This window comes from Cellvibrio mixtus subsp. mixtus J3-8 (assembly GCF_000766945.1).
GTDB classification, from domain to species: Bacteria; Pseudomonadota; Gammaproteobacteria; order Pseudomonadales; family Cellvibrionaceae; genus Cellvibrio; species Cellvibrio mixtus_A.
Genome location: NZ_KN266213.1, coordinates 49,370 through 107,040, shown reverse-complemented (window position 1 = coordinate 107,040; position 57,671 = coordinate 49,370). Strand labels below are relative to the sequence as shown.

46 protein-coding genes and 1 tRNA gene (1 of these 47 cut by a window edge) are annotated in these 57,671 nt (G+C 46.9%); 42 read left to right on the top strand and 5 right to left on the bottom strand.

The genetic code is table 11. The features are described from left to right. The 20 genes from leuD to A596_RS18725 all read left to right on the top strand — a co-directional run. Positions 1 to 127, top strand: partial view of a 3-isopropylmalate dehydratase small subunit gene (gene leuD / locus A596_RS18820; RefSeq protein ID WP_039917719.1) — the final stretch only. It extends 521 nt beyond the left edge of the window; the window shows 127 of its 648 coding nt (coding positions 522–648); its start codon lies off the left edge, out of view; its stop codon occupies positions 125 to 127. A 26-nt stretch (positions 128 to 153) separates the two neighbouring features. Beyond that, positions 154 to 1,233, top strand: a complete 1,080-nt coding sequence (gene leuB, locus A596_RS18815) for a 3-isopropylmalate dehydrogenase (protein ID WP_039917717.1) — start codon at positions 154 to 156, stop codon at positions 1,231 to 1,233. A gap of 49 nt (positions 1,234 to 1,282) precedes the next feature. After that, a complete protein-coding gene (asd, locus tag A596_RS18810; protein ID WP_039917714.1) occupies positions 1,283 to 2,389 on the top strand; it encodes an aspartate-semialdehyde dehydrogenase in 1,107 nt (368 codons plus the stop codon). 350 nt (positions 2,390 to 2,739) lie between these two features. Next, entirely contained in the window at positions 2,740 to 6,018 is a 3,279-nt protein-coding gene (locus A596_RS18805) for a FimV/HubP family polar landmark protein (protein WP_039917710.1), read from the top strand. 84 nt (positions 6,019 to 6,102) lie between these two features. Continuing rightward, positions 6,103 to 7,002: a tRNA pseudouridine(38-40) synthase TruA gene (gene truA, locus A596_RS18800; protein WP_084128636.1), complete on the top strand. Its 900-nt coding sequence runs from the start codon at positions 6,103 to 6,105 to the stop codon at positions 7,000 to 7,002. A gap of 135 nt (positions 7,003 to 7,137) precedes the next feature. Beyond that, positions 7,138 to 7,764 (top strand): phosphoribosylanthranilate isomerase, encoded by a 627-nt coding sequence (locus A596_RS18795; RefSeq protein WP_039917708.1) that lies wholly within the window; start codon positions 7,138 to 7,140, stop codon positions 7,762 to 7,764. Positions 7,765 to 7,797: 33 nt separating this feature from the next. Further along, entirely contained in the window at positions 7,798 to 9,009 is a 1,212-nt protein-coding gene (gene trpB, locus A596_RS18790) for a tryptophan synthase subunit beta (RefSeq protein WP_039917706.1), read from the top strand. A 69-nt stretch (positions 9,010 to 9,078) separates the two neighbouring features. Further along, positions 9,079 to 9,888, top strand: coding sequence for a tryptophan synthase subunit alpha (gene trpA / locus A596_RS18785; protein WP_039917703.1), 810 nt, complete (start codon positions 9,079 to 9,081; stop codon positions 9,886 to 9,888). A gap of 118 nt (positions 9,889 to 10,006) precedes the next feature. Continuing rightward, on the top strand, positions 10,007 to 10,867 hold the full coding sequence (gene accD / locus A596_RS18780) for an acetyl-CoA carboxylase, carboxyltransferase subunit beta (protein ID WP_039917701.1): 861 nt from the start codon (positions 10,007 to 10,009) through the stop codon (positions 10,865 to 10,867). Positions 10,868 to 10,876: 9 nt separating this feature from the next. After that, positions 10,877 to 12,163 carry a bifunctional tetrahydrofolate synthase/dihydrofolate synthase gene (gene folC / locus A596_RS18775; RefSeq protein WP_039917698.1) on the top strand — a complete coding sequence of 429 codons (1,287 nt, stop codon included), beginning with the start codon at positions 10,877 to 10,879 and terminating at the stop codon, positions 12,161 to 12,163. Between the two features lie 66 nt (positions 12,164 to 12,229). After that, complete coding sequence (locus A596_RS18770) at positions 12,230 to 12,862, top strand: SPOR domain-containing protein (RefSeq protein ID WP_039917696.1); 633 nt, start codon at positions 12,230 to 12,232, stop codon at positions 12,860 to 12,862. A gap of 75 nt (positions 12,863 to 12,937) precedes the next feature. Continuing rightward, positions 12,938 to 13,459 (top strand): CvpA family protein, encoded by a 522-nt coding sequence (locus A596_RS18765; protein WP_039917694.1) that lies wholly within the window; start codon positions 12,938 to 12,940, stop codon positions 13,457 to 13,459. A 52-nt stretch (positions 13,460 to 13,511) separates the two neighbouring features. Continuing rightward, entirely contained in the window at positions 13,512 to 15,041 is a 1,530-nt protein-coding gene (gene purF / locus A596_RS18760; protein ID WP_039917692.1) for an amidophosphoribosyltransferase, read from the top strand. Between the two features lie 26 nt (positions 15,042 to 15,067). Then, complete coding sequence (locus A596_RS18755; protein WP_039917887.1) at positions 15,068 to 16,264, top strand: O-succinylhomoserine sulfhydrylase; 1,197 nt, start codon at positions 15,068 to 15,070, stop codon at positions 16,262 to 16,264. Between the two features lie 103 nt (positions 16,265 to 16,367). Next, positions 16,368 to 16,444 (top strand) — tRNA-Val (locus A596_RS18750). Between the two features lie 186 nt (positions 16,445 to 16,630). Then, complete coding sequence (gene htpG, locus A596_RS18745) at positions 16,631 to 18,538, top strand: molecular chaperone HtpG (protein ID WP_039917691.1); 1,908 nt, start codon at positions 16,631 to 16,633, stop codon at positions 18,536 to 18,538. A 135-nt stretch (positions 18,539 to 18,673) separates the two neighbouring features. Further along, complete coding sequence (locus tag A596_RS18740; RefSeq protein ID WP_039917689.1) at positions 18,674 to 19,138, top strand: methylglyoxal synthase; 465 nt, start codon at positions 18,674 to 18,676, stop codon at positions 19,136 to 19,138. A gap of 14 nt (positions 19,139 to 19,152) precedes the next feature. After that, positions 19,153 to 19,698: a hypoxanthine-guanine phosphoribosyltransferase gene (locus A596_RS18735; RefSeq protein ID WP_039917687.1), complete on the top strand. Its 546-nt coding sequence runs from the start codon at positions 19,153 to 19,155 to the stop codon at positions 19,696 to 19,698. A gap of 3 nt (positions 19,699 to 19,701) precedes the next feature. Then, positions 19,702 to 20,439, top strand: coding sequence for an S-methyl-5'-thioinosine phosphorylase (locus tag A596_RS18730; RefSeq protein ID WP_039917685.1), 738 nt, complete (start codon positions 19,702 to 19,704; stop codon positions 20,437 to 20,439). Positions 20,440 to 20,629: 190 nt separating this feature from the next. After that, positions 20,630 to 20,848 (top strand): cold-shock protein, encoded by a 219-nt coding sequence (locus A596_RS18725; RefSeq protein WP_039917683.1) that lies wholly within the window; start codon positions 20,630 to 20,632, stop codon positions 20,846 to 20,848. A 76-nt stretch (positions 20,849 to 20,924) separates the two neighbouring features. Here the strand turns inward: A596_RS18725 and A596_RS18720 are convergent, their stop codons facing one another. Together A596_RS18720 and mfd are read right to left on the bottom strand one after the other, a co-directional pair. After that, complete coding sequence (locus A596_RS18720) at positions 20,925 to 21,764, bottom strand: CsiV family protein (protein WP_039917681.1); 840 nt, start codon at positions 21,762 to 21,764, stop codon at positions 20,925 to 20,927. Positions 21,765 to 21,803: 39 nt separating this feature from the next. Further along, the gene (gene mfd, locus A596_RS18715; RefSeq protein ID WP_052417679.1) at positions 21,804 to 25,268 is read right to left on the bottom strand and encodes a transcription-repair coupling factor; all 3,465 of its coding nucleotides are present in this window, start codon (positions 25,266 to 25,268) and stop codon (positions 21,804 to 21,806) included. Positions 25,269 to 25,897: 629 nt separating this feature from the next. Here mfd and A596_RS18710 point away from each other — a divergent pair. The 14 genes from A596_RS18710 to sthA all read left to right on the top strand — a co-directional run bounded on the left by A596_RS18710 (position 25,898) and on the right by sthA (position 42,561). Continuing rightward, positions 25,898 to 26,335 carry an NADH-quinone oxidoreductase subunit A gene (locus A596_RS18710; protein ID WP_039917679.1) on the top strand — a complete coding sequence of 146 codons (438 nt, stop codon included), beginning with the start codon at positions 25,898 to 25,900 and terminating at the stop codon, positions 26,333 to 26,335. A 26-nt stretch (positions 26,336 to 26,361) separates the two neighbouring features. Further along, entirely contained in the window at positions 26,362 to 27,036 is a 675-nt protein-coding gene (locus A596_RS18705) for a NuoB/complex I 20 kDa subunit family protein (protein ID WP_039917676.1), read from the top strand. Between the two features lie 72 nt (positions 27,037 to 27,108). Further along, positions 27,109 to 28,875: an NADH-quinone oxidoreductase subunit C/D gene (gene nuoC, locus A596_RS18700; RefSeq protein WP_052417678.1), complete on the top strand. Its 1,767-nt coding sequence runs from the start codon at positions 27,109 to 27,111 to the stop codon at positions 28,873 to 28,875. A 39-nt stretch (positions 28,876 to 28,914) separates the two neighbouring features. After that, positions 28,915 to 29,424 (top strand): NADH-quinone oxidoreductase subunit NuoE, encoded by a 510-nt coding sequence (gene nuoE, locus A596_RS18695; protein WP_039917673.1) that lies wholly within the window; start codon positions 28,915 to 28,917, stop codon positions 29,422 to 29,424. Next, positions 29,421 to 30,737: an NADH-quinone oxidoreductase subunit NuoF gene (gene nuoF / locus A596_RS18690; RefSeq protein WP_039917671.1), complete on the top strand. Its 1,317-nt coding sequence runs from the start codon at positions 29,421 to 29,423 to the stop codon at positions 30,735 to 30,737. The genes nuoE and nuoF overlap by 4 nt, the downstream gene beginning before the upstream one ends. A 14-nt stretch (positions 30,738 to 30,751) precedes the next feature. Then, positions 30,752 to 33,478 carry an NADH-quinone oxidoreductase subunit NuoG gene (nuoG, locus tag A596_RS18685; protein WP_039917668.1) on the top strand — a complete coding sequence of 909 codons (2,727 nt, stop codon included), beginning with the start codon at positions 30,752 to 30,754 and terminating at the stop codon, positions 33,476 to 33,478. Further along, positions 33,478 to 34,476, top strand: coding sequence for an NADH-quinone oxidoreductase subunit NuoH (nuoH, locus tag A596_RS18680; protein WP_039917667.1), 999 nt, complete (start codon positions 33,478 to 33,480; stop codon positions 34,474 to 34,476). Before nuoG ends, nuoH begins: the two co-directional genes overlap by 1 nt. An 11-nt stretch (positions 34,477 to 34,487) precedes the next feature. Next, positions 34,488 to 35,036: an NADH-quinone oxidoreductase subunit NuoI gene (gene nuoI, locus A596_RS18675; protein ID WP_039917662.1), complete on the top strand. Its 549-nt coding sequence runs from the start codon at positions 34,488 to 34,490 to the stop codon at positions 35,034 to 35,036. 31 nt (positions 35,037 to 35,067) lie between these two features. Then, on the top strand, positions 35,068 to 35,568 hold the full coding sequence (nuoJ, locus tag A596_RS18670) for an NADH-quinone oxidoreductase subunit J (protein ID WP_039917661.1): 501 nt from the start codon (positions 35,068 to 35,070) through the stop codon (positions 35,566 to 35,568). Positions 35,569 to 35,663: 95 nt separating this feature from the next. Next, positions 35,664 to 35,972: an NADH-quinone oxidoreductase subunit NuoK gene (nuoK, locus tag A596_RS18665; RefSeq protein WP_039917660.1), complete on the top strand. Its 309-nt coding sequence runs from the start codon at positions 35,664 to 35,666 to the stop codon at positions 35,970 to 35,972. Continuing rightward, the gene (gene nuoL, locus A596_RS18660; protein ID WP_039917659.1) at positions 35,969 to 37,834 is read left to right on the top strand and encodes an NADH-quinone oxidoreductase subunit L; all 1,866 of its coding nucleotides are present in this window, start codon (positions 35,969 to 35,971) and stop codon (positions 37,832 to 37,834) included. Before nuoK ends, nuoL begins: the two co-directional genes overlap by 4 nt. Before the next feature lie 17 nt (positions 37,835 to 37,851). After that, the gene (gene nuoM / locus A596_RS18655; RefSeq protein ID WP_039917656.1) at positions 37,852 to 39,411 is read left to right on the top strand and encodes an NADH-quinone oxidoreductase subunit M; all 1,560 of its coding nucleotides are present in this window, start codon (positions 37,852 to 37,854) and stop codon (positions 39,409 to 39,411) included. Positions 39,412 to 39,418: 7 nt separating this feature from the next. Further along, positions 39,419 to 40,858, top strand: coding sequence for an NADH-quinone oxidoreductase subunit N (locus tag A596_RS18650; RefSeq protein ID WP_039917655.1), 1,440 nt, complete (start codon positions 39,419 to 39,421; stop codon positions 40,856 to 40,858). Between the two features lie 287 nt (positions 40,859 to 41,145). Further along, positions 41,146 to 42,561, top strand: coding sequence for a Si-specific NAD(P)(+) transhydrogenase (gene sthA / locus A596_RS18645; protein WP_039917653.1), 1,416 nt, complete (start codon positions 41,146 to 41,148; stop codon positions 42,559 to 42,561). Positions 42,562 to 42,641: 80 nt separating this feature from the next. Here sthA and A596_RS18640 read toward each other — a convergent pair whose 3' ends face one another. Together A596_RS18640 and A596_RS18635 are read right to left on the bottom strand one after the other, a co-directional pair. Beyond that, positions 42,642 to 43,016: a hypothetical protein gene (locus A596_RS18640; RefSeq protein WP_039917651.1), complete on the bottom strand. Its 375-nt coding sequence runs from the start codon at positions 43,014 to 43,016 to the stop codon at positions 42,642 to 42,644. Positions 43,017 to 43,074: 58 nt separating this feature from the next. Then, positions 43,075 to 43,647 (bottom strand): PilZ domain-containing protein, encoded by a 573-nt coding sequence (locus A596_RS18635; protein WP_039917649.1) that lies wholly within the window; start codon positions 43,645 to 43,647, stop codon positions 43,075 to 43,077. Positions 43,648 to 43,805: 158 nt separating this feature from the next. Between A596_RS18635 and A596_RS18630 the strand changes: the two genes are divergently transcribed. From A596_RS18630 to A596_RS18620, 3 genes are read left to right on the top strand one after another with little or no spacing between them, the layout of a single operon-like run. Beyond that, positions 43,806 to 45,044: a lipoprotein-releasing ABC transporter permease subunit gene (locus A596_RS18630; protein WP_039917647.1), complete on the top strand. Its 1,239-nt coding sequence runs from the start codon at positions 43,806 to 43,808 to the stop codon at positions 45,042 to 45,044. A gap of 26 nt (positions 45,045 to 45,070) precedes the next feature. Beyond that, positions 45,071 to 45,778, top strand: coding sequence for a lipoprotein-releasing ABC transporter ATP-binding protein LolD (gene lolD / locus A596_RS18625; protein ID WP_200882969.1), 708 nt, complete (start codon positions 45,071 to 45,073; stop codon positions 45,776 to 45,778). A gap of 1 nt (position 45,779) precedes the next feature. Next, positions 45,780 to 47,009: a lipoprotein-releasing ABC transporter permease subunit gene (locus A596_RS18620; RefSeq protein WP_039917645.1), complete on the top strand. Its 1,230-nt coding sequence runs from the start codon at positions 45,780 to 45,782 to the stop codon at positions 47,007 to 47,009. Positions 47,010 to 47,083: 74 nt separating this feature from the next. Here the strand turns inward: A596_RS18620 and A596_RS18615 are convergent, their stop codons facing one another. Further along, positions 47,084 to 47,626, bottom strand: coding sequence for a DUF2062 domain-containing protein (locus tag A596_RS18615; RefSeq protein WP_039917644.1), 543 nt, complete (start codon positions 47,624 to 47,626; stop codon positions 47,084 to 47,086). Between the two features lie 174 nt (positions 47,627 to 47,800). Here A596_RS18615 and A596_RS18610 point away from each other — a divergent pair, with 174 nt between their 5' ends. The 5 genes from A596_RS18610 to A596_RS23175 all read left to right on the top strand — a co-directional run. Beyond that, the gene (locus A596_RS18610; protein WP_039917641.1) at positions 47,801 to 50,206 is read left to right on the top strand and encodes a DNA internalization-related competence protein ComEC/Rec2; all 2,406 of its coding nucleotides are present in this window, start codon (positions 47,801 to 47,803) and stop codon (positions 50,204 to 50,206) included. A gap of 292 nt (positions 50,207 to 50,498) precedes the next feature. Beyond that, positions 50,499 to 51,716, top strand: a complete 1,218-nt coding sequence (locus A596_RS18605; protein ID WP_039917640.1) for a glycosyltransferase family 4 protein — start codon at positions 50,499 to 50,501, stop codon at positions 51,714 to 51,716. Positions 51,717 to 52,175: 459 nt separating this feature from the next. After that, a complete protein-coding gene (locus A596_RS18600) occupies positions 52,176 to 52,433 on the top strand; it encodes a hypothetical protein (RefSeq protein WP_039917639.1) in 258 nt (85 codons plus the stop codon). Between the two features lie 219 nt (positions 52,434 to 52,652). Then, positions 52,653 to 53,723 (top strand): lysozyme inhibitor LprI family protein, encoded by a 1,071-nt coding sequence (locus tag A596_RS22315; protein ID WP_052417677.1) that lies wholly within the window; start codon positions 52,653 to 52,655, stop codon positions 53,721 to 53,723. Positions 53,724 to 53,767: 44 nt separating this feature from the next. Next, positions 53,768 to 57,671 (top strand): calcium-binding protein (locus A596_RS23175; RefSeq protein WP_039917638.1); only part of this gene is annotated, 3,904 nt, incomplete at its 3' end.

Genomic DNA, 57,671 nt, shown 5'->3' with positions numbered 1-57,671 from the left:
TCGTAAGCACTGCTTGTTAAATGGTTTGGACGATATTGGTTTAACCCTTGAGCACGCCGATAAAATCCGTGCTTATGAAACCCGGCGTCGCGCTGAAGCTCCCTGGTTATTTGATGTAGTAAAATAAGAATTTTTAAAATTTGGAGAATGCTTGTGGGTAAACATATTTTAATTCTGGAAGGCGACGGTATAGGTCCTGAAATCGTACGTGAAGCGCGCAAGGTGCTTGATGTTGTTAATGCGAAATTTGATCTTGGCTTGACGTTTGAAAACGATCACATGGGTGGTTGTGCGATTGATGCTTATGGCGTCCCTCTGGCAGATTCAACCTTGGAAAAAGCACGCAAAGCCGATGCGATTTTGTTAGGCGCAGTTGGTGGCCCCAAATGGGACAAGTTGGATCGTGCAATTCGCCCGGAAAAAGGCTTGTTGAAAATTCGTTCGCAATTGGGCTTGTATGCGAACCTGCGCCCGGCACTGTTATATCCCCAATTGGTAGATGCATCTTCATTGAAACCTGAAGTGGTTTCAGGTCTCGATATTTTGATAGTTCGTGAATTGGCTGGTGGTATCTATTTTGGTGAGCCGCGCGGTATTCGCGTACTCGAGAATGGTGAACGCGAAGGTTACAACACTTACAAATATTCGGAGAGCGAGATTATCCGTATTGGCCGTACCGCATTTGAGATGGCGCGCAAGCGTAATGGTAAGGTCTGCTCGGTGGATAAGGCTAACGTGCTGGAAGCAACCATGCTCTGGCGCGAAGTGATGGATACATTGCATAAAGAGTATCCGGACGTAGAGTTGTCACATATGTATGTGGATAATGCCGCTATGCAACTGGTGCGTGCGCCGAAACAATTCGATGTGTTGGTGACTGGCAATATGTTTGGTGATATTTTGTCCGACGCGGCGGCTATGTTGACCGGCTCAATTGGTATGCTGCCATCGGCCTCGCTGGATAAAGATGGCCGTGGTATGTACGAGCCATGTCATGGTTCGGCCCCGGACATCGCCGGGCAGGGTATCGCAAACCCGCTTGCGACTATTTTGTCGGTATCCATGATGTTGCGTTATTCGCTCGGCTATCCGCAGGTTGCGGATGCGATTGAAGTGGCAGTTGGCAGTGTGCTGGATCAGGGTTTCCGCACTGCCGATATTTATACGGAAGGTAAGACCAAAGTATCTACCTCGCAAATGGGCGATGCTGTTGTTGCGGCTTTGAATGCATAGTTGCAGCGCTGGCTGGATTAATTAGCTTTTGAATGAAAGAGAGACTGAGATGAAAGTAGGTTTTGTAGGTTGGCGCGGCATGGTTGGTTCCGTATTAATGGAGCGTATGCAATCAGAGAATGATTTTGCCGATATCGAGCCCGTATTTTTCACCACTTCCAACGTGGGTGGTGCTGCGCCAGCAGTTGCGGCTGGTTTGCCTGCATTGAAAGATGCTTATTCTGTAGATGATCTGAAACAACTGGATGTAATTGTGACCTGTCAGGGTGGCGATTACACGAATGAAATTTTCCCGAAGCTGCGCTCTTCCGGGTGGAATGGTTACTGGATTGATGCAGCTTCCAGCCTGCGTATGGAAGATAATGCTGTCATTATCCTCGACCCGGTTAATCGCGGCCTTATAGATAGCGCCCTGCAAAAAGGGGTTAAAAACTTCATCGGCGGTAATTGCACCAACTCTATCATGCTGATGGGAATGGGTGGTCTGTTCCATGCCGGTTTGGTGGAGTGGGTTAGCTCTATGACCTATCAGGCGGCGTCGGGTGGTGGTGCAAATCACATGCGCGAATTGTTGAAAGGCATGGGTGTAATTCATAACGCGGTAGCCGATGAGTTGGCAACACCGGCATCAGCCATTTTGGATATCGATAGAAAAGTTGCTAACACCATTCGCAATGATGTGCCACGTGAGTTTTTCCCTGCCCCGCTGGCTGGTGGTTTGATCCCCTGGATCGACAAGCAATTGGATAACGGCCAATCTAAAGAAGAATGGAAAGGTCAGGCTGAAGTTAACAAAATTCTAGGCACCGACAGCACTATTCCGGTGGATGGTTTGTGTGTTCGTATCGGTGCGATGCGTTGCCACAGCCTGGCGCTAACCGTCAAACTCAAGAAAGACCTTCCGCTTGAGGAAATTGAATCCATTATCAAGTCAGGTAATGACTGGGTGAAATTTGTGCCTAATGATCGCAGCATCACTGAGCAAGAACTGACACCAGCCTCTATCACTGGTGGTTTGAAAATTGGTGTTGGTCGTGTGCGTAAGCTGAATATGGGGCCGGAGTATGTATCGGCCTTTGTGATTGGTGATCAATTATTGTGGGGTGCTGCGGAACCATTACGCCGTATGCTGCGCATCCTGAAAGAATCAAAATAAGCGGTTTTTATTTTGTTTTATCTAAAAACCCCGGGCCTAAAAGCCCGGGGTTTTTGCTTTATATAACCTTTTTGGTAATAAATAAGGATTTAAATGTCAGGCTTTTTTCACATTTTTGCCAAAAGCTGGTATCAACGCTTTAAAAAAACGGTTTAATGACAGCTTTGTCAAGACCCCGAGTATTGATAAAAACCTATTTATAATGAATACTTACGAAGGATACTGAATATTTATTCGAGGTTTTAAGCCTCTTAAAGCAGCGTACCCCTTCAGGTCGATGCTGTGTATATCAACTAAAATGTCTGGCTAATCATTGCAATTCAGCCGTGGAATAATAAAAGGATAGCGCTATGCGTCTTCGTCAGTTGGTTTTAGCCTGTGGTCTCGCGTCTCTGGCGCTCTCATCTCATGTGAGCGCATTGGGGCTAGGTGAGGTTAAGCTCAAGTCAACGCTGAACCAGCCTCTGGAGGCTGAGGTAAAGTTGCTTGATACGCGCGATCTTACAGCTGAACAGATCCTGGTGACTTTAGCCTCACCGGCAGATTTTGAGCGTAATGGCGTTGATCGTTTGTTTTTCTACACTGAATTCCAATTTACGGTAGACCTTGAAGCGGCAGATGGACCCAAAGTATTGATTACCTCACGCAATCCGGTGCGCGAGCCTTACCTGAACTTCCTGATTGAGGCGCGTTGGACTGCGGGTCGTTTGTTGCGCGAATATACCTTGTTGATGGACTTGCCAACCTTTGAAGAGGATGGGGCAACCCGTGCCGTCCAGTCGGCACCTGTTTCGACTCCACGCTCAACGGCACAGCCATCCCAATCCACTACCCAAACTGCATCCCCGACTACATCCCCAGCCCAGAGAGCTCCAGCGGCCAGAGCCTCGTCCGGTTCAGGCGGTGCCAGCCCAAAGCCTAAACTGAGTGGCAATGATTATGAAGTTCGTGGCAATGACACACTCTGGGAAATAGCGCTGCGCGCTCGCCCTGACTCCAGTGTTTCTGTTCACCAAAGTATGATGGCTTTGTACAAGGCCAATCCTGATGCGTTTATTGCTGGCAATATTAATCGGTTACGTCGCGGCCAGGTATTGCGTGTTCCCGATGCGAATGAAATGAAATCATTGAGCAAATCTGAAGCTGTCAGCCAGTTTGCATCTGCCAGTGGTGATTCTGCATTGGGTGCGCAAATCAATGCTTCCCGTCGTACAAGTACTGCACCCGCTGAGTCTACAGCGGTAAGTGGTCGCGTTAAGCTGGCTGCTCCTTCTACAGGTAGCGGAGCAGGAAAGGGCAGCGGCGCGAATGACGGTTCTGGCAAGGCATTGGAGTCCGAGCTGGCGACTACCCTGGAAGAGCTGGATAAGTCCAAAGCTGAAAACACCGAGCTGAGTTCTCGCGTGAAAGATCTGGAATCGCAAATTGAAACCATGCAGAAGTTGGTTGATGTCAGCAATGAAAAATTACGCGCACTCCAAATCGCTGCCGAGCAAAAAAATGAAGGTAAGGGTGCTACAGCTCCTGCAACCCCGGCTCCTGCAACCCCGGCTCCTGTAACCCCAGCTCCTGTGACTACCGCACCTGTCGAAGCTCCGGTTGTTGCCACTGAAAGTGCTGTGGATAACAGTGTTGTTGCTTCAAGTGCGGCGGCAGCTGTTCCTCCTAAACCTGCAACCAAACCAGCTGCTCAGCCAAAGCCAGCGACTACGCCAACACCTGAACCCGAGCCAGATTTGGTTGCTACGGCAATTGAAAATGCTCCCTGGATCGGTCTTGGCGTTTTAGGTTTGGCTGGTGTTGGCTATGCCGTTTACCGCCGTCGCAAGCAGCAGGAAAACGAACAGCAAGAGTTTGAACAGGAAGATGTTTTTGCATTCGATGAAACACCCGGTCAAATAGATGAGCCGGTAGATGTCCCGGACAATTTTGCTGATATCAATGAATCATCATTATTTGCAGAGGACCAGCCTGCATCAGCTGTTGCTGAAACCAGCGATGTTGTGGGTGAGGCTGACATTTACATTGCTTACGGCAAGTTGGATCAAGCCGAAGAGATGTTGCTTAATGCATTGAAGAAAGACCCTGAGTCAACCGATATTCGCATGAAATTGCTGGAGGTTTACGCGCAGCAGCAAAACGTATCCGGTTTTGACAAGCACTATGCAGCGCTTTTGCCGTTGGCTGGCGCAGCAGTTCTGGCGCGGGCATCCGAGTTACGTTCAGGTATTTCCGGCGCCGGTGAATTTGATACTGGTGCTCCGGCATCAGAAGAATTTGCACTTGATGATTTTGATTTGGACGATGATTTGTCAATTCCCGAGCAATCGCCTGCACCTGCTCCCTATGAACCGGGTGACTTTGACTTTGCGTTAGATCTGGATGATGAAGAGCCGAATCAACCGGTTGTGGCTGAGTCATCGACAAATGAATTTGATCTCGATTTGGATGACTCCGATTTGGCTAATACCCAGGCGGATGATTTATCCGAGCTTTCCCTTGCATTGGATGATCTGGATAGCAACGTATTACCAACAGAGGATGTAGAGCCTGCAACTGCAGCAATTGAAGATGAGTTTAATTTTGATCTGGATGATGATCTTGCATTGGATGAGGATCTGGTGCTGGATGATGAAGCCGTTGCGTTAATAGATGAGCCATCAAGTGCTCCGGTAGTTGCTGATGCGCCAGAGTCACTCGATGTTGCGGCGGACGATTTTAACCTCGATATGAATGTCGATGACATTGATCTGGCGGCGCTTGATCATGAAATGAAGAGCCTTGATGTCGATTTTGATGACGATGCTTTAGAAGCTGATTCTGCCAGCATCTCTGAATTTGCCGCGCAGGAAATTGCCAAAGATCAGGCTGAGCTTGGGTTGGATCTTGATGATGATTTGCAATTGGATGATCTTTCATCATCGGGTTTGAATTTGACTGATGCACTCGATAACGCCGATAACGCAGTTAATTTTGATCTGGACGATGATGATATTGCCGGTCTGGATTCCGAACTCGCAGCTGATTTCTCAAATGATACTGATTTGGTGTTGGACGGAAGTTCAGGCGAGCTGTTGGATTTTGATCGTAGTTCCGAACCTGCTAATGAATTGGCAGATCTTGATCTTGAACTCAGTGATCTGGATTCCGATAGTGCATCCCTTGATGATCAGGAGTTGGATTTCAGTATTGAAGAGCCTGCGTTAGCTGAGAGTAATCTTGCTGATACCAGTGTTGATCTGGAGTTGGATGATGAAATCCCTTCCGCGCCTGAAGCGATAGTTGCCCAGGAGGAGCCGGTTTCTCCGGAATTGGTTGCGGAGGATCATCACGATGAAGATTTATTTTCACAGGCATTATCCGATTTCTCGGCAGGTTCTGATGACCTTGATTTGAACGAGTTTTCCAGTGATGAGGCGGCATTGGCTGATTTATCAGATGATGATATGGATTCTGAACTGGATTTCCTGGCGGATGCTGATGAGGCGGCAACGAAACTGGATTTGGCCCGTGCGTATATCGATATGGGCGATGCTGAAGGCGCGAAAGACATTCTCTCCGAAGTTATCAATGAGGGTAATGATGACCAGCGGAAAGAGGCGAATGAGTTGCTCGGCCGCATAGTTTAATTATTATTTTGCTTACCAAAGCCTTGTACCTCTGGTACAAGGCTTTTTTATTTTATGCCCTGAATTGTTGGATGTTTGTTGTTCATGAGCGAAAACTTTATTCCTACCTCAAAACCTTATGCCCGGAATGGCGAAATTGTCGCGGACACGCCTTGGCCCGAAGGTATGCACAGGATTGCCTTGGGTATTGAGTACAAAGGGGCAGATTTCCATGGTTTTCAGGTGCAGCCCAGCGGCGTTAAAACTGTACAGCAAGCGTTGGAATATGCGTTATCGAAAGTGGCTGATGAAGAAATTACGCTGGTCTGTGCTGGTCGCACCGATGCTGGTGTCCATGCGACTAATCAGGTAATTCATTTTGATACGCTGGCGGTACGCCCGGAAAAAGCCTGGTTGCGGGGTACTCGTCCGCACTTGCCAGATGCGGTTGGTGTACGTTGGGCTAAAGAAGTTACTCCGCAGTTTCATGCGCGCTTCAGTGCGCTGAATCGCACCTATCGCTATTTGTTGAGCGATGCGAAGACGCCATCTGCGTTATTGCATGATCAGGTGACCTGGTCATCGCGTCCGCTGGATGTATCACTTATGCGTAAAGCTGCTGCACATTTAGTGGGGCAGCATGACTTTACCTCCTTTCGCGCTACCCAATGCCAGGCAAAAAGTCCGGTACGGAAAATCGAGTATCTGCATCTGGCCAGGCGTGGCGATCTTATTGTGTTAGAGGTGCAGGCCAATGCATTTCTCCATCATATGGTGCGCAATATTGTTGGTGTTTTGCTGACAGTAGGAGCGGGTGACAAGCCGCCTGAGTGGGTTGCCGAAGTTCTTGCTGCGCGTGATCGCAGTGCTGGTGGCGTAACAGCAAAACCCTTTGGTTTGTATCTCGTTAACGTTGATTATCCACAAGATTTTGTTTTACCTGCGTGTTTTCCCGGGCCTTTATATTTTCCCGAGCCGATAGGAGGCTTTGCGGCAGAGCTGTAATTGCTTGATTTTTGTGCTTGGTCTTTATGCGGTTTTTCGCTGTGAAGTCTGTTAATATCCCCGCCTGATTTTTAAAAGCGACCCTGTTTGTGCGGTCGTTTTTATATTTTATGAGGCTGACAGGAGCATTTCGGCGTGTCCGGCGTAAGAGTTAAAATTTGCGGTATTACCAATATAGAGGATGCTCGAGCAGTTGTTGATGCCGGCGCACATGCCTTGGGATTGGTGTTTTACGAAGCAAGCCCTCGCGCCGTTAATATTGAGCAAGCACGGGCGGTTGCCTTTGCTGCTGGCCCCTTTATCAGTGTGACTGCTTTATTTGTAGATCCTCCTGCATCGTTGGTGGAATCGGTAGTTGCCGGAGTTCCTGTTCAGTTATTGCAATTCCATGGTGATGAGGCGGCTGTTTTTTGTGAAAGCTTTCAACGCCCATATATAAAAGCTATTCGCATGCGACCGGATTTGGATATTGCAGCTGCTATCGCTGCTCATCCGAATGCTTCTGGATTTTTGCTTGACGCATATCGCCCGGGTGTTCCCGGGGGCACGGGAGAAACATTTGATTGGGGCAGGGTTCCTCGTAACTCCAAAGCACCAATTGTACTTGCTGGTGGTTTGACATCCGAAAATGTTGCGGAAGCTATTCGTAAAACCGGTGTCTATGGGGTTGATGTCAGTGGTGGTGTAGAATCAGCGCCCGGAAAAAAAGATCACAACCAAATCAAATCTTTTATTACTAATGCCCGGTCAGCCCGGATTTAATGGTGCTACCGGCTTACTACAGGTGATTTAACGGTGAGTCAGTCGATTGATTACAGTGCTTTCCCCAATGAGGAAGGTCATTTTGGCCCTTACGGTGGCCGTTTTGTGTCCGAGACATTGATTTACGCGCTCGATGAACTTCAGTCCATTTATTCGCGCTTGAAAGATGATCCGGGTTTCCAGGCTGAATTCGATAAGGACATGGCCCATTATGTTGGCCGTCCATCCCCCCTTTACCTCGCTGAGCGCTGGACCCGCGAACTGGGTGGTGCGCAAATTTATTTAAAACGTGAAGACCTCAATCACACCGGTGCCCATAAGGTTAATAACACTATTGGCCAGGCGTTGTTGGCGAAATTTACCGGCAAATCCCGTGTAATCGCTGAAACCGGTGCAGGGCAACACGGTGTTGCCACCGCGACTGTTGCCGCTCGCCTTGGTTTAAAATGCCGCGTTTATATGGGCGCTGAAGATGTCAAACGTCAGGCACTGAACGTATATCGCATGAAATTACTGGGCGCAGAAGTATTTCCGGTAACGTCCGGCTCCCGCACCTTGAAAGATGCGATGAACGAAGCCATGCGCGATTGGGCTACCAATGTGGATGATACTTTCTACATTATCGGTACCGTTGCCGGCCCGCATCCTTACCCGCAATTAGTGCGCGATTTCCAATCAATTATTGGTCGTGAAGCCCGGCGTCAATCATTGGAGCAAGCAGGTCGCTTGCCTGATGCACTGGTAGCTTGCGTTGGTGGTGGCTCCAACGCCATTGGCCTGTTCCATCCATTCCTTACCGATGAATCGGTAAAAATGTACGGCGTTGAAGCGGGTGGTCTGGGTATTGAAACCGGCAAACATGCGGCTCCATTAAATAAAGGAATTCCCGGTGTATTGCATGGCAATCGCACCTATTTGATGGAAGATGAAAACGGCCAGATCATTGAAACTCATTCAGTATCGGCTGGTCTGGACTACCCCGGTGTTGGCCCCGAGCATTCCTGGTTAAAAGATATTGGCCGCGTAAATTATGTAGCAATCAACGATGACGAAGCCCTGGCTGCGTTCCGTAAAGTGACCAAAACCGAAGGTATTATGCCTGCGCTGGAATCAAGTCACGCCCTGGCTTACGTTGAAAAATTGGCCCCGACCATGAGCAAAGATCAAATTATTATTGCGAACCTTTCCGGTCGTGGTGATAAAGATATTTTGACGGTGGCAGGTTTGGACGGTATTACCGTTTAATAAAATCTTTTAACAAAACCAAATTTATTTTTAATGTCACATCGTTGACAGTTATTTCAGGAATGATCGATGAGTCGTATTTCCCAGCGCTTGAACCAGGCCAAGGCCTCAGGCAAAAAAATTCTCGTCGCCTATGTGGTGAATGGCGATCCATTTCCGCAAGCAACCTTACCCACATTGCATGCAATGGTGGAGCAAGGTGTTGATGTTATTGAATTGGGTGTGCCTTTTTCAGATCCAATGGCAGAAGGCCCGGTGATTCAAAAAGGCCATGAGCGCGCGCTTGAGCACGGCACCAGTTTGAATGGCACATTGGAAATTGTTAAACAATTTCGCGCAACCAATAACACTACTCCAGTTGTATTGATGGGTTATGCAAACCCCGTGGAACGTTTTGGTTATGCGGAGTTTGCCAAGGCTGCCGCAAATGCGGGTGTTGACGGTTTATTAACAGTCGATTTGCCGCCTGAAGAAGTCGCTGTGCTGAAGGCAGAGCTCGACGCAAATGGCCTTGATAATATTTTCTTGCTTGCACCAACCACTACTGTTGAGCGCGCCCAAAAAATTGCCGCCCACGCATCCGGTTTTCTTTACTACGTTTCGCTTAAAGGCGTAACAGGTGCAGGGCATTTGGATGTTGATGCGGTTAAAACCAAATTGGCTGAATTCGGCAAATTAACGGATTTGCCGGTTTGTGTTGGTTTTGGTATTAAAGATCCTGAAACTGCAAAAGCGGTAGCCGGTCTGGCTGATGGTGTAGTTGTTGGTAGTGTGTTGGTTGATAAAATGGGCGCGCAAGCTGATAAAACAGCAGAAGAAATTGCAGCATCTGTTGGGGATATTATCAGCGGCATCCGCAAAGCCATAGATACCCTCTAATTACAATTTCAAACTTGGCTAAATAAATTTTTATTTGGTTGAATACAATTTTAATCCTGGTTGTTCGTTACTGATCTGAACAGTCAACTAACTTGAAACAAAATACAGAGATGCAACCATGAGTTGGTTAGATAAAATTATTCCGAGTATTTCCCGCACTGAAACCAAACGTAGTAACAAGGTTCCTGAAGGTTTGTGGGAAAAATGTGTCAAGTGTGATGCTGTACTGTATAAGCCGGAAATGGAAAAAACGCTGGATGTTTGCCCCAAGTGCGATCATCACATGCGGGTTGGTGCGCGTGCACGCTTGAATATGTTTCTTGATCCGCAGAATCGCCAGGAACTGGCAACTGAAGTTGAACCAATTGATCGCTTGAAATTTAAAGACGTAAAAAAATACAAAGATCGTTTGACCGCAGCGCAAAAAGAAACCGGCGAAAAAGATGCACTGGTTGCTATGCGTGGTGAGTTAAAAGGCATGCCGATAGTTGCTGTCGCATTTGAATTTGCCTTTCACGGCGGCTCCATGGGTTATGTGGTAGGTGAGCGTTTTACACGTGCCGCAACTATCGCATTGAAAGAAAATATTCCCTTTGTTTGTTTCTCCGCTACTGGCGGTGCGCGTATGCAAGAGGCGTTAATTTCGCTAATGCAAATGGCGAAAACCAGCGCGGTAATTGAACGTTTGAAGATGCAAGGTACGCCTTACATCTCTGTAATGACGGATCCGGTTTATGGCGGTGTTTCTGCGAGCCTTGCATTGCTGGGTGATTTGAATATTTGCGAACCAGGTTCACGCGCCGGTTTTGCCGGCCCAAGCATTATTGAACAAACCATTCGACAAAAATTGCCAAAAGGTTTCCAGCGAGCAGAATTTTTGTTGGAGCACGGTGCTATCGATATGATTATTCATCGTCGCGATATGCGCGATAAACTTGCCTCATTATTAGCGAAATTTACCCGTAAAGCGGCGGTGTAATTAGTAAGTATGCGGCTTGATTCGTTATCGGCGTGGCTGGAATGGTTAGAGCAAAACCATCCGCAGGAAATTGACCTGGGTTTGGAGCGGGTTGCCTGTGTCGCCGCGCGGATGACATTGCGAAATCCGAATGCAAAAGTTATTACTGTTGCCGGGACCAATGGCAAAGGCTCCTGTGTTACGGCAACGGCAGCACTGCTTTCTTCAGCAGGCTATTCAGTCGGTGTTTACACATCTCCCCATTTAATCCATTACAACGAGCGTATTGTTGTTGATGGAAAGCCTGTTGCTGATGACGAAATTTGCTCTGCATTTGCTGCAATTTATTTGGCGTGCCAGCAAATTTCACCTGAATATCCGCAACCTATCAGCCTTACTTATTTTGAATATGGCACCTTGGCGGCGCTGGAAATTTTTCGCCGTCGTAATGTCGCTGTTTTAGTGCTCGAAGTAGGTTTGGGCGGGCGCCTGGATGCGGTCAATATTATTGATGCAGATGTCGCAGTAATTACCAGCATTGCGTTGGATCACATTGATTGGCTGGGTGATAACCGTGACTCGATTGGCTATGAAAAAGCCGGCATTATGCGTGCAGGCAAGCCAGTTATCTGTGCGGATTTTGCTCCTCCCAAAACTGTTCTTGATCATGCGATGGCATTAGCTGCGCCATTGTATTTAATCAGCCGTGATTTTGGATTTATGCAAGTTAATGCAGAGCATTGGAATTGGTGGAGCGGTGCGCGAGAGTTTCTCGATCAACCATTGCCGCAGTTACCTTTGCCCAGTGTTGCAGCTGCATTGCAAGTTGTGCATCTGTTGGGGTTAAGTTTGCCCGCACTAAATGCATTTGATTGCGTTGCTGCGTTACGTGTTCCTGGCCGCTTTCAAACAATTCAATGGAATGACCGGCAAGTTATTTTGGACGTTGCACACAATCCTGCTGCAACAGCATATTTAGTTGAGCGCCTTGTGCAAAATGCATCTCCTTCATCCAGTGTTTATGGAATTGTGGCGATGATGTCAGATAAGGATCGCGCCCAGAGCCTGGCAAATTTAAAAGGGCGGATTAATCACTGGTATTTGGCGAATTTGGAATTTATTCCACGTGCTGCAACTCTTGAACAGCTGCGTCAAAATCTAGCAGATTTAAATGTTGAACCCGAGTTCTCCGGGAGTGTTGCTGAATGTTTGCAAGCCGCTTTAGGTAGCTCTAATCCCGGTGACCGTATCCTGATATGTGGCTCCTTTTACACCGTGGCTGCCGGTTTGCAGGCCTTGGCTATACCGGTAACCTAAATGGCACTCCGGAAAAATAATAATCGTTTTTATTAACCTGTTTGATAAACGGTGCAGAGGTTTCAGGTGAGAGAATCTGTAAAACATCGCTTGATTGGTGCAGCAGTGTTAGCTGCAATTGCAGTATTGTTCTTGCCCAGTTTTTTTAAAGACCGCCAACAATACCAAGTAAATACTGAATCACAAATCCCCGGGCGCCCAAGTATTACGGCGGTAGATTTTAATGAGCCTGCGCAACCGGAGGGGGTTGAGTCGGCACCTGCGCCGGAAACAATGTTTGTTCCGGATAGCGGCGATGCGGCGGTTAGCGAATTACCCGTACCTCCTGCTGAGAGTGTCGAGCCTCTGCAGGGGCAGAAGATAGTTGCCAGCTCACAAGCGCAAGCTTCTTCAGTTGCAAGTGTGGCGGGGGCAAAATCCGATCAGGTTCCCCAATTACCTTTAAATGCCCAGGGTTTGCCTGATGCATGGGTTATCCAGGTTGCCAGCCTTAGTGCGCAGGAAGGGGCCAATAAATTGCGCGACCAACTGCAAGCGGAAGGCCATAAGGCCTATGTACGCGCAGTACCTTCTGCAAATGGGAGTATATATCGCGTATTTATTGGCCCAAAGCAGGATAAAGCCCAGGCACTTGCGATTAAATCGCAATTGGACAAGCGCCTTAAAGTGAATTCACTGGTTTTACCCTTCAAACCATGAAGCCATAACGCCTCGCCTCTGGTAGAATGCGCGCCTCTGTAAACCTCTCACTTTTCTTCCGGAGCGGTCGGGCGAATGAATTGGGCTGATTGGGCCATTATCGGGATCTTTTCCCTGTCCTGTTTTATCGGTTTGATTCGCGGCTTTGTGCGCGAAGCGCTCTCGCTGGTGATCTGGATTTCCGCCGTACTGGTGGCCAGATTATTCGGTGGCCAGCTTGAAACCCTGCTGGTTGACCATATTGAAACTCCCTCCGTTCGTTTAATGACGGCCTACGCTGTATTATTTATTGCAACATTATTATTCGGTGCAATGATCAGTTATTTGGTAAGTGCATTGGTACGTGCGACCGGCCTGTCTGGCACGGATCGCTTGCTTGGCATGGTATTCGGCGCGGTACGCGCCTTTATTATCGTGATGGCAATTTTGATTTTATTACCCGGATTTATCCCTGTTAATGAAGACGACTGGTGGTTGCAAGCACAACTGATCCCCCATTTTCAATCCTGCGAAGGCTGGGTCGTTGAAGCTTATGATGATGTCAGTCAATGGGTTCAAACGCTTTTCGGCAGCGTAGAGCCGGCCCGGTCGGTGTGAGTTAACAGATTATTTCGTTATTAATTTTGTTCAAAGTTATTGAGGCAAGTTTATGTGCGGCATTGTAGGTATTGTGAGTAAGCGCGATGTGAATGTGCAGATTTACGATGCGTTAACCATTTTGCAACACCGTGGTCAGGATGCCGCCGGTATGGTCACCTGTGAAAACGGCCGCATGAGCCAGCAAAAAGCCAATGGGTTGGTGCAGGATGTTTTCAGGACTCGCCACATGCAGCGTTTGCTGGGCAATATGGGGATTGGCCATGTTCGTTACCCAACGGCGGGTAGCTCGGGGCCGGCACTTGCGCAACCTTTTTATGTGAATTCGCCCTATGGTATTGCGATGGCGCATAACGGCAATCTGACCAACGCTGACAAGCTCAGCGAAGATATTTTTAAAATGGATTTGCGCCACGTAAACACCGATTCGGATTCCGAAGTGTTGTTAAACGTGTTCGCACATGAATTGCAATTACAAGGCAAATTAAGCCCCACGGCGGAAGATATGTTTGCCGCTGTTGCCGGTGTGCACAAACGTGTTACCGGTGGATATTCGGTCGTAGCGCTGATTGCAAATTATGGTTTGGTTGCATTTCGTGATCCGAATGGTATCCGCCCCCTGGTATACGGCAAACGTAATGCAGAAGAAGGTGGTGTTGAATATATGGTGGCATCCGAAAGTGTTGCGCTGGATGTACTTGGTTTTGAATTAATTGACGACGTTGCGCCTGGCGAAGCTGTATACATTACCGAAGAAGGTGAATTGCATCGTCGCCAATGTGCACAAAACCCGCGTTTGAGCCCATGCATTTTTGAGCACGTTTATTTTGCTCGCCCGGATTCAATTATGGATGGCATTTCGGTTTATAAGGCGCGCTTGCGTCAAGGCGAAAAGCTCGCTGAAAAAATCCTGCGTGAACGCCCTGATCATGATATCGATGTAGTGATTCCAATCCCGGATACCAGTCGCGTCGCAGGTCAGGCGCTAGCACAAAAACTGGGTGTGAAATTTCGCGAAGGGCTGGTAAAAAATCGCTACATTGGGCGCACATTTATCATGCCCGGCCAGCAGCAGCGTAAAAAATCAGTGCGTCAGAAACTGAATCCAATCGAATTGGAGTTCAGGGATAAAGTTGTGCTATTGGTCGACGACTCTATCGTTCGTGGTACTACTTGCCAGCAAATAATCCAGATGGTGCGCGATGTAGGTGCGAAGAAAGTATATTTCGCCTCAGCCGCACCGGCAGTGAAATATCCTAACGTATACGGTATTGATATGCCGACTACGGCAGAGTTGATTGCACATGGCCGTAGCGATGAGGAAGTGTGCAAGGAAATTGGTGCTGATTGGTTGATCTATCAGGATCTTGAAGATTTGGTTGCAGCATCAGCAGAAGGAAATAATAGAGTTACCGAATTTGATTGCGCGGTTTTTAATGGTGAATATTGTGCGGGTGATGTGACTCAGGAATATCTGGATAAAGTTGCTGCTGCGCGTAATGACAGTGCCAAGTCTGGCAAAAAAAGCGTCAAGCAAATGGAGTTACCTATAGGTTTGCATAATGGCGCAGCGCGCGGCTAATGGTTAAAGATTTTGGTGAATGTTTAATGGATAATTTTTCAGAAGATCCGCTATTCGGTGCAGCCCTGGATACCCTGGCGATTCGCGCCGGTACCACTCGTTCGCACGAAGGCGAACACAGCGAAGCGTTATTTTTAACATCCAGTTATGTATTTGGTAGCGCACAAGAAGCAGCAGATCGTTTCTCCGGTGCACAGGAAGGTAACGTTTATTCTCGTTATACCAATCCGACCGTGCGTATGTTTGAAGAGCGTATCGCTGCACTTGAAGGTGCGGAAGCGGCAGTGGCTACATCATCTGGTATGGCTGCTATTTTGAGTACCTGTATCGCTTTATTAAAATCGGGTGATCATGTGCTCTGCTCGCGCAGTGTGTTTGGCACTACCACCGTACTGTTCACTAAATACCTGCAAAAATTTGGCGTGACGACTACGTTTGTAAATCCGGTTAATTACGACGAATGGGAAGCGGGTTTTACATCCAACACCAAACTTGTGTTTGTGGAAACTCCATCAAACCCATTGTGCGATGTTATTGATGTCCAGCGCCTTGCCGACCTTGCGCATGCACACGGCGCATTGTTTGCAGTTGACAACTGTTTTTGCACACCCGCATTGCAACAGCCATTAAAATTTGGGGCGGATTTAATTATCCATTCGGCTACCAAATACATTGATGGTCAGGGCCGTTGTCTCGGTGGTGTTGTTGCCGGTGCAAAAGTATTGGTCGATGAAGTGCTCGGTTTTATTCGCAGCGCTGGCCCAACGTTAAGTGCATTTAACGCTTGGGTATTTTTAAAAGGTTTGGAAACCTTGCGGTTGCGTATGGAAGCCCATTCGCGGAATGCATTGGAGCTGGCGCAATGGTTGAATTCACATCCGGCAGTAGAAAAAGTTTTCTATGCCGGTTTGCCATCGCACAAAGGTCATGAACTTGCGGCCAAACAACAATCAGCGTTTGGTGGAGTATTATCCTTTCGCGTGAAAGGTGGCCGCGACGAAGCCTGGAAAGTTATTGATGCAACCCGCATCATGTCTTTAACGGCGAATCTGGGCGATACCAAAACTACCATCGTCCATCCGGCAACCACCACCCATGGTCGTTTGTCACCGGAGCAGAAAGCTGATGCAGGTATTACCGAAAACCTGATTCGCATCGCAGTTGGTTTGGAGGAAATTGGTGATTTAAAAGCCGATCTCGCACGCGGTTTGGGTAATCCCTAGGCCAGCAGCGGGGCGGGGCTCAAAAAAATAGTTGTTGGGTCTTGTCCTTGCGAGTATGCCTTGGTAAAGTGCGCGCCCTGCCACCCGCAAGGGTAAGCATTTTAGGACTATAGCTCAGTTGGTTAGAGCACCACCTTGACATGGTGGGGGTCAGCAGTTCGAGTCTGCTTAGTCCTACCAGATTTGTATAAAAAAGCCGCTTACTGAGCGGCTTTTTTATTGCCTGTTTGATTTCTATTGCATTTGTTATTGCGCGTCACATTTGTTTCCCCTTGAATTCTTTTACTGCTGCCCCATCTAGTCCTCACTCGCCTGCAAAGGCTGTTTCCCTAGTAAATTCGTGCATGTAACCAGGAGTTCGACAAAATGACCGTTGATGCCCGCAAAGAGACCCGTGGCTTTCAGACAGAAGCCAAGCAATTGCTGCATTTGATGATCCATTCATTGTATTCAAACAAGGAAATTTTCCTGCGTGAGCTGGTTTCCAACGCCTCGGATGCAGCTGATAAGCTGCGATTTGAAGCGGTTTCCAACGGCGATTTATATGAAGGTGATACTGAGCTCAAGATCCGTATCAGTTTTGATAAAGATGCTAAAACCCTCACCATCAGCGATAACGGTATTGGTATGTCGCGTGCTGAGGTGATCGAAAATCTGGGCACTATTGCTAAATCCGGTACTGCGCAATTTATGCAAAAATTGTCGGGCGACCAGAAAAAAGATGCCCAATTAATTGGCCAGTTTGGTGTGGGTTTCTATTCTGCATTTATTGTTGCAGATCGCGTTGTCGTGACGACTCGCCGTGCTGGCGCTGCGCCTGATGAAGCGGTGCGTTGGGAATGTTCCGGTGATGCGGAGTTTACGGTTGAATCGGTGGAAAAGGCCGGACGCGGTATGACCGTTGAACTGCATTTAAAAGATGATGCACTGGAATTTGCTGACCACTGGCGTTTGCGCTCCATCATCAAAAAATATTCCGATCACATTGCCATTCCGGTTGTTATGCAAAAACAAACTCCGGCGGGGGAAGATGCATCGAGCACTGCTGAGCCGGAAGATGAAGTAATTAATACTGCCACGGCGCTCTGGACACGTTCACGTTCTGATGTGACCGATGAAGAATATAAAGAATTTTATAAGCATGTAAGCCACGATTTTACTGACCCATTGAGTTGGAGCCACAATCGCGTGGAAGGTAATCTGGATTACACCAGCCTGCTCTACATTCCCGCGCGCGCGCCTTATGATTTATATAACCGCGATGCATCGCGTGGTTTGAAATTGTATGTTCAACGCACTTTTATTATGGATGATGCAGAACAATTCCTGCCTTTGTACTTGCGCTTCATTAAAGGCGTTGTGGATTCCAACGATTTGAGTCTGAATGTATCGCGCGAAATTTTGCAGAAAGATCCTAACATCGAGTCAATGCGCTCTGCGTTGACCAAACGTGTATTGGATATGCTGGGCAAAATGGCGAAAAGCGAACCGGAAAATTACACCACTTTCTGGAAGGAATTTGGTCAGGTTATTAAAGAAGGTCCGGCAGAAGATTTTGCGAACCGCGAAAAAATTGCCAAGTTATTGCGTTTTGCTTCTACTCACACTGACACCGCCGAGCAAAATAATTCGCTCGATGATTATGTGGCGCGCATGAAAGAAGGCCAGGAAAAAATTTATTACATCGCTGCCGAAAATTTCAACACTGCAAAGAGCAGCCCTCATTTGGAAGTATTCCGTAAGAAGGGCATTGAGGTATTGTTGTTGTCGGATCGTGTTGACGAATGGCTGATGAGCCATTTGCAAGAATTTGAAGGCAAAAACTTCCAGGATGTAGGCAAGGGCGAATTGGATCTGGGTAAACTGGATACCGAAGAGGAAAAACAAGCACAGGAAAAAGTGGCTGAGCAACTTAAGCCATTGCTGGAGCGTGTGAAAACTGCATTAGGCGAAGAAGTTTCTGAAGTGCGGATTACCCACCGCTTGACCGATTCACCGGCGTGTGTAGTAGTTGGCCAATTTGATATGGGTGCACAGATGCGCCGTATTCTGGAATCGGCAGGCCAAAAAGTACCGGATGCAAAACCCATCTTTGAGTTGAACCCGGATCATCCATTAGTGAAGAAGCTTGAAACAGAAGCTAACGATAGCCGTTTTGGTGATTTGGCGCATATCCTGTTTGATCAAGCCAACTTGGCAGAAGGCGCACAATTGCAAGACCCTGCGGCTTACGTACAGCGCTTGAATAAGCTGTTGTTGGAGTTGAGTCACTAATTGTTATGTCTTTGAAGCCATTTTTGGCTTTATAGTGTTATTCAAAATGACCTTGCTATAATCAAGCAAGGTCATTTTTTTTGCCTGCCACTTTTTACCGCTAATTACGGCGCAGCTTTTATAAGGTATAGGTTTATGGAATACAAAGAAATCAGTTTGCCTGCTGCAAAATCCATTGCGCTGGTTGCGCACGATAACAAAAAGAAAGATTTATTGGGCTGGTGCCAAAAACATCGCGCCGATTTACAAAAGCATACGCTCTATGCCACTGGTACTACCGGCACTCTAATTGAAAAAGAAGCCGGCCTCGCCATTAATAAATTAATTTCCGGCCCAATGGGGGGAGACCAACAAGTGGGGGCGCTCATTACCGAGGGCAAAGTGGATATGTTGATTTTTTTCTGGGACCCTTTCGAACCGATGCCGCATGATCCTGATGTGAAAGCGTTATTGCGCATCGCAGCGGTATGGAATATTCCGGTTGCTTGTAATCAGAGTTCTGCTGATTTTATTGTGGCATCGCCGCTATTTAACCTTGAGTCTTCTCATTCTGTACCTGATTACGCGGCTTATATGGCCAAGCGTGCGCAAACTACTTAATTGATAGGCTAGCTATGGACCTGAATACGCTCCAGCAAATTTATTCCGATGCAGAAATTATTTTTTCTTTGCAAGACGTTGAAGCTGCATTGGATAAAATAGTTGAACCTATAACGCAGAACTTTGCCGATAAAAATCCATTGGTATTAGGGGTTATGAACGGCAGCCTGGCAACGCTCGGATATTTATTACCACGCCTGGATTTCCTGCTCGAAATTGATTACGTGCACGCGACGCGTTATCAAGGGGCATTGCAAGGAAATAATTTGATATGGAAGCGGAAACCGGAAGTCGCTTTGGGCGGGCGACATATTTTGTTAGTGGACGATTTATTGGACCAGGGTATTACCCTAAAGGCAATTGTTGAGCATTGCCTGAATGAAGGTGCGTTGAGTGTAAGCATCGCTGTATTAGGGACTAAAAGAATTGCTGGATACACTGCGCCTATCGCTGCCGATTACAGCGCGTTGGATATTCCCGATAAATATGTATTTGGTTTTGGAATGGATTATCACAATTACTGGCGCAATGCGCCTGGTATTTTTGCTTGCAAGGAATAGTAGATGCTCGCTGTTATTGGTGGTTCAGGTTTAAATCAATTTCCCGAATTGGAAATTATCGAAGAGCGTTTTTTATCAACTCCTTATGGTGAATGTTCTGCGCCGCTGACATTTGCCCGCATCGAAAATCAGTCGCTGATATTTCTTCCTCGCCATGGTAAAGGTCATAAGTTACCGCCCCATTTAATTAATTACCGCGCAAATATTTGGGCGTTAAAAGAAGTTGGTGTTAAACAAATCCTCGCGATTAATGCTGTCGGGGGAATGGGCGATGGAATAGCGCCGGGAACTTTTGTGGTGCCGCACCAGGTAATCGATTACACCTGGGGGCGCGAACAAAGTTTTAACTTTTTATTGGATGGTTATGTCAACCATATCGATTTTACTCATCCCTATAGCGCACGCTTGCGTGATCAGTTGATAAATTCTTTAACAGAAGCCAGGTTACCTTTCCAGGCGCAGGGCATTTATGGCTGCACCCAAGGGCCGCGTTTGGAAACGGCGGCGGAAATCCAGCGCCTGATTCGTGACGGATGCGATCTTGTGGGAATGACAGCCATGCCAGAAGCTGCACTTGCTCGCGAACTTGCAATGGATTATGCCGCGTTGTGTTTGGTCGTGAACTGGGGGGCAGGTCTTGCGGATCAGGAACTGAGTATTGCTGAGATGATGCAGATTCTTGCTTCAGGTATGAATAATATTAAGAAAACTATTTTTATATTTGCAAAAAATACAATTTGATTTGCAGAAGCAACAAAAAAGTCACCTCTTATTTCCTGGTTTTGTTAATATCTGTTAACTCAGGTATTTTGGTTCTAATTACTAATGCCTGTTAGTTCTGGATAGCTGCTGGCCTGCTGTGCTGGCGATCAACGGATGAGACAAACCGAGCAAATAACAATAAAGCATCAAGGCTGTAGAGGTGTTTCATATGACGACAGATCGTGAGATTGGCACTGTTAAATGGTTTAATAACGTGCGTGGATATGGGTTTATAACCAGAGGAGAAGGAGGCGAGGATATTTTCGTGCATTACCGAAATATCCGTGCGGAAGGTTACCGCTCCCTAGCTGAAGGTCAGAATGTGGAGTTTCAGCTGCAAAAAGGCGATAAAGGCCTTCAGGCAGAAGATGTAGTTTTGCTGGGCTAAGACGTCTTTCGAGAGTTGGGAAATAGAGAGTGACAAATAAAAACCCCGGTTCTACCGGGGTTTTTATTTTGCAGTTTTATTGCAAGGTTGTTGGTGGATAAGGCGTGACTTGAACTATAACTCCCAGCACCGGATGATCAATGTAATGTATTTCTCCACTACGCATATCCCGTTCTTGCTGCAATAAAATAATTTGTCGAGTGATGTACTCTGGTACTGCGCCATTAGTTTTAGCAGCAGTGCCCGAATCCACATTTGCACTTATTCCTTGCTGGTTTTCTTTGGCCAGAGCCTGATCCAATTCGAGATCTGAATCCAGTGATAACGTGTTTCCTCCCACTGCAGGGTAATTGGGACGCAATGGAATTTCCGGCCAGCTTTGAGTCACTTCTTGTCCGACATTCAAATCAAATTGTGAAAACCATAAATTGGTTTGCAATTCCAGATAAGTTGCCACACTCACACGAATACTGCCTTCCAGCGCCTGGTGTTTCCCTGAGGTTGGCCCACCGCTAATAAGAATTGCCTTGGAAGATTTTTTATTAGTAATGATTTGCCGCCATGCACTGTGGAACAAAAGTTCAAAGCGGCCATTGCGTTCCAGCTTTTGCGCCTGGGCATTTAATTGGCGTTCGCTGGCAGGCAGGCGATAAAAAGCTTCTTTCGTTAAATCAATTTTAACGTCGCTCATTGCGGGATCTTTTAATTCCACCCAGTCACCCGGATAGCGCAATTTAATATTGCTTGGCCAATGTTCCTGCGATGTATCTTCCTTGCGTGCAAATACAATTAATTCAACCTGGTACCAGCCTTCATGATTGCTTGCGCTTTGTTGAGCATGAAGGGAGTTGCTTACTAATAGCAGCGTGGCTAATCCCATCAATGACTGGTACAATTTTTTACAGAAATACATCATAAGATTTTTACCTGACTGTAAGCGCCATGTTTTTTTGCATTAGAGCGTTTTGGGTGTGAGATACGTTAATAAATCCATCACTGACTGGATGCGTTTTTCGGTACTTTCCATATCCATTGTAAATTTCAACTGGCTAGCACCTTCCAGTTTGTAGACGCGCGGTTGGCTTTGCACCAGTTTAACAATTTGCAATGGATCTACGCGGGTATCACCCGCAAATTCCACTTTACCGCCGCGATTGTTGGCTTCCAGTTTGGTAATACCAATCGCTTCGGCATTGATTTTAATCTGGGTGACGCGGAATAAATTTTTGATTGGTTCCGGCAACAAACCAAAACGGTCGATCATTTCCACTTGCAAATCGCGCAGTGCATCTTCGTTTTGCGCATTCGCAAGCCGTTTATACATAACCAGGCGCGTATGCACATCGGGCAAATAATCCGCAGGGATGAGTGCCGGTATACGCAAATTAATTTCGATGGCTTCACTCAGTGCTTTTTCCAGGTCAGCTTGCTTGCCCTGGCGAATGGCTTTTACCGCGCGGTCCAACATATCCATGTAGAGCGAGAATCCAATCGTCTGGATCTGGCCGCTTTGTTCTTCGCCGAGCAGCTCGCCGGCGCCGCGAATTTCCATATCGTACGTTGCCAGGGTAAAGCCCGCGCCCAGGTCTTCTGCCGCGCTAATTGCTTCAAGGCGTTTTACTGCATCGTCAGTCATGCTGCGACGATCCGGCGTTAATAAATAGGCGTAAGCCTGATGGTGCGAACGACCCACGCGGCCGCGCAGTTGATGCAATTGTGCCAATCCGAATTTATCGGCGCGGTTAATAATAATAGTGTTGGCGCTGGGAATATCGATACCGGTTTCGATAATCGTCGTACACACCATAATATTGAAGCGCTTGTGGTAGAAATCGCTCATCACCCGTTCCAGGTCGCGCTCGCGCATTTGCCCGTGGCCAACAGCGATACGCGCCTCAGGAATTAATTCCTGCAAATCGCGCGCGGTTTTTTCAATCGTATCGACTTCATTGTGCAGGTAGTACACCTGGCCACCGCGTAGTATTTCCCGCAGGATTGCTTCTTTAATCGTGGCTTCATCAAATGTGCGCACAAATGTTTTTACTGAAAGCCGACGCGCGGGTGGTGTGGCGATAATCGATAAATCGCGAATGCCTGCCATCGACATATTCAATGTGCGCGGAATGGGTGTGGCGGTCAGTGTAAGAATATCAATCTCGGCGCGCATGGCTTTCATTTGCTCCTTTTGCCGCACACCGAAGCGATGTTCTTCATCGATAATTAACAAGCCAAGATTTTTGAATTTAATATCCGGCTGCAATAATTTGTGCGTACCGACCACGATATCGACTTTTCCTTCGGCAACGCGATCCAATACTTGATTTACTTCTTTTGTTGTGCGGAAGCGTGACAACACTTCCACCGTAATTGGCCATTCAGCGAAGCGGTCTTTTAAGGATTCGTAATGTTGCTGGGCGAGCAGGGTGGTCGGGGCAAGTATCGCCACTTGTTTGCCACCATGGCTTGCCACAAATGCCGCGCGCATCGCCACTTCGGTTTTACCAAAACCTACATCGCCACACACGAGGCGATCCATAGGTTTATTGGACAGCATATCGTTAACAACCGACTCAATGGCACGTTGTTGGTCTGGTGTTTCCTCAAATGGAAAGCTTGCAGAAAATGCTTCGTAAGCTGTCTGTGGATTGGGAAACGCAAAACCTTTGCGCGCGGCGCGGCGCGCATAAACGTCGAGTAGTTCAGCCGCAGTATCGCGAATTTGCTCGGCCGCTTTTTTGCGCGCTTTTTGCCAGGATTCACTGCCCAATCGATGCAATGGTGCGAGATCGTCTTCAGCGCCACTGTAACGGCTAATCAAATGCAAATTAGTCACTGGAACGTAAAGCTTGGCTTCGTCAGCATACTCCAGCGTTAAAAATTCATTGGTTTGATTATCAATAGTGATGGTTTCCAAACCGCGATAGCGACCCACACCATGATCAATGTGTACAACTGCCGCACCGATTTTTAATTCGGTGAGGTTTTTCACCACCATATCGGCATTGTCTTGCGATTTTTGGCGGCGGCGCTGTTGCTGGATTCGCTCACCAAATAATTGCGATTCCGCAATCAGTGTTAATTTAGGCTCTGTTTGTAGCAAGCCTTGTTCAAGTGGTGCAACGGTGATCGCCAGCTTTTCGCTACTGGTATAAAAATCTTCCCAGTTATCCACCGACGTGGGGCGAATGCGGATTCGCCCCAATAGTTCCAATAAAGTTTCGCGACGGCCAGCAGATTCAGCACAAAATAGTACGCGGCCATCAAACTCCATCAAAAACGCATGGATTGCAGCAAGGGGATTTTCTGCTTGTGCACGAATTGGTAATGATGGCGGCAGGGTGGTATTGAAATTGATGTTGCCTTCTTTAGTATCCAACGTTGCCGAACTTATAAAAGTCCTGCAGTAATTTTTTAAATGGCCGAATACTTCATCAATCGCCAGATAAATATCGCGCGGCGCGAGCAATGGACGCAATGGATCTACACGGCGGCTTTCGTAACGGCGCAGTAATTCCACCCAGAAATTTTCGGCAGATTTTTCAATATCGCCCAGTGCATAGACTTGGGTGTTTTGTGGAAGGTAATCAAATAATGTGCTGCACGCATCAAAAAATAATGGCAGATAATATTCGATACCCGGCGGTGAAATACCGGCGCTTATATCCTGGAAAACCGGGCAGGCTTTATGGTTTACATCGAAACGTTCAAGCCACTGCTGTTTAAATAAATTAATGCCGGTTTTATTCAGTGGAAATTCTTTTGCAGGGAGAAGCTGGATTTTTTCTACTTTGTCTATTGTTAATTGCGTTTCGGGATCGAAAGTGCGCAAGCTTTCAATTTCGTCATCGAACAAATCGATACGATAGGGCTGGTGGCTGCCCATTGGATAAATATCCATCAGCGAACCGCGCACGGCGAATTCGCCGTGTTCATAAACTGTATTCACGCAATGGTAGCCGGCGCGCTCCAGGTTTTGCCGCAATTGGTTGGTATCTATTTGTTCTCCTACTGACACCATCAGGCTATTGCCAATTAAATAAGATTGCGGCATCAGGCGTTGTAACAGGGTAGTTATCGGAACAATCAAGATGCCCTGTTTGATGGACGGTAATTTGTAGAGTGTGCTGAGGCGTTCGGAAATAATATCTTGATGTGGCGAGATGGTGTCATAGGGAAGCGTCTCCCAATCGGCTAAATGCAGAACAGCGAGATGCTCCTGATTTTTTGCAAAAAAAGATAATTCACTTTCCAATCGAATAGCAGTGCTGGTATCTGCTGTGATGACCAGGCTCAATCCTTTATAGGTTAAAGCAGCATTTACGATGGCAAGGGATTGTGCGGAGCCGTGTAATTGCCCCCATGATTGCCGGTTGCCGGGGCGATGTGACAATGGAGGAGTCGCAAGTGAATGTAAAACCATAGAGAACCTGGATAGCCATTAAATAAAAATATCGGATATGAATAGCTGCCATAAATATGAACATTTGAATGTTGAATGCGTTCAGGGTGGCTTTAATAAATCGATTGATTGAAACAGGACGAGATTCACTTCTATCAACCGGATCTACACTGATTTATCCGGCCAGCATTGTACCTGTATGAGAGCGGGCCTCTAGTATGAAATCGAACAAATAAAATCAAAGCGGTTATTTATTAATCGGTTTTTCATCGCGAATCGAAATTTTTTGCAGTAAGTGCTTCAAATACATGAAACTTTTTTGTCATCGAGGTTTGAGTCTGGTTCTATAGTTGCTACAATGCGGGGCGTTTCTTTAAGCGGTCTTCAAAATATATTGGTTGATCAGGCACTTTTGGGCACGGAATGCGAATTATTACGACGGAATTTACGCCTTTTTTGCACACCGTTTATTGATATCCATAGAGAATGCCGGCCGATTTTTCTTAAGCCTCAAATTTTATAAGTCTTTTTTGTCGAGCACTTTTGCTCAATGACAACATAATAGGCTTTGCATTCATCTATCGCAATAAGATTAATTATCATTTGCATATTATTTGCATTTTGCGTCGCTCGCTGTGGGAGATTACTTGATGTCAATTGACGCCATTGCGCATAACTGGTCCTTCGCTGTTTATATCTTCGGTGTTATTTTTATTTGTGCATTTATGCTCGCCATTCCGGTGTTTATGGGTGGCCGCAGTAAAGGCAGGGCGAAAACCGAGCCCTTTGAATCCGGTATTGTTTCGGTAGGCGGTGCGCGCCTGCGTCTGTCGGCGAAGTTTTATTTGATCGCCATGTTCTTCGTTATTTTCGATATTGAAGCCCTTTTCCTGTACGCCTGGTCAGTATCCGTTCGCGAAAGTGGCTGGCCCGGTTTTATTGAAGTCTTTATTTTCGTTTCTGTTCTTCTGGTTGGTCTTATTTATATCTGGCGTCTTGGTGCCCTCGATTGGTCATCCGAAACGCGCCGTCGTCGTATTAAAGACGAAGCAAATGCAAAGACTGCAGCAACTACCAATTCCAATTAAGTTTTAAGCATCCTGAGGTTTTCCTGATGGACTATACCCTGACGCGTATTGATTCCGACAATTCAGAAATTCGCTACCCTGAACAACCCCGGGAGCGGGTAAGTGATCCGACGGAAGATCAGGTTCACAAAAATGTGTTCATGGGCAAGCTCGATGACATGATCAACGGTGCCGTGAACTGGGGGCGTAAAAATTCCCTGTGGCCCTATAACTTCGGTTTGTCTTGCTGCTATGTGGAAATGGCAACGGCCTTTACCGCGCCACACGACCTCGCGCGTTTTGGTGCAGAAGTAATTCGTGCATCACCCCGCCAGGCAGACCTGATGGTGGTGGCCGGCACCTGCTTTATCAAGATGGCTCCCGTTGTTCAGCGTTTGTACGAGCAAATGCTCGAACCAAAATGGGTAATCTCCATGGGGTCCTGTGCGAACTCCGGTGGCATGTACGACATTTATTCGGTTGTACAAGGCGTGGATAAATTCCTGCCAGTCGATCTGTATATTCCGGGTTGCCCACCGCGCCCTGAAGCCTTTTTGCAAGGCTTGATGCTGTTGCAGGAATCGATTGGCAAAGAGCGTCGCCCATTGACCTGGGTTGGCGGCGACCAGGGTGTATATCGCCCGGTAATGCCGGCACAGCGCGATGTTAAACAGGCCGAGCGTATCCAGGTCGTGAACCTGCGCGAGCCAGATAGCATTTAAAACCCGGTGGTTTGCAGGCCGCCGGGCTTGCGCCTATCCAAAAGAATTTTAATTTTAGTGACGAGCTGATAGATGGCTGAGAATGCGACTCTAGATACCGCTTTGCCTCAGGTAGTGAGCGAACTGTTTGCCCAATTTGGTGAAGGGACCTTCGTGGTTCAACCCACCAAAGACGACGTTCCAACACTCTGGGTAACGCGCGATAAAGTGGTTGAGGTATTGCGCTTCCTGCGTAATGTGCCCAAGCCTTATTCAATGCTGTATGACCTGAGTGCGGTGGATGAGCGTTTGCGCACCCACCGTTATGGTTTACCCGCAGCGGACTTTACCGTTTTCTACCATCTGCTCTCGATTGAGCGTAACAGCGATGTGCGCATCAAAGTTGCCCTTTCCTCTGACAGCCTGGGTATTCCAAGTGTTATCAACATTTGGCCAAACGCTAACTGGTATGAGCGTGAGGTGTGGGATTTATTCGGTATCGACTTCGAAGGTCACCCGTTACTGACCCGCATTATGCTGCCGCCGACCTGGAAGGGTCACCCGCTGCGTAAAGATTATCCGGCGCGTGCAACAGAATTCGATCCGTTTATGTTGAACGCCGCCAAGCAGGACTTCGAACAGGAAGGCCTGCGTTTTAACCCCGAAGAGTGGGGCATGAAACGCGGCACTGCGGATGAGGATTTCATGTTCCTCAACCTCGGCCCTAACCACCCGAGTGCGCACGGTGCGTTCCGTATCGTATTGCAGTTGGATGGTGAAGAGATTGTTGATTGCGTCCCCGATATTGGTTACCACCATCGCGGCGCCGAGAAAATGGGCGAACGCCAATCCTGGCACAGCTTTATTCCTTACACCGACCGTATCGATTACCTCGGCGGCGTAATGAACAACCTGCCTTACGTTCTTGCGGTAGAAAAACTGGCGGGCATTAAGGTGCCGTCTCGTGTTGAAACCATCCGCGTAATGATGGCGGAATTCTTCCGTATCACCAGTCACTTGCTGTTCCTTGGTACCTACATCCAGGACGTTGGCGGTATGACGCCGATCTTCTTTATGTTTACCGACCGTATGAAAGCTTACGATGTGATCGAGGCTGTGACCGGTTTCCGTATGCACCCGGCCTGGTATCGCATTGGCGGTGTTGCCCATGACTTGCCAAAAGGCTGGCAAAAACTGGTGCAGGAATTCGTTGACTGGATGCCAAAGCGTCTCGACGAATACGTAAAAGCCGCCGTCAAAAACAGCGTATTGAAATCCCGTACTATCGGTGTTGCGCAATACAATTCCAAGGAAGCGATTGAGTGGGGCGTTACCGGTCCTGGTCTGCGTGCTACCGGTATTGATTACGACCTGCGTAAAGCGCGTCCTTACTCTGGCTACCAGAATTTTGATTTTGATGTTCCTTTGGCCCACAACGGCGATGCTTATGATCGTTGCCTGGTGCGTATTGAAGAAATGCGCCAGAGCTTGCGCATCATCAAGCAATGTCTGGATAACATGCCGGAAGGTCCATACAAGGCTGATCACCATTTAACTTGTCCACCGCCGAAAGAAAAAACCCTGCAACACATTGAGACCCTGATTACCCACTTCCTGAGTGTGTCATGGGGTCCGATCATGCCAGCGGGCGAGGCGAGCCAGTTAATTGAAGCTACCAAGGGTATCAACAGTTATTACCTGACCAGCGATAACTCCACCATGAGTTACCGCACGCGTATCCGTACGCCGAGCTTCCCGCATTTGCAGCAGATTCCTGCAGTAATTCGCGGCAGTATGATTCCCGATTTGATTGCTTACCTGGCCAGTATCGACTTTGTAATGGCCGACGTTGACCGCTAATTATCCAGTAAACCAATTTGATTATTTGTACTGACTATTATGATTATTTGTACTGATAGTAACCGTCCCAATGTCGAGCCTTACATCCTGGCCGATGAAGACCGTGCTGAGATCGAGCACCACATTCATCACTATGATGATGCGCGCGCTGCATCGATTGATGCGTTAAAAGTAATCCAGCGTCGCCATGGTTGGGTGCCTGATGGCGCTATCCAACCGGTAGCTGATCTGCTCGGAATTTCCGCTCCCGACCTCGAAGGCGTCGCGACATTTTACAGTTTGATTTTCCGTCGCCCCGTTGGCCGTAACGTAATCAAAGTGTGCGACAGCATCGCTTGCCACCTGATGGATTTTGAAGTCGTCCAGGATGCCATCATCAAGCACATTAACGTTGGCCTTGGTGAAACTACGCCAGACGAACGTTATACCTTGTTGCCAATTTGCTGCCTGGGTACGTGCGATAAAGCGCCGGCCATCATGATCAATGATGACACCCACACCAATTTGACTCCGGAACAAATTCCCGCGCTGTTGGAGAAATACGTATGACTCTTCCCAACAACAACCTCGGCGAAATCAAGCCACTGACATACCGTATCGTTGATAACAAGCCAGTTGTTGATATCAACGAATACGAAGCGCTGGATGGTTATTTGTCCGTGCGTAAAGCGATTCCGGCAATGTCCCCTGCAGACGTTCAGGCGGCAGTAAAAGATGCAAACCTGCGTGGCCGTGGCGGTGCGGGTTTCCCTGCCGGTATCAAATGGGGTTTGATCCCGATGGGACCCGATGCCGGTGCGAAATACCTTGTGTGTAACGCGGACGAAATGGAGCCGGGTACATTCAAAGACCGTTTGTTGATGGAGTGTCTGCCACACCAATTGGTGGAAGGTATGATCATCGCGGCTTACGCGATCCAGGCAAAACGCGCGTACATTTTCTTGCGCGGCGAATATGTCCTCGCGGCAAAACATTTGAACGAAGCCATTGAGCAGGCCAACGCGAAAGGCTATCTCGGCGAAAACATTTTAGGTTCCGGCTGGAGCCTGGATATGCATGTGCATACTGGGGCAGGGCGTTATATCTGCGGTGAAGAAACGGCTTTGATTAACTCGCTCGAAGGCCGTCGTGCCAATCCAAGGGCCAAACCACCATTCCCGCAAATTGCTGGTCTTTGGGGCCGCCCAACCATCGTTAACAACGTGGAAACCCTGAGCAATTTGTCGCACATCATCAACCGCGGTGCTGACTGGTTCAAAGGGTTGTCCCAGGGCAAAAGCCCGGACGGTGGAACCAAGATCTATGGTGCTTCCGGCAAGGTGAAAAATCCTGGCCTGTGGGAGTTGCCAATCGGTACTACTGCACGCGAAATCATTTACGAACACGCCGGCGGTATGCGCGATGGCCTGGAGCTGAAAGCCTGGTTGCCCGGTGGTGCCTCAACTGACTTCCTGACTCCTGATCACCTGGATCTGGCGATGGATTTTGACACCATCATGAAAGCGGGCAGCCGTATGGGTACCGGCCTGGTGATGGTCGTTGACCACACCCAGAGCATGGTGTCGGCGGTGCGTAACCTCGAACAATTCTTCGCGCGTGAATCCTGTGGCTGGTGTACGCCATGCCGCGACGGTTTGCCATGGTCGGTGAAAATGCTGTTGGCGATTGAGCGCGGTGAAGGCAAGCCAGAATACCTGGATATTTTGCAACAACTGACTCGCCAGCTTGGTCCGGGTAAAACTTTCTGTGCCCACGCACCGGGAGCCATGGAACCATTGCAAAGCGCATTGAAATATTTCCGTTCCGAATTTGAACAAGGCATAGCAGCTCCAGCAACCGCTGCGGCTACTGCTACTGCGTAAGGGCTATATAAGTCATGGCTACGATTCACGTTGATGGTAAACAATTAGAAGTTAACGGCGCAGATAACCTGTTGCAGGCCTGTTTGTCGCTGGGCCTCGATATTCCTTACTTCTGCTGGCACCCGGCGCTGGGCAGCGTTGGTGCTTGTCGCCAATGCGCGGTCAAGCAATACGCCAATGCCGACGATAAGCGCGGCCGTTTGGTAATGTCGTGTATGACACCGGCAACCGACAACACCTACATCTCGATTGAAGATGAAGAAGCGAAAGAGTTTCGCGCGAGTGTTGTCGAGTGGTTGATGACCAACCACCCGCACGATTGTCCGGTGTGTGAAGAAGGCGGTCACTGCCATTTGCAAGATATGACCGTAATGACCGGCCACGATTCCCGCCGCTACGATTTCACCAAGCGTACTCACCTGAACCAGGAATTGGGTTCGTTTATCAGCCACGAAATGAACCGCTGCATCGCGTGTTATCGCTGCGTGCGTTATTACAACGATTACGCTGATGGTTCAGACTTGGGCGTATACGGTGCGCACGACAATGTTTATTTCGGTCGCGTAGAAAGCGGTACCCTGGAGAGCGAATTCTCCGGCAACCTGGTAGAAGTGTGCCCTACCGGTGTGTTCACCGACAAAACCCACTCCGAGCGTTACAACCGTAAGTGGGATATGCAATTTGCCCCGAGCGTATGCCAGGGTTGTTCCGTTGGCTGTAACATCAGCCCCGGTGAACGTTACGGTGAGTTGCGTCGTATCGAAAACCGTTACAACGGTTCGATCAACCATTATTTCCTGTGTGACAAAGGCCGTTTCGGTTACGGTTATGTCAACAACGAAGATCGTCCGCGCGTTCCATTCCTGCGTGCTGCTAACGGCCTTGGTGCAACCACTTTAGATGGTGCATTGGATTGGGCGATTGCCGCGCTTAAAAATTCCAAAAAAGTTATTGGTATCGGCTCGCCACGTGCAAGCATTGAAACCAACTACGCCTTGCGTTCATTAGTCGGTGCAGAAAATTTCAGTGCCGGTTTTGAAGCGGCTGAACAAAAACGTGTTGAGTTGGTGTTGGACATTCTGCAAAACAGCGGTTTGCACACTCCACCAGTACGCGATCTCGAAAACAGGGATGCAGTATTTATCCTGGGTGAAGATTTAACCCAGACCGCAGCGCGTATTGCACTGGCATTACGTCAAGCCGTGAAAGGCAAAGCCTATGAAATGGCGGCGGAAAAGCGCGTATCCGAGTGGGCTGCTGAAGCCATTAAAAATATTGGCCAGCATGCGAAGAGCCCATTGTTTATCGCCAGCTTCCAGGAAACTCGCCTGGATGATGCGGCGACTGAAACTTATCGCGCGCCGGTAGAAAGTATTGCGCGTTTGGGTTTTGCGGTAGCCAATATTATCGATAGTAATGCGCCAGCAGCGAATGATCTGAGTGATGCAGAGCGCGCATTGGCACAAACCATCGCTGATGCATTACTCGCAGCAAAAGCGCCGCTGGTTGTGTCGGGTACTTCAGCAGGTTCCGAGTCTGTTATCAAAGCGGCTGCAAACGTTGCGCTTGCATTGAAAGCGCGCGAAAAAGCAGTAGCAATTACTCTGGTTGTTCCTGAAGTAAACAGCCTTGGCGTTGCTTACCTGAAAGGTAAATCAGTGGTTGATGCACTGACTGCATTGAAAGATGGCGCAGCAGATACAATCGTCATCGCAGAAAATGATTTGTACCGTCGCGCACCAAAAGAATTGGTTGATGCCGCATTGTCTGCCGCGAAATCGGTAATCGTTCTTGATCACCAGGTAACAGCAGTACAGGAAAAAGCGCACTTGGTATTGTCCGGTGCAAGCTTCGCGGAAGCAGACGGTACCGTGATTAACTGTGAAGGTCGTGCACAACGTTTCTTCCAGGTTTATGACCCGGCATTCTACGATGCAAAAGTACAAGTGAAAGAAGGCTGGCGCTGGTTGCATGCGATCCACACTGCCGTTGAAGACAAGCCTTTCTCCTGGACTCAACTGGATGAAGTGATCAATGCAGTTGTCACTGAAGTTCCAGCGCTTGCAGAAATTCGCGATGCAGCTCCGAACGCTGACTTCCGTATTAAAGGGTTGAAACTCGCGCGCGAGCCGCGCCGTTATTCTGGCCGCACCGCAATGCGTGCAAACATCAGCGTTCACGAGCCGCGTGCTTCACAAGATAGCGACTCGGCATTGGCGCACTCAATGGAAGGTTATGTTGGTCCGGAAAATCCGGCGGCATTGACCTCATTTGCATGGGCTCCGGGTTGGAACTCACCACAAGCCTGGAACAAATTCCAGGACGAAGTCGGTGGCCATTCACGCAAAGGTGATGCGGGTAAACGTTTGATCGAAGCGCGCGCTGATGCAAGCTTCAATTATTTCAACGATGTCCCTGCGGCATTTGTTGCATCAGACAGCAAGCTGCGCGTTTCTCCGCTGTACCACATGTTTGGTAGCGAAGAGATGACTTCAAAAGCAGCGGTTATTGCGGACAGAATCCCGGCGCCTTACGTAGCGATTTCGGTTGCGGATGCCGAGCGCATCGGTGTGAAAGATAACGCCACTGTCATCGTGCGCATTGTTAATAACAATCTGCGTTTGCCGGTAAAAGTGAGTGCAACACTCGCGGCTGGCAGCCTCGGTTTACCGGTTGGCCTGAAAGGTATCCCGACATTTGTTGGTGAAACCTGGGCGCAAGTTATGCAGGAGGCTGTGTAATGTTTGATTGGGTAACGCCAGAGTTGGCGCAAATATTTTTTACCGTTTTCCAGGCGGTTGTGATTTTGTTAGTCACTGTTTTGCTTGCGGCTTACCTCAGTTTGATCGAGCGTAAATTGCTGGCGTGGTGGCAAGACCGTTATGGCCCTAACCGTGTTGGTCCGTTTGGTATGTTCCAGATTGTTGCCGACATGTTCAAAATGTTTTTCAAAGAAGACTGGACTCCACCCTTTGCAGACAAATTAACCTTCCGCCTTGCACCGGCGATTGCGATGGGAACGATTTTGTTATCCATGGCAGTGATCCCGGTAACGGCAACCTGGGGTGTTATCGATTTAAATATCGGTTTGTTGTTCTTCTTTGGTATGGCCGGTCTCGCTGTGTATTCAGTGATGTTCGCTGCCTGGTCATCCAACAACAAATACTCATTGCTCGGTGGCTTGCGTGCGGCTGCACAAACCGTGAGTTACGAAGTATTTATGGGTTTGGCGCTGATGGGCGTGGTAGTGCAAGCGGGTAGTTTTAACCTGCGCGATATCGTTGAAGCGCAATCCAATCTGTGGAATATCATCCCGCAATTCTTCGGTTTTTGTACATTTATGATTGCCGGTATCGCGGTAACTCACCGCCATCCATTCGACCAGCCGGAAGCGGAACAAGAACTTGCCGACGGTTACCACATTGAATATTCCGGTATGAAGTGGGGTATGTTCTTCGTGGCTGAATACATCGGTGTAGTGATGGTATCAGCGATGATTGTGACCCTGTTCTTCGGTGGCTGGAAACCGCTGCCATATCTCGATTTCATTCCATCATTCGTTTGGTTCGCAGTAAAAACCGGCTTCTTCATTATGTTGTTCGTATTGGTGCGCGGTGCGTTGATGCGTCCACGTTATGACCATGTAATGAAATTCAGCTGGTTGGTGTGTTTACCACTGACGCTGGTGAACTTATTGGTTACTGCAGCGGTTGTGCTGCTGAATACTCCGGCAGCTTGAGGGTAGTAATTATGGTAAAAAATATTGTTTCACTGGTTTCCGGAGCGGGCACCCAGATACGCAGTTTGCTGATGGTGTTTAGCCACGGTTTCCGCAAGCGCGACACCATCCAGTATCCGGAAGAAAAAGTGTATCTGCCGCCGCGCTATCGTGGTCGCATTGTATTGACGCGCGATCCGGATGGTGAGGAGCGTTGCGTAGCCTGTAACCTCTGTGCGGTTGCTTGCCCGGTGGGTTGTATCTCATTGCAAAAAGCAGAAACCGATGATGGCCGTTGGTATCCCGAATTTTTCCGCATCAATTTCTCGCGTTGCATTTTCTGCGGAATGTGTGAAGAAGCCTGTCCGACAACTGCAATCCAATTGACCCCGGATTTTGAGATGGCGGAATACAACCGTCAGGATCTGGTGTACGAGAAAGAGCACTTGTTGATTTCTGGCCCGGGTAAAAATCCGGATTACAACTTTTACCGTGTTTCCGGTATGGCGATTGCGGGCAAGCCAAAAGGCGCAGCGCAAAACGAAGCCAAGCCTATCGATGTAAAAAGCTTGTTGCCTTAATTCCGGCCCGACTGAAAAGAAGAGACATACGATGGAAATTGCATTCTACATTGCCTCCGCAATCGCGATTTACGCAACCTTGCGCGTAGTGACCAATACCAATCCGGTGCACGCGTTGTTGAGTTTGATTGTGTCGCTGTTAGCGGTTGCAGCCATATTTTTTATGCTCGGTGCGCCTTTTGCCGGTGCGCTTGAAATTATTGTTTATGCCGGTGCCATCATGGTGCTGTTCGTGTTCGTGGTGATGATGCTCAATATCGGCCCCGCCGTGGCGATGCAAGAGCGCGCCTGGTTAACGCCCAAAACCTGGGTTGTGCCAGCGATCCTCGCCGCCGTCCTGTTAGCGGAAATGCTGTATCTGTTGCGCGATGGCACCTGGAATCAGGCAGGCCATACGCTGGTGGATGCCAAGCAAGTCGGTATTTCCCTGTTTGGCCCTTACCTGTTGGTGGTTGAGCTGGCGTCATTGTTGCTGTTGGCAGCATTGGTTGCGGCGTATCACTTGGGCAAACGCGACGACCAAAACGGTTAATAACAATTTTAAAACTAAGCTGTCCGGAATCTGCTTGACGACATCCGGATAAATGGCAAAGCGCGCTGCGCGTAATCGAAAAAAGGTGTGCGTAAATGATAGCAATACCTATGGAGCAGGGCCTCGCGGTAGCGGGTGTGCTCTTTACACTGGGACTGGTTGGGGTGATGGTTCGCCGCAACATTCTATTTTTATTGATGTGCCTGGAAGTGATGATGAATGCGGCGGCGCTCGCCTTCATTGTTGCAGGTAGTCGCTGGGGTGCGCCGGACGGACAAGTGATGTTCATCCTGATCCTGACCCTGGCTGCAGCGGAAGCAAGTATCGGTTTGGCGATAGTGTTGCAGTTTTATCGTCGCCATCATTCCCTGGATATTGACGTTGCGAGTGAGATGCGCGGATGAATTTTCTCTACTTAACATTCCTGTTTCCCGCAATCGGCTTTTTATTATTAGCCACATTGCGTACCCGTCTCTCTGAAAACCTGGCCGCCGTTATCGGTGTTGGCTCGATTGGTCTTTCAGCGCTCACGACTGTATATGTCGGGATCGATTTTTTAAATAACGTAGAGCAGGGCGGCAAATACGTTCAAACCTTATGGACCTGGATGCACGTTGGCGATTTCAACGCGAGCTTCGGCCTGCACCTGGATGGTTTGTCACTGACTATGCTCGGTGTAATTACCGGTGTGGGTTTCTTCATCCATTTGTTTGCTTCCTGGTATATGCGCGGCGAAGCAGGCTACGAGCGTTTCTTCTCCTACATGAACCTGTTCGTTGCCAGCATGGTATTGCTGGTGCTGGGCGATAACCTCGGTCTCTTGTACCTGGGTTGGGAAGGGGTAGGTCTGTGTAGTTATCTGCTGATCGGTTTCTACTACTCTGATCGCGCCAATGGCGAAGCGGCTATCAAAGCCTTTACCGTCACTCGTGTGGGCGACGTGTTTATGGCCATTGGTATCTTCATTATTTTCCAACAACTCGGCACTTTGGATATCCAGCAAATCCTGGTTCTTGCTCCGCAAAAATGGAGTGAAGGTGACCCGATGGTGGTTGCTGCTTCCCTGATGTTGTTGGGCGGTGCGGTAGGTAAATCGGCGCAATTGCCACTCCAAACCTGGTTGGCGGATGCGATGGCTGGCCCGACCCCGGTTTCTGCATTGATCCACGCCGCTACCATGGTGACCGCGGGTGTGTACTTGATTGCCCGTACCCACACCGTATTTGAATTGGCTCCGGATGTACTGTTGCTGGTCGGTGTAGTGGGGGCGATTACCTTGTTGATTGCGGGTTTCTCTGCGCTGGTACAAACCGATATCAAGCGTGTGCTCGCGTACTCAACCATGAGCCAGATTGGTTATATGTTCCTCGCCTTGGGCGTTGGTGCCTGGGATGCTGCGATATTCCACTTGATGACCCACGCATTCTTTAAAGCTCTATTGTTCCTGTCGGCCGGTGCGGTGATTATTGCGTGCCATCACGAGCAAAATATCTTCAAGATGGGCGGCCTGTGGAAAAAGATTCCATTTGTCTATGCCTGTTTCCTGGTGGGTGGCGGTGCGCTGGCGGCGTTCCCGTTCCTGACCGTCGGCTTCTTCAGTAAGGACGCAATCCTGCTGCAAGCCTATGCCAGCGGTCACACCAATTTGTTCTGGGCCGGTTTGGTGGGTGCGTTCTTCACCTCTATCTATACCTTCCGTTTGATTTTCATCGTATTCCACGGCGAAGAGAAAACCCATGCTCACTCAATTCACGGTTTCTCTTACTGGTTGCCATTGGGTGTCCTGTTGGTGCTCTCAACTTTCGTTGGTTCATTCATTCATCAACCGCTTGAAGGTGTATTGCCGGCATTCACTTCGGCAACACTGGAAGAATCCAAGCACTTTGTTGAGATCCTTGCTATCGCAACCGGCCTGATTGGTTTGGCATTCGCGTTCGTATTCTTCTGGGGCGAGCGCCGCATTGCCAAATCGATTTCCGAAAGTGGTTTGGGCCGTTTGCTGTCGCCCGTATTACGCGATGGTTGTGGTTTCGATTGGTTGTACAACTGGTTGTTTGTAAAACCCTATTTGTTTATCGCGGCCATCAATCGCCACGATGCAATCGCCAAATTGTTTGATTTGATCCCGTCACTGGCAAAACTGGGCAACAGCGCAATGAGCGTGACCGAAAATGGTCGCGTGCGCTGGTATGCCACCAGTATTGCGCTGGGTGCGGTGTTGGTGCTGGGCGCAGTCCTGGTTTTACAAGTTACATTTACTCATTAAGAAGGATAGGCCAGACCATGACTCTTTCGGCACTGATCCTGATCCCGTTTTTTGGCGGCCTGTTGTGCTGGCTAAGCGAGCGATTAGGCGCAGGCGTCCCGCGGTGGATTGCCCTTATTACTATGTCTCTTGTTCTCGCCATTGGTGTAAACCTGTGGCTCACCGGTGATTATTCCAGCGTTGCAGGTACCGGCGGCCTTAACTGGCAAGTTGAAGAACAATATTCCTGGATTCCTTTACTCGGTGTGAGTATTCATTTCGGTATCGATGGCCTGTCACTGGTGATGGTATTGCTCACCGGTTTGTTGGGTGTTGTTGCTGTTGGCTGCTCCTGGAAAGAAATCAACAAAAACGTTGGCGCCTTCCACATGAACCTGCTGTGGAGCCTCGCCGGTGTGCTGGGTGTGTTCCTCGCGCTGGATATGATGCTGTTTTTCTTCTTCTGGGAAATGATGCTGATTCCGGTTTATTTCCTGATTGCGCTCTGGGGCAGTTCAGCCCACAACGGCGCGGTGCGTGTGAAAGCCGCGACCAAATTCTTCATTTACACCCAGGTGGGTGGTTTGGTGATGCTGGTGGGAATCCTCGCGCTGGTGGTTGTTAACTACAAAGCGACCGGGCAAATCACTTTCGCTTACGAAACCCTGTTGAATACCCACAAACTGATGAGCCAGGAACTGCAATTTATCCTGATGCTGTGTTTCTTCATCGGCTTTGCGGTCAAGTTGCCCATCGTTCCTGTTCATGCCTGGTTGCCGGATGCGCACGCTGAAGCACCAACCGCCGGTAGCGTAGACCTCGCCGGTATCCTGTTGAAAACCGCCGGTTACGGTATGTTGCGTTTCACCCTGCCATTCTTCCCTGATGCATCGCAAGAGTTTGCCAACACGGCGATGCTGCTGGGTGTATTCGGTATTTTCTACGGCGCCTTCCTGGCGTTCGTGCAAACCGATATCAAGCGTCTGATCGCCTACACCAGCATCTCCCACATGGGCTTTGTGCTGATCGGTATTTACTCCGGTAACTTGTTAACCCTGCAAGGCCTGGCGATCCAGATGCTGGCCCACGGTTTGTGTGCCGGTGGCTTGTTTATCCTCGCCGGTCAACTGTACGAGCGCCTCGGTACCCGCGATATGCGTGAGATGGGTGGACTGTGGGCTCGTTTCACTTACTTGCCGCCACTGTTGATGTTCTTTGCCGCTGCGTTGCTGGGTATTCCCGGTACTGCCAACTTCATCGGCGAATTCCTGATTCTGCTGGGCGCATTCAAAGTCGTTCCGGTGCTCACCATTATCGCGACGGCGAGCCTGGTATTGGCCGGTGTTTACTCGCTGATCCTGATCCATCGCACCCTGTTTGGTCAGCCGACTTCAGAACAAAAACTCGCAGAGCTTTCTGCCCGTGAAATTAGTCTCGTGGTGTCGCTTGCGGTGATTCTGTTGGTAATTGGTTTCTATCCCCAGCCACTGTTGAATGTGTCTGTGGATGCAATGACCTTTATCCAGCAAACCTATGCACCGGCAGATGTGTCTGTTCCTCTGCCCATTGGGGGCGCTGCGTCCCCAGTCGCTCCATGAGGTCACTATGAATTTATCATTCGAAACTTTTTTACCTTTAGCGCCGGTTATCTTACTGAGCCTCACTGCGGTATTGGTGATGCTGGCGGTATCTATCAAACGTAACCATTGTGTTAGTTACTGGATCACCATTGCCGGCCAATTGGCAGCATTGGTTTCTATTTTTGCACTGGATGGTTTTGCCGTTGATCGCGTTGCAACACCGGTTACGGATTTAATCCTGATTGATGGGCATGCTTATTTCTACGGTGCATTGGTGATCTTCGCCTCGTTGGTTTGCACTGTGTTTTTGCGCAACTTCATTGAGAGCTACGGCAACAACAAAGAAGAAGTTTATATGTTGTTGTTGATCGCGGCGGTCGGTGGTTTGGTGCTGGTATCCAGCAGCCATATGGCCGGCTTCTTTATCGGTTTGGAATTACTGTCTGTGCCTGTGTACGGCATGGTGGCTTACACCCATGAGCGCAGCCGCTCACTCGAAGCTGGTGTTAAGTACCTGATCCTCTCTGCTGCTGCCTCGGCGTTCCTGCTGTTTGGTATGGCTCTGGTTTATGCCCAAACCGGCACCATGTTGTTTGCTGACCTTGCAGACAAGCTTGCTGAACACGGTGGCTACCTTGCTGGCTTTGGTATCGCGATGATTGTGATTGCCATGTGCTTCAAGTTGTCGCTGGCTCCATTCCACCTGTGGACTCCTGACGTGTACCAGGGTGCACCTGCGCCAGTGGGGGCGTTGCTGGCGACGGCAAGCAAGCTCGCTATTATTGCCATCCTGATTCGCTTCCTTGGCCATATAACCAGTGACCTGACAGCAGTGCTGCAACCGGTATTGGCGGTGATTGCGATTGTGTCTATCGCAGTAGGTAACTTCCTCGCGCTGACCCAAACCAATTTGAAACGCATGCTGGCTTACTCATCTATCGCACACATGGGTTACCTGTTGATTGCGTTAATTGCCGGTAATTCCGTTGATGTTGTCAGTGCAAATGTTTATCTGTTGACCTATGTTGTTACCAGCCTTGCAGCCTTCGGTGCAATCAGTGCGCTGTCGCACGGTGGTAATGCATTGGATGCGGAGGAAGTGAATCACTATCGTGGTTTGTTCTACCGTAGCCCGGCACTCGCTGTTGCGTTGACCCTGGTGATGTTGTCATTGGCGGGTATTCCGTTAACTGCCGGTTTTATCGGTAAGTTCTATATCTTTATGACCGGCGTTACTACAAGTAGCTGGATTTTGTTGGCAGCGTTGATTATCGGCAGTGGCTTGGGACTCTATTACTACCTGCGTGTGATGGTTGCTTTATATGATCGCACGGGTAACTCCCAGGCGGATAATGTTCCCGCCGCCCGTGCCAGCGTCGCTATTGTCATTTTGTTGGTGGTACTGGTGTTGTGGTTGGGTGTGTACCCGCAACCCGCACTGGAATTTATCAATACCCTGCATTAATTGCGCGAAACAGGCTCCTGACGGAGCCTGTTTTGTTTTAGCTGTCCGATTTTCTGCTATCTATAATTTGTGCTTTATTTGCATTCAGATATTTCACTGTCACTGGTTTTTAGTTGTTATTGGCCTCGGATCACTCGTTGGATTTGCTCTATAAATTTCCAGCGCCTTTTATGAATTTATTGCATCTTTATAAATTAACTGCGCCTTTCCATAAATTTACTGCGTAAAGCGGAATGCTTGTTGCTAAACTAAACAGGCGCCAACATTGATAAGTAAGGGGAAATAAATTGACTGGTCGTAAAAAATCGGCAGATCACAGCTACGATCTTTTGGTAATCGGTTCCGGACCCTCCGGTGAAAGTGCCGCTATCTCTGCGTCGAAAATCGGCAAGCGAGTCGCAGTGATAGAGAACAGGGCACTGGTGGGTGGCAGTTGTGCACACAAAGGTACAATCCCTTCCAAATCCTTGCGTCATGTCGTCAAGCAAATTATCCAATTCAAAAGCAATAGTTTATTTCGCGAAATCGGCGATAGCCGCCGCCTGACTTTCCCGCGCGTTTTGCAATCAGCAGCAAAAGTGATTCCCAAACAAGTAGAGATGCACACCAACTTTTATGTGCGCAATCGCGTGAATGTGCATATCGGCCAGGCATCGTTTGTTGACGCAAACACGGTAAGTCTTTCATTGTTAGACGGTGGTGTTGAAAGTATTCACGCTGAAAAAATTGTGATTGCCACCGGTTCGCGCCCTTATCGTCCGGCGGATGTTGATTTCAATCACCCGCGTATTTATGACAGTGACACCATCCTGGAAATGGAGCACACACCGCGGCATATTATTGTTTATGGTGCGGGTGTCATTGGTTGTGAATACGCATCGATTTTTTCCGGCTTGGGCATGCGCGTTGATTTAATTAACAACCGTGATCGTTTATTGTCATTCCTCGATGACGAAATTTCTGATGCATTGAGTTACCACCTGCGTGATAGCGGCGTAACTGTTCGCCACGGCGAAGAATATGAAGCGATTGAAGCCAGTGATTGCAGCGTTACTTTATTTTTGAAATCCGGAAAGCGTTTGAAAGCCGATGCGATTTTATGGTGTAACGGTCGCAGCGGTAATACCGATAATCTGAATTTGAGTGCAGCAGGTTTACAAGCGGATCATCGCGGCAATTTAAAAGTGGATGATTGCTATCGCACCCAGGTTGAAAATATTTATGCCGTTGGCGATGTCATTGGCTGGCCCAGTTTGGCAAGTGCGTCTTATGGTCAGGGCCGCGCAGTAACCGGCGGTATTTTTGGCGATCAATGCCAATTAGTGCATGATGTCCCTACTGGAATTTATACCCTGCCGGAAATCAGCTCGGTAGGTAAAACTGAAACAGAATTAACCCAGGCAAAAGTGCCTTATGAAGTAGGGCGTGCGTTGTTTAAAAATACGGCACGCGGTCAAATTAGCAGTGAAGATGTCGGCATGTTAAAAATTTTGTTTCATGTTGATACGCTGGAAATACTCGGTGTCCATTGTTTTGGTGCGGAGGCCGCCGAGATTGTTCATATCGGCCAAGCCATTATGAAACAAACAGGTGAGGGCAATAATATCCATTATTTCCTCAATAATATTTTCAACTACCCAACCATGGCAGAAGCCTATCGAATTGCTGCGCTGGATGGCGTAAATCGTATCAGTCGTCGTTGACTTGACGTTTTTTCCGTAAGGGCGCGATTTATCGCGCCCTTTTCATTTGCTCCGTATCTGCATTTTCTCTGTGAATATTTTTACTGCACAGTATCTTCATTGTGATGTGCGGCTGGCGAATTTTCCTCCGATTGTGGCTGTCCAGATTCCACTTTTGGATGAAAATTCCTCACACAATGAATCACCGTATTGCTATCAAAATAAACTGTAAACTCCTGGTATTTCCAGCGCGAAATAGGTGGCTGCCCTTTTGCTGGCACCTCCTCCAAAGGTTCACCAAATAAACTTTTAACCCGTTCCTTGCTCATTCCTTTTGTTGGCATATCTATGGCCGGTTGGGTTTTGGCTTGCTCGCCAACAGGAATACGAATTTCTTCTGCAATCGAGCTTGGAGCTGGAAGTATTGCTGCTGTAAGCAACAATAATACGCCGCTGAGAGATTTGGATCGAAACATAATTGCCCCGGAGAGTTACAGCCCCGAGCTTCATTGCTGCATAAGGCCCTTAGAAAATTTATTGCAGATACTGCTGGCTCTTCCTGCGTTCGGCCATCTGCGCACGCATTATCTGTTGGCCAATTAACTGTTGTTGACCATCGCTGACACGATGAAATTTTGCCGCAATCTGGTATTCACCGGTGTTACTCGGTTCACAACGAATAATTTTGGCAAACAGCACAAGGCCGGCATTGCTGGGCAAAAAAATCAGGCGCAAGGCGATGTGGCTGTTCATTTCCACCGCACGGGAGCTACCGAATGCAATGCCACCCTCACTGAGGTTAACCTGTTTGATAGTCTTTGATGGGGGAAGTGGTTTTGAATCAGCCATTAACTGTTGGCTGATAATATCGATTTTGCGGTTCAAGTTGTGTAAGTACTCACCCAAAGCACGGCTGGTTTCTTTGATTTGATGGAACAAATGGGCATTGTCATTATCGATTTTACGTAGCTCAGCAAACAACTTTAGCGAGGCTGTATTGGGGAATTGCAGTTCTGCAGCGGCGGTATTCGCCGTTATTTCGTCCACCTCTTTAAATTCAATGGCGATACTTTCATCAATCCGAAAGTAACTACGACGTTCACTCATGACCTGAAGCTTCCAAAAACTGTGATGCAGTAAACATAGCACAAGCTACGCAGGTTGTTCATGTTTTACCGGAGGCCAGTTTTTGTGGAAAACGGGTTTTGTTTGATAAGCATGCAGTTTTGCTTGAGCAAAGGGGGCCAATTAGGTTTAATGCGCCCATGCTGAAAAATATCCCCCTCTACATAGGCTTGCGCTATACCCGTGCCAAGCGCCGCAACCAGTTTATTTCCTTTATCAGTGCTTTCTCCCTGATTGGTATGGCATTAGGGGTGATGGCCTTGATTATTGTGCTTTCCGTTATGAATGGCTTTGATCGGGAAATGAAGGGGCGCATCCTGAATGTCATCCCCCATGGTTTTATTGATCAGCAACCGATGGTTAGTGATTGGCAGGCGTTGGCTACAAAAGTAAATGCCCAACCCGGTGTAGTTGCATCGGCTCCTTATATCCAGAGTTCGGCAATGGTTACCTATGATGGCGGTGTAGAGGCAATTGAATTACACGGTATTGACCCGGCTGTGGAAACGAAAGTATCGGTTGTCGACCAACATATGATTGTTGGCAATATGGCCCAGTTGGAGCCCGGTGAATACGGGATTGTTATGGGGCGAATCCTTGCCAGTCGGTTGATGCTTGCAACCGGTGATAAAATTCGTGTGACTTCGCCAGAAATCAATATTACGCCGATGGGAGCATTTACCCGCTCACGTAACTTTACGTTGGTTGGTGTGTTCGAAGTGGGAGCGCAGGTGGACAGTACGCTAGCGCTCATCCATTTAACGGATGCGCAAAAATTTTTACGACAAACCGGCGTGCAAGGTCTCCACGTTAAAACAAAAGATTTATATTCCGCCGGCCTGATTATGAATCAGGTTCGCGCAAGCCTTGGCGATGAATTCCGTGTGCGCGACTGGAGCCAAACCCAGGGGAGTTTATTCCAGGCGGTCAAAATGGAAAAAATAGTCGTCGGCTCCTTGTTGATGATTATTATCGCTGTCGCTGCCTTTAATATTGTTTCCAGCCTGGTGTTAATGGTTGCAGACAAACGCTCGGACATCGCTGTGCTGCGTACATTAGGCCTAAACGCGCGGCAGGTAATGGCGATATTTATTGTGCAAGGCTGTGCAGTAGGATTTATCGGTACTTTTATCGGAACGATTCTTGGCTGTTTCGTTGCACTGACTTTAACGTCCATTATGTCGGTGTTTGAATCTGTATTGGGCTTACAAATTTTTGACCCCGAGGTTTATTTTATTACCCAATTGCCATCCGTATTGTTATGGCAGGATGTTGCTGTTATCTGCGGTATTGCTTTGGGTCTAAGTTTTCTCGCAACACTTTATCCGGCATATCGCGCTGCGCAAATTGAGCCGGCAGAAGCGTTGCGCTACGAATAATTTCTCTCTTGTTGATGGTTATTGCTATGAATAACAGCAGCGCTGTACTTGAATGTCAGCACGTCAGTAAACATTACGGCCAGGGTGCGTTGGCAGTCAGTGTATTGAGCAATGTAAATTTGCAAATATTGGCGGGAGAGCGTGTTGCAATTGTCGGTGCATCGGGTTCAGGGAAATCGACTTTGCTGAATATCCTCGGCGGATTGGATATTCCAGATCGCGGAGAAGTCACTGTAGCAAATCAAAATTTATCGCGTCTGAGTGCCGATGAGCGCGGCCGTTTGCGCAATCGCAGCCTGGGTTTTGTTTATCAATTCCATCATTTATTGCCCGAATTTACCGCGCTGGAAAATGTGTCCATGCCGCTGTTAATCGGCAAACATTCCATCGCTGAATCCAAAGAGCGCGCGTTAAAATTATTGGAGCGTGTTGGTCTCGCAAAGCGCGTTAATCATAAGCCTTCCGAGCTTTCCGGCGGAGAGCGTCAACGCGTGGCCATTGCGCGCGCATTGGTGACCAATCCTGCTTGCGTACTAATGGATGAGCCCACAGGAAACCTGGATACCCATGCCGCAGAATCTATCCAATCGTTAATGCTGGAATTAAATCGCTCGATAGGCACCAGCTTTGTAATAGTCACTCATGATCCGCGTTTGGCGGCACGCATGGATCGTACTCTCACGCTAACAGAAGGCGAATTGCGCGAAGGTAATTTGCTGGTGGCCGAACTTTAATATGTTCAAACGTTACATATTTTTAGTTGGCACGCGCTACGGAATTTCCCGCCGCCATAGTCATTTGGTTTCATTTATTTCGCGGCTATCGACAGCAGGTTTGGTGATTGGCGTTGCCTTATTGATTCTGGTGATGTCGATCATGAATGGTTTTGATCGTGAATTGCGCGAAAATATTTTAGGTGTGATGCCGCAAGCCAGTGTGTTGCATCGTCACGCTATGAGTGATCCGGAATCTTTAATCACACAGGTTAAACAGCATCCGCGTGTCATTGCTGCAACTCCCTTTGTGCAATTACAGGGACTCCTGAGTCAAAATAAAGCAGTAGCCCCCACACAAATATTTGGTATTGATCCTGCACAAGAACACACAACCTCCAAACTGCCGGAATTTTTACCTGCGGGGACTTTGGATTCGCTTGCCACAACTCCGGGGGCAATTGTGCTTGGCCGTGGTGTCGCAGAAAAAATTAATGCAGCAGTCGGGGAGAGTTTAAATTTAATTATTCCTGCTGAAGGTGGCGCAGCACCGCGTGTAAAAGTTGTCCATGTGATCGCGATTTTAAATACGCACACTGATATTGATAATGGTCTTGCACTGATGGAATTACATCAAGCGGCTGAAATTGCCGGATTTCCAGGGCAAGTTTCAGGTATACGTTTAAAAGTAGATGATTTATTTGCCGCACCACAAGTGGTGCGGGACATTATGCAAACCTTGCCGGCAGATTATTACGGATCGAGTTGGATGCGCACTCACGGCAGTGTTTACCAATCCATTCAAATGTCTAAAAACATGGTGGGCATGTTGCTGTTTTTGATTATAGCAATTGCCGCATTTAACCTGGTTTCAACCTTGATTATGGTGGTTGTCGATAAGCAAGGCGACATTGCTATTTTGCGGACTATGGGTGCCTCTACCGTAGAGATTATGGGTATTTTTATGGTGCAGGGCGGTTTGATTGGTTTAATTGGAACCAGCATTGGGCTCGTGATTGGAATTGTTCTTTCTTATTTCGTCACCACTATTGTGCAGGGCATCGAAAAATTATTTGGTATCCAGTTTTTGCATTCTGATGTCTACCCCACAACCTATTTGCCGTCAGAAATTGTGGCGAGCGATGTGTTAAAAGTGGTGGGGACCGCATTATTAATTAGTTTTTTTGTCACGCTTTATCCTGCATGGCGAGCCTCTAGAATCCAGCCTGCTGATGCACTGCGTTATGAATAATGGTTAGAAATAAATAATCAGCAATGCAAAATAAAAAAGCCCGCAATGTTGCGGGCTTTTTTCATTTCAATATTTTATTTTTCGGTATTTATTTGTCGGTCCGCACGTTTTTTCTGGCGCTTTTTCCAATTATGGTTCACATGCCAGCGCCAATAGGCTTGCATCGAAAAATATCCCAATGTCCCAAACAATAATCCGGTAATAATTGAGCCTGCTGCCAAAGGTTTCCACAAATGACCAAATTCATTGGCTAGCCAATCCCAACTCAATTCCGGTGCGGTGAGGGTAATCGGGTCCAACTGCAATACCAACCTACCCATTTGATAGGTGATGAAAAAGAAAAAAGGCATCGTGAATGGATTAGTGATCCATGTCAAAGCTACTGCAAGGGGAAGATTACAGCGAAAAAAAAGTGCAGCAGCAGCAGCTACCGGCATTTGGCCGGGAATGGGGAGGATTGCAACAAATAATCCCCAGAACATAGCAACGGAAACAGAATGACGATTTAAGTGGAACAGGTTGGGATCGTGCAGCAAATCGCCCAGGAAATGGAATGCGGGGTTGCTTTTAATAGCAGCGGGGGTCGGGATATATCGCTTCAGTAAGTTTCGCGCCATGCCAAAAAACCAGGTTACTGTCTAAAAAAGAAGGGGCATTATGCCCGTAAAATCCGGCCAAGGCCATGTTAATGGCACTTGCGCCGACCTTGTTAGCCTTCACAGGATGCCATAAGCTGCACGACAATCTGATGACAAGGGGTTTATCAGCTACATCGTTAAAGGATTAACCTTATGCCTATTCGCTTGGTCCTGTTTGCCATTGGCGTTATCGCCGTCAGTTTTTTTCCACGTCTTCCCCAGCTCGTATTACTGTGGGGGCTATTAATTTTATTGGTGCTGCTCATCCGTTACACCCGCCACTATTGGGCGGTGGCATTACTATCAGGGCTAGGGTGGGGCGTATACTCCGGCCATCAATTACTAGCAATGCAATTGAATGAATCTTTAGTCGGTAAAGATTTAATAATTGTTGGTGTCATAGCTGATTTGCCGGACACCAATGATCGTCGTTCGCGTTTTAATTTCAATGTCCACCAAATAATAAATTCACAAGGCGATATCCTCGATATCGACGATTTCCCTGAGAAGCTCCAACTTAGCTGGTACTCCGCTTACCACAAAAATACTAACACCCAAAAAATAACACAATTACCGGAATTAATTGTTGGACAAGCCTGGCAGCTAGAGGTTCGCTTGAAACGCCTGCGCGGTTTTGCAAATCCGGCGGGCTTTGATTATCACGCCTGGTTATTGCGACAAGGAATCGGCGCAACAGGCTATGTTATCAATTCAACTAATACTGTGAAGCTTGAAAATTATCCAATAGTAGTACATTGGCGTGAATGGATTGATCACCAACGCCAGTTATTACAACAATGGATTTTATTACACAGCAATTCCAGTGAGCGGGGAATTTTAATTGCATTATTAATTGGTGATTCTTCGCATGTAGAGAAAGAGCAATGGAATCGTATGCAACAAACTGGCACTAGCCATCTCATTGCTATCTCAGGTTTACATATCGGATTTCTAGCACTATTTGGATTTTATATTGGCCTGGGTGCTGGAAAATTCATTCAGCTGTTTTGGCGCCCATGCCCTGCATTTGTTATTGCCTGGATCATGGCAATTGCTTGCGCAAGTTTTTATTCCGCGCTCGCCGGTTTTAACATTCCTACCGTGCGCACACTCATTATGCTAAGCATATTTTATATTGCTTGCCTGGCACAACGTAGTGTACGCATCGTTGATATCTTTTGTTGTGCACTGGCATTGGTATTAATTATTGATCCGCTTGCCGCTTACGATATGGGGTTTTGGTTATCGTTTGGTGCAGTTGCTTTACTGTTATTTTATTTTTCCGGGCGATTTATTTCCAAAAAAAATGAAAATCACTGGCGTGGTTTTTCCTTGCGCGATATGAGCCTGGGTTTTATTCGCTCTCAATGGGTAATGTTTATTGGGTTGTTAATTCCCTTGAGTGTATTGGTTAACAACATCTCTTTGGTGGCGCCCATCGCAAATGCAATTGCAATACCGCTAATTACATTTTTCGTGGTGCCATTGCTGCTTATCAGTGCGTCATTGCAAAAATCATTTTCTTCAATCAGTGATTTTTTATTGAACACGGCTGGTGCTGCTATGGAGGTATTAAAGGTTATTTTACAAAAATGCCTTGATTGGTCGGGCGACTATGCAAGTCCGATTGTTGCCTTTTCGCCCGCGTTATCGTGTTTAATTGCTTTTAGTTGTTTGGTGCTGTTGTTACCTAAAGGGCTAGTACATCGGGCAATCGGTTGGTGTGGCTTGGCATTAGGGGCGTGGCTTGCCTATTTCGTACCGGCGGTAAATGTTCCTGAATTAAAGATCAGTGTTATGGATGTAGGGCAGGGCACAGCGTTGGTTGTGCAAGTAAAAGATAAAACCCTTGTTTATGATACCGGCCCAAAGTACACCGAGAGTTTTGATGCAGGCGGTGCAATTCTGGCCCCTTATTTATTTTCCCAGGCAATTTCAGATATCGATGTAATAGTGGTTAGCCACAATGATATGGATCATGCTGGTGGATTAAACAGTTTTCTGGATAAAGTGAGCGTAAAAAAAATACTATTGGGTGATATTGAAAATACAAGCTTCAATCAACCGGATTCTTCCGTAACAGAAAATTGCCATCAACAGAAACCATGGCAATGGCATAAGGTCTCATTTGAATTTTTACCCGTGCGTGCCACGCGTAATGCGAGCGATAACAATAAGTCATGTGTGTTGCTGATTCGTTATCAAGATCAAACCATATTGCTGCCCGGTGATATAGAAACCCGTGTTGAAAATCAGCTTTTGAGTGAAAATAAAATTCCTGAAAATCTGACAGTGCTACTCGCAGCCCATCATGGTAGCCGCACTTCTTCGGGTATTAAATTTGTTCGTCATGCTACTCCTGAAATCGTCGTTTATTCGGCGGGTTATCGCAGCCAGCACGGCCATCCACATCCGCAAATTCTCCGTCGTTTTCAAACAATAAATTCGCGTGAACTAAATACTGCAGAATCAGGAGCGTTATTGTTTGAATGGTATCAAGATAAGCCCGTAATAATTGCGGAATACCGGAAAGCGCACCGCCGATATTGGTTTGAATGATTCAACCTCATGGAATTGTTAAATTATCGACAATGTTGTTTAGATGATTGCGTGCCTGAGTAAACATTTATTAGAATCACCAGATATTTAATTAGATAAATGGAATGAGCCATGGACAATCCTCTACAGTGCTTGGCAGCACGCACTATCCACATCAGTATGCTCTATATCTGTCTTCGAATTTACAATTCCGCATCGCCTTGAGCCATACCACTAGTTCAGCTAACGTTGATAGTGCATTTGTGCCACAAACACAAAAAATCCATATAACAAGTAACAGGAATGACTGGTAATGAGAGTGTTGTTTATCCATCAAAATTTCCCCGCGCAGTTTGTGCACCTTGCTCCTGCATTAGCCGCCGATATCAAAAATGATGTTCGCGTACTAACGCCCAGCAAACGCTCTGTGCCTCGCGGCGTAAGAGTGCATCACTATGAAATAAAACGCAGCAGCAGTGAAAATATCCACCCATGGCTGGTGGATATGGAAACCAAAACCATTCGTGCGGAAGCGGCGTTTTGGGCGGCACAAGCATTAAAAAAGCAGGGTTTTACACCTGACGTAATCATTGCCCATCCCGGTTGGGGTGAAAGTTTATTTTTAAAAGAAGTATGGCCAACAGCAAAACTCGCTCTTTATTGCGAGTTTTATTATCAAGCGCAAGGTGCGGACAGCAATTTCGATCCCGAATTTTCCCAACAAGAAGAAGATCTTGCCTGCCGGTTGAAATTAAAAAATGCCAGTTTTGATTTGCATCTACTGCAAGCAGATGCCGGTTTATCTCCCACTCATTACCAGCGTTCAGTATTCCCGGAATATTTTAAATCCAAAATATCCGTCATCCACGACGGAATAAATACCCAACTGCTAAAACCAAATCCCCAGGTAACCATGCAATTAAATGGTAAAACCATCACCAGGGATGACCAGATAATCACCTTCGTAAACCGCAATCTGGAACCCATGCGCGGCTACCACATTTTTATGCGTGCCTTACCGGAAATCCTCAAACAAAACCCCAAGGCACGAGTAATTATTGTCGGTGGGGATGATGTAAGTTACGGCGCAAAACCACCAGCAGGAACAACCTGGAAGGAACTATTTTTACAGGAAGTAAAAAGCCAGCTGGATATGAGCCGCGTGCATTTCGTTGGCAAATTGCCTTATCCCAACTTCATCCAGTTGCTGCAAATATCTACGGTACATGTTTATTTAACTTATCCCTTTGTGCTGAGCTGGAGCCTTATGGAAGCCATGAGTATCGGTTGCTCCATTGTTGCCAGTAATACAGAACCGGTCAGGGAAGTTATCAAAAATAATGAAACCGGTATTTTGGTGGATTTTTTTGATCAGCAAGAAATAGTTAACAATGTTACAGAGTTGTTAAATAACCCAAAGGAACGGAAACGGTTAGGTGATTTTGCGAGGGATTTTATTTTTAGTAATTATGATTTGGAGTCTGAATGTTTACCCAAGCAAAAGTTGTGGGTTGAGAAAATATTTTTCTGATTTTAATTTATTCCTTTTCATGTAAAACTAATAGCACAAAATTTCAGTATGTTGAAGAAAATATTGAATAAGGCAGTTAAAAAAACAATTGTTAATGCGATAGGAATTGTTGGATGGATGTGCGCGCAGAATTGTGCAGTATCAAAATGCTGCACCGATTATTATTATGAAAATTTTATTGAAATTAATCCGAGAAAAAATTAATGATTAACTACTCCGATTTGCTTGGCTGTACTTGGAATTGCGTACATTTTTATGAAGTTGAAAATAAAATTAATGAAAAAATTATAAAAAAATATTGGATGAATGCTCCATATACTGCAGGTAAGTTAGTATCATTTTGGTAAACAGCAGCTGAAAGAAATTCTCATGAAAAAATCCCTTTTCACTTGATTTTTGTTTTATAAAAATAGATGCATTTGATAAAGTCTTAATGATTTTCGCGATACAAATCCCACATTGAATATTTACGCATACTCCGGTTTAAAAGCGGATGGCGGTGAAAGTGATGATTTTATCTATACCTCCATCGGGGGATCAGTTGCTCACGGTGGTGCTGATAACGATGTTCTGGTGTCATCAGGCCCAGCCTATTTTCAGTTTAATAATCTGAAAGAGTTTCACAAAAAAATGACTTTCTATTTCAATACAAAAAATGATGAAGTATTTTTTATAGATATGTCGCCTAAACCCTGTTTACAAAATGGCGCCAGTTGATATTATTCGCGCTGTATACATACCCACCTAAATTTTCAGGACAATGGATGATTCATTAATTCAATGAATCCCTCAAAACACTGGATGTAAAAATGGACGTACTGGCAAACAAGCCAAATCAATATCCCAATCGTGGATTTATATTCCCATTCTTATTTCGTTTTCCTGCTCGCAATTCAACAGAGGCGAGCAGGCATTTAGTATGTTGAGGAAAATCGTATGAGTAATGCAGTATCTAAAAAAGCAATTCTCAAAATAATCGGTATAGCCGGATTTGCAGCTTTCTCCAGCTTATTACAGGCAGCAAGTTTTGATTGTGCCAAAGCAACTACAAATGTTGAAAAAATGATCTGTCAGAGTAGTCTTTTGTCAAGAAGTGATGAAGAGCTGGCAATGGCTTATAAAAACGCAATGGATGCAGTTGTTGATAAAGAGGCATTAAAGCAACTGCAACGTACCTGGCTAAAAGACACCAGAAATAAATGCCAAGATATTTATTGTTTAAGTACAGCATATAGAAACCAGGCAACCCTATTGCTTCAGGCAGAAATGCAAGTGAAAGAAGCCGCAGGAAAAGTAGGAAAATATATTTGGGTTGGTGATGCCTTGAATGGCAATGGTGATCTTGTATCCAAATCAGAAGATAAGCCTCTTTGTCAGGCATTTCGGGAAAATCTCAATTCGTTTCCATCCATAAATCCTATGTTATGTGAGCTAAAACTAAATGCTGATTTGGGGTTTAAGCCGTTAGCATGGAAGCCATTAGATATTAAAAACCATGAAAGTATCATTCGTGATATTGAGAGATTTAGCTCTAGATATAACGCTTTTGGATTGAAAAAAGTTAATGATGATTTGCAATGGAAAGAAATATTTGAGTCAGTTAAAAGGCATGCAGTGCTAAATTACATAACGTTAGATGTTAACAATGATGGAAAAGAAGAAAATTTACTACATTATTATAGCCATGACGATGATGTTAAAAACTGCGATGTCTACCAGCGTGTTGGTTCTCGAAGAAACTATGGTAAATATTATATTACGGACATGGAATTTAAAAATATTTTTACTTTAAGTGGAAGTAAGGGGGCACCCAAAGACTTTCAGCACCCCAATTCGGGTGATTTTTTTAACTACAAAAATGAGTTGTATTTCGTAACTATGGATGAAAAGAGATTATCAAAAGGAAAAAATCAATTTTATTCAGAGTTACGTTTAAGCAAGGTTCCTAGTCACCATAACGCTATGGGGGCAGATGAAAAATGTTTTTATCACTTTGTATGGCCATAAACTTACCTCTCTGATCTACAGGGATTAACTAACAGGAGTTTTATATGATCAGTTTTAATGAGTTGGATACAACAACCTACGAAACACTGCGTCAAACATTTATTGAGTTGTTGGAGGCCAAGAGGGTTGCTGTTTATGACGATGGTATTGGTATTCCGACAATAGGAATTGGCTATAACCTTCGGGATGCTGGTGTTGCTGAATCTGTTATTACTTCAATGGGTGTAAATTTTAGTGCGGCAGCTTTTCGTGATAATCCTGTTGCAAGAGCTATAGAAAGTGACTACGTAGATCAACTCAGAAATACCTGCGCCAATAATGCATTAAATGTTCAGCAATTAACGGATGAATTGAACCGGATTATGGCAAGCAGGTATTCCGATACGGGGTTGAATTCTATTTATGGCACGGGTGCTAATAACGAACGCAAGCAAACATTTACTTATGCAGGTGTTGACGACCCTGCAATGCTTGATCCCTTTGATGCAGGTGTTGAGCGTTATGAAGATCGTGTCAATGGCTGGGCTGGTGGTGAAGGTGTTATTCCTGATTCGTATGAGCGCTTGGCTTTGCTTTCAATGGCTTATCGTGGTGATGTAAATACAGGTGTTGCTCCTTCAATGCGTAGGGCGTTTGATCAAGGAAATCGTGCAGAACTATGGTATGAAATTCGTTACAACACCGTTGGTAGTAGAACACCTGAAAATATCCAAAGAGGAGTTGCAAAACGAAAGTATATAGAAAGTGAAATGATTGGGCTGTTTCCGACTAGCTTATTATTAACGGAAACTGACGTTGTTAACGCAGTAAAGATGTATTCTAAGCATAGGAATCATATTCTTGATTATGATGCAGATGTAAGAAAAGGAGAATCTGCACGAGTTTTAGCAAATGAAGACGAAAACTTCGCTCCATTTTTGCTTGGTGGTAGTGTCTCTGATATTTATGGAGAGTTGAACCCAGCTATTAATTGGGTCAAAACAAATGGCTACGACGAATTACAAGGTGATTACCTGGGTTTAATTCAGCATTTGGATGGAGAATTTATATTTGGTGATCACACCAATGGCGTGTTTGATGATGCACTGGGTACATTATCTGACTCAGCCCGGCCTCTTGATAAGTCTGATTTGATTATGGGGCTCACAGGAAATGATTATATTCTCAGTCAAAAAGGCGATGATATTATTTTCGGTGGTTTGGGGAACGATGAAATTTATGCGGGTGAGGGCAACGATCAAGTCTTTGGTGGTGAAGGGGAGGATACTCTCTCTGGTGATGAAGGTTCCGATGTACTGCATGGCGGCGCAGGCAATGATACCTATAAATTCGAAAACGATTTCGGCACTGACATTATCAAAGACTCTGACGGTAGCGGTACAATTTCAATAACCGGTTGGTCCGGTAATTTCAAATCCCTGCATGGCTCCGATATTATTTTCCGCGATGATTCAAAAAGCTTTGAAGCCATAAAAATAAATAACGGTTCATCCACTGATCTTCTCATAAATTCACTCACCGATGCCGCTAACGGCACTATTCTGATTCGCGATTGGCAACCCGGTCACCTCGGCATTTCCCTAACCATTGACACATCAACACCAGCAACTGGAACTCCCGGTGTTGTTAATGGCGATGAAAAAAATAATGCGATTACCCTCGATAATTTGCGCGATACAAATCCCGCACTGAATATTTATGCATATTCCGGTTTAAAAGCGGATGGCGGTGCAGGTAATGACATCATTATGGGAATGCTGCAAGGCAGCGATACATTACTCGGTGGAGCGGGCGACGATATTATTTCCGGTGGTTTTACTACCACGCTGGATGGTGATGTTATCAATAACCTTAAAGCCAAAGTTGATGCAACTGGTGCAGATAGCATTGATGGCGGTGCAGGGAATGATTTTATCTATGCGTCTATCGGAGGGGCAGTTGCGCATGGTGGTGCTGATAACGATGTTCTGGTGTCATCAGGCCCAGCCTATTTTCAATTTAATAACCTGAAAGAGCTGCATAAAAATGATTTGGAGAAAATCGTAGGGCACAGAGCAATCACACGCGATGAAGTTTATGCAGATGCAATTGCCCAAATGGAATTCAGGGTCGAGCAAAGCGGAACGACCTACAACATAAAAAATGAATTTTATAAGAATTTCACCAACAGTTTTGCTGAATACAGTTCGGCCATTGAGAATGTGAAATATATTGGCAAGGATGGAAGTGTCACAACTAACCATAGTAGTGGCGATGTTGGTTATAGTTTTCCTGGAAGTTATACGCTCACGTATGACTATTCCAATAATGGACGATTAGCTATGGCTGGTAGTAATCCATCACCCGCTATAACAGCAATAACCACATTCGTGGCGTTGTCCGATGAAATTGCCAATAAGCTCGCTACAGTCAAAGGAGCTAATTTATTTGGTGATGAAGGTAACGATACATTATCGGGCGGTATCTACGCGGACTATCTATCTGGCGGTGCTGACAATGATGTGATTTTTGCGGGTGGAGGAAATGATGTTCTGGATGGCGGGACCGGAAAGGATACGCTTTTTGGTGAAAAAGGTAAGGATATTCTCATTGGTGGTGACGGCAATGATGAGCTAAGTGGTGGTGATGATAATGACCTTTTAATTGGTGGTGATGGTCAGGATAAATTTGATGGTGGAAATGGTGATGACACTATTGTTGGTGCAGTTGACGATTTAGGTTTTAATGGTGGTGCTGGCAATAATATTTTCATTATAGAAGACATTGTATTTGAACACGCCGGTGGCGCATCAGCTGCAAGTCGCTCCAGTGATTCACTTGCTTATACAGCACAATCTTCTTACACCGGCAATGCTCAGGCTGCTGCCAGTCCTGGCCATATGGTGGCAATTACAGGCAATGAGGGAAATAACACCCTTGCACTGGTTGGTGTTTCCTCTCTGGATCAAATTCGTGCTACTGCTACCAATAATGATTTGGTTTTACGCGTAGGCAATGCCGCATTTTATATTTTTAATGGGCTCAATGGCTCTGTGGGTCAAATTGCTTTAGGCAATAGTGTTGATGAATTTAAAGAGTCAGCAACAGCAAACAACGCGACGGCTATTGATGACGTTATTCTTGCCCGGCTAAGTTCGCAAGTAAATCGCACTGCTCAAACGGCAGGAACGCAGTTGGTTGGTGGTTTGGCTAATGACACGCTTTATGCTCATGCCGGTGGTTCAACCTTGATTGGTGGGCGCGGTGATGATTCGTTAACAGGGGGTATAGGCAGCGATACTTATTTAATTCGTGCAGGTGATGGTATTGATACCCTTATAGAAAGTGGTGGCACCAATACTATTCGTTTTGCGGAAGGGATTAACGCGAACCAATTGTTACTGAGTCGAGTTGATAATAATTTATTAATCGTAATCGCTGATGATCAGAAAATTGTTGTCAGCAATATGTTTAACGCACTCACAGATGGTGTGTTCCCCAATAAAGCAATACAACGTATTGAATTTAATGATGGCCAGGTATGGGATTTGCCACGCATCCTTGAAGAGTCCTCAAAAGGAATCAATCTGGTTGGCACTGAGTTTGGTGATACTCTTGTTGGCTACATAAATGCAGACACTATCACCGGCGGAAAAGGTAACGATAAATTATACGGCGATAAAGGTGATGACCATTATTATTTTGCCACAGGTGATGGCGCTGATCTGATTGATGATGTGAGTGGTACGGATCATCTCCATTTTGCAACAGGTATTACGGAATCCCAGGTCAGTTTACGCAGGGATACCAGCAATAATCTCATTATCCGCATCAATAACACTGACAGTATTACTGTGCTCAATGCTTTCAATACACAAGGTGAGCTCACTGTAAATTCAATCGAGCAAATTCATTTCGATAACAATAATGTGTGGGATGTGCAGCGCATTAATGCCGAACTCGCGTTAA

Excerpts from the sequence above, each read along its gene's own strand:
- mfd (WP_052417679.1), bottom strand. The coding sequence starts at position 25,268 with ATGGTTTTACATTCACTTGCGACTCCTCCATTGTCACATCGCCCCGGC.
- nuoF (WP_039917671.1), top strand. The coding sequence starts at position 29,421 with ATGACTCTTCCCAACAACAACCTCGGCGAAATCAAGCCACTGACATAC.
- A596_RS18730 (WP_039917685.1), top strand. The coding sequence starts at position 19,702 with ATGCTCGCTGTTATTGGTGGTTCAGGTTTAAATCAATTTCCCGAATTG.
- purF (WP_039917692.1), top strand. The coding sequence starts at position 13,512 with ATGTGCGGCATTGTAGGTATTGTGAGTAAGCGCGATGTGAATGTGCAG.
- lolD (WP_200882969.1), top strand. The coding sequence starts at position 45,071 with ATGAATAACAGCAGCGCTGTACTTGAATGTCAGCACGTCAGTAAACAT.
- A596_RS18640 (WP_039917651.1), bottom strand. The coding sequence starts at position 43,016 with ATGTTTCGATCCAAATCTCTCAGCGGCGTATTATTGTTGCTTACAGCA.
- accD (WP_039917701.1), top strand. The coding sequence starts at position 10,007 with ATGAGTTGGTTAGATAAAATTATTCCGAGTATTTCCCGCACTGAAACC.
- A596_RS18710 (WP_039917679.1), top strand. The coding sequence starts at position 25,898 with ATGTCAATTGACGCCATTGCGCATAACTGGTCCTTCGCTGTTTATATC.
- trpA (WP_039917703.1), top strand. The coding sequence starts at position 9,079 with ATGAGTCGTATTTCCCAGCGCTTGAACCAGGCCAAGGCCTCAGGCAAA.
- A596_RS18720 (WP_039917681.1), bottom strand. The coding sequence starts at position 21,764 with ATGATGTATTTCTGTAAAAAATTGTACCAGTCATTGATGGGATTAGCC.
- asd (WP_039917714.1), top strand. The coding sequence starts at position 1,283 with ATGAAAGTAGGTTTTGTAGGTTGGCGCGGCATGGTTGGTTCCGTATTA.
- nuoG (WP_039917668.1), top strand. The coding sequence starts at position 30,752 with ATGGCTACGATTCACGTTGATGGTAAACAATTAGAAGTTAACGGCGCA.
- A596_RS18630 (WP_039917647.1), top strand. The coding sequence starts at position 43,806 with ATGCTGAAAAATATCCCCCTCTACATAGGCTTGCGCTATACCCGTGCC.
- A596_RS22315 (WP_052417677.1), top strand. The coding sequence starts at position 52,653 with ATGAGTAATGCAGTATCTAAAAAAGCAATTCTCAAAATAATCGGTATA.
- htpG (WP_039917691.1), top strand. The coding sequence starts at position 16,631 with ATGACCGTTGATGCCCGCAAAGAGACCCGTGGCTTTCAGACAGAAGCC.
- nuoJ (WP_039917661.1), top strand. The coding sequence starts at position 35,068 with ATGGAAATTGCATTCTACATTGCCTCCGCAATCGCGATTTACGCAACC.
- A596_RS18805 (WP_039917710.1), top strand. The coding sequence starts at position 2,740 with ATGCGTCTTCGTCAGTTGGTTTTAGCCTGTGGTCTCGCGTCTCTGGCG.
- A596_RS18620 (WP_039917645.1), top strand. The coding sequence starts at position 45,780 with ATGTTCAAACGTTACATATTTTTAGTTGGCACGCGCTACGGAATTTCC.
- A596_RS18735 (WP_039917687.1), top strand. The coding sequence starts at position 19,153 with ATGGACCTGAATACGCTCCAGCAAATTTATTCCGATGCAGAAATTATT.
- A596_RS18615 (WP_039917644.1), bottom strand. The coding sequence starts at position 47,626 with ATGGCGCGAAACTTACTGAAGCGATATATCCCGACCCCCGCTGCTATT.
- nuoL (WP_039917659.1), top strand. The coding sequence starts at position 35,969 with ATGAATTTTCTCTACTTAACATTCCTGTTTCCCGCAATCGGCTTTTTA.
- A596_RS18755 (WP_039917887.1), top strand. The coding sequence starts at position 15,068 with ATGGATAATTTTTCAGAAGATCCGCTATTCGGTGCAGCCCTGGATACC.
- A596_RS18705 (WP_039917676.1), top strand. The coding sequence starts at position 26,362 with ATGGACTATACCCTGACGCGTATTGATTCCGACAATTCAGAAATTCGC.
- nuoE (WP_039917673.1), top strand. The coding sequence starts at position 28,915 with ATGATTATTTGTACTGATAGTAACCGTCCCAATGTCGAGCCTTACATC.
- nuoI (WP_039917662.1), top strand. The coding sequence starts at position 34,488 with ATGGTAAAAAATATTGTTTCACTGGTTTCCGGAGCGGGCACCCAGATA.
- A596_RS18610 (WP_039917641.1), top strand. The coding sequence starts at position 47,801 with ATGCCTATTCGCTTGGTCCTGTTTGCCATTGGCGTTATCGCCGTCAGT.
- A596_RS18725 (WP_039917683.1), top strand. The coding sequence starts at position 20,630 with ATGACGACAGATCGTGAGATTGGCACTGTTAAATGGTTTAATAACGTG.
- A596_RS18635 (WP_039917649.1), bottom strand. The coding sequence starts at position 43,647 with ATGAGTGAACGTCGTAGTTACTTTCGGATTGATGAAAGTATCGCCATT.
- A596_RS18650 (WP_039917655.1), top strand. The coding sequence starts at position 39,419 with ATGAATTTATCATTCGAAACTTTTTTACCTTTAGCGCCGGTTATCTTA.
- A596_RS18740 (WP_039917689.1), top strand. The coding sequence starts at position 18,674 with ATGGAATACAAAGAAATCAGTTTGCCTGCTGCAAAATCCATTGCGCTG.
- A596_RS18605 (WP_039917640.1), top strand. The coding sequence starts at position 50,499 with ATGAGAGTGTTGTTTATCCATCAAAATTTCCCCGCGCAGTTTGTGCAC.
- nuoC (WP_052417678.1), top strand. The coding sequence starts at position 27,109 with ATGGCTGAGAATGCGACTCTAGATACCGCTTTGCCTCAGGTAGTGAGC.
- truA (WP_084128636.1), top strand. The coding sequence starts at position 6,103 with ATGAGCGAAAACTTTATTCCTACCTCAAAACCTTATGCCCGGAATGGC.
- nuoM (WP_039917656.1), top strand. The coding sequence starts at position 37,852 with ATGACTCTTTCGGCACTGATCCTGATCCCGTTTTTTGGCGGCCTGTTG.
- folC (WP_039917698.1), top strand. The coding sequence starts at position 10,877 with ATGCGGCTTGATTCGTTATCGGCGTGGCTGGAATGGTTAGAGCAAAAC.
- A596_RS18765 (WP_039917694.1), top strand. The coding sequence starts at position 12,938 with ATGAATTGGGCTGATTGGGCCATTATCGGGATCTTTTCCCTGTCCTGT.
- nuoH (WP_039917667.1), top strand. The coding sequence starts at position 33,478 with ATGTTTGATTGGGTAACGCCAGAGTTGGCGCAAATATTTTTTACCGTT.
- nuoK (WP_039917660.1), top strand. The coding sequence starts at position 35,664 with ATGATAGCAATACCTATGGAGCAGGGCCTCGCGGTAGCGGGTGTGCTC.